A 54,684-nucleotide genomic window follows, 5' to 3' on the forward strand; every position below is an offset into this window, starting at 1 on the left:
CCGCGTGTGAAGGAGACCAAGACATTGCCGCGACCGTCGACCGCGAGGGACGGGTCCTCGGAGTGGGGCACCTCGACATCGTTCCCGGGCGCAGGTCTTCCGACGCCGGGAGAGGGGCGAAACCCGCGCTCAGTAGGCGGCACCGTCCCGGCGCAGGAGCCCGGCGAGGGAGGTGGCCGGACGCCCGGTGAGACGCGGGACGTGGTCGGTGACACCGTCGAGTTCTCCCGCGGCGATGGCCGTGTACGTCGAGACCCAGGCATCGAGCTGCCAGTCGGGGGCGCCGTGGCCGGCGCGTGAGCGGTACGCCTCTTCGATCGTCTCGGGTTCGTAGCCGACCGTACGGCCTGTCGCCTCGGTCAGTACGGCGGCGATCTCGGCGAGCGTCAGGGCCTGCGGGCCGGTGAGGTCGTACACGGCACCGGCGTGTTCGTCGGCGTGCGTGAGGACGGCGGTGGCGGCCTCGGCGATGTCGTCCTGGGCCACGACGGCGGCGCGCCCGGTGCCGCCGGGACCGCGGATGAAGCCGTCGTCGCCGACCAGCGCGGGCATGAAGTCGGCGTAGAGGTTGTCCCGCAGGAAGGTGTGCGCGAGGCCGCTCGAGCGGATGTGCTGCTCGGTGTGCCAGTGGTCGCGCGCCAGGGTGAAGGCGGCGTCCGGTGCCGCCCCGTAGAACGAGATGTACACCAGGTGCCCGACGCCGGCTTCGGCGGCGGCGTCGACGAAGGCGTGGTGCTGTGCCAGCCGGTCGGGCGCCTCGGAGGCGGAGACCATCAGGACCCGGTCTACACCGCGCAGGGCGCGCACGACGGCGTCCCGGTCGCCGTAGGCACCGGGGACGACGGTGGCACCGGGCAGGACGGGAGCCCGCTCGGGGGTGCGGGCCGGCAACGTCAGCGGAATCCCTGCATCCGCCAGCCGGCGGGCCACGCGTCCTCCCAGGCGCCCGGAGGCGCCGGTGACGGCGTAGGTGACATCGGTTGCGGCCATCCGGAGTGTCTCCTGTCCAGAGCGACGTGCGGTGGGGCGCGGGCCGGAAGCGAGGCGCCTGCCCGCAGGTTCCGGCCTGCTCAGCGGCCCATGCTGCCGGACACCGGCCGCGTGTGCGAAGCGGCACGGACGACGCGCCGGTACGGACCCGTGCCCCCCTCCTACCGCGGGGCGTCGAGCGGCCGGAGGAAACGTCGTTCGTACCGCTTGATGCAGCGGGTCGTGCGAGCCAGCTCGAACGCTTCCTGGCACTCCGGGTCGGACACGCTGTCCGTGCGGTACTGCTCGTACGCCGCGAGGCTCGGGAAGGAGAACAGGGCGTAGGCGACGTCGCTGTCGCCCTCGCTGGGCAGGAAGTAGCCGTGGTGGGTCCCGCCGAAGCGGTCGACGAGTCCGACCCAGCGGCGGCCGTACTCCTCGAAGTCCTCGATTCTGTCGGCGTCGATCTCGTACTTCAGGTGAATGGTGATCATGCCCGGGATTATGGGCCAGGGCGACGCGGGCGCGATGCCCGGCCCGCGCCGAGGGTTCGTTGCCGCAACGGCCGGCGCCTGCCCGTCACCGGCGGAGCGCGGTCGCCTCGTTCCGGGCGGCCGCCCCGCCCGGTCCGTCATCCACCGGACGTGCGGTCGAGGGCGTGCAGGATCTCCCGCTCCCGCGCGGTCAGCGGCGGCCCGGCCGGTGCGGACAGGGGGGGGCCGGCTAGGGCAGCCAGGACGACACCGGGACGCAGGAGACGGGCGGGTCCCGCCTCCAGGCCGGTCACGTCCCACAACGCGGACGCCACGCTGTACGAGCCGGTCGCCGCCCGCGTGAGGCGCCGCGAGTAGCGGGCGGCGAGGCGGTCCACGAGCGTGGCCGTGCCGCCGCGCACCTGCGGAAAGAGGACGTCCTGGCCCACTGCCAGGCTCCACGCGGTCTCCACGTGCCGGCCCGCGGCGCGCTGGACGGCGCGGGCGAAGCCGGGAGCGGCCGGGCCTGCGCGCCGTAGTTCGCGGCTCAGGGCCCCGGCCCCGAGCGCGGCCACGGACATGCCCTGCCCGTACGCCGGGTTGAAGGTGGCCAGCGCGTCCCCGAGGACGACGAGCCCCTCCGGCCAACGCCGCGCCTTCTCCAGGTAGCGGCGGGAGTTGCTGGTACTGCGGCTGATGGACACCTCGGTGAGCGGTTCGGCGCCGGAGATGAGCCGGCCCACGATGGGGTGCGGGAGGTCCAGCGTGTACTTCAGGAACCCTTCGGGGTCTGCCGGAGGTTCGCCGCCCCGGGTTCCGGCGAGGCTGACCATCCAGCGGTTGCCCTCGATCGGCACGATCACGGCGCTGCGGCCCGGTCGTGACACGTACGGATTCGCCTGCACCATGGTCAGGGGGAACCGCTCGGCCCCCGCAGGCGTGCGGTAGATCCGGGTCGCGTTGACGAGGCCGGAGTCGACGCTCCTCTCCTCGATCCCGGTGATCCCGAGGCCGGCCAGCCACCCCATGATGCGTGAGCCGCATCCGCTCGCGTCGACCACGAGGTCGGCGCGCAGTTCCGCCTCGCCGGACGCGGTGGCCGTGCGGACGCCGTCCACTCGCGCGGCACTGCCGGTGAGCCCGACGACCTGCGCCCGGCGCATCTCGACATGGGGCGCGCTGTCGACGACCGCCCTGCGCACGACCCAGTCCAGCAGGGCCCGGCTGCACGTGACCATGTGATGGCGGTCGTGGCGCCAGCGGCGGAAGAAGCCCTCCGGGGTCAGCACCACCATGCCCGAGCTGAGGGAGATCTCGTGGGCGCCCGCGGCCAGCAGATGCTTGCGCAGGTCGGCCCCCGGCACCAGGTCCTCCATGGCCGCCAGGCCACCGGGCATCAGAAGGTGCGCGTGACGCCCCTGGGGGACCCCCTTTCGCTGCTCGGGGCCGTCGGGCAGCTCGTCACGGTCCAGTACGACCACCTCGTCGACGGCCGGGGACAGCGCCGCCGCCGCCAGCACACCGCCCAGTCCTGCTCCGATGACGACAGCTCTGCGCATGGGGCTCCTCGTTCCGGTCATGAGATGCCGTCACCGCTTCGACGACGTGCCGCGGTGACGACGGGGGACTGCTTCAGCGCCCGGCTCATCTCCAAGAGTCTGCTGCTCCGGGGGTGTTGGGGGCGTGTGTTCGCCCCGGCGAGAGGGTATCCGTTCTCCGGTTCGGGGGCAGTGGTGCCGGGCGGGCAGCTCACCATGCCAAAGGGCCCGGGGTACCGAGCAGTTGCTCGGTACCCCGGGCCCTCAGCCGCCGTCGAAGCGGGTGTTGTCGTGGGGTCGGCCCTGTCAGTCCTCCCGGTTACGGGGTGCGCACAGCGCCCAGATGACGAAACCGTTGACGGTGATCAGGGCCAGCGCCCAGAGCGGGGCGTACGGGAGCCAGAGGAAGTTCGCGAGCATGCTCAGCCCCGCCAGTACGACGCCCACGGCCCTGGCCCACGTGGCGCCCTGGAAGAGCGCGCACCCCGCCAGGAAGACGACGGCCCCCAGCAGCAGGTGGACCCAGCCCCAGCCGGTCAGATCGAACTCGTAGACGTAGTTCCGGGTATTGACGAAGACGTCGTCATTGGCGATGGCGGCGATGCCCGCGAAGACCGCCATCAGCCCGCCGAAAATCATCAGGACGGCGGCGAAGACGGTCCACCCGCCGACGAAGGCACGTGCCTCCGACCGTCGCCCCGTATGCGGGCGGGCTTGGCTCACATGACTCGTCATAGTGCGCTCCTTCACTGGGTACGGCCGACCCGACGGGCGAGTTCTGCTCCGCCGATCGGGCTACTACCAATCTGTGCCTGGGGGTCGGGTCCCGCATCTCGGAGGCGGACGGCGCCACCGGGGTCCCCGAAGAAGCGCCCCTCGACCCGTAACACGCCGCGACCGGCGTTCCGCATGCCCCGGCCGCACGACGTGCGCATCCGGCCGGCCACCCCCGGGTCGCGGGAAGGTAACGGCGAAGGCCGGGCCGTCGTCCACGGCGGTCGGCGCGGATCGGACCACCGAGGCATGAGCCGGTGGCTTTCCCCGCTTGATCGGCCAGGCGCGGGGCCCCCGGATGCCGAACAGAGAGCGTCCGGCCCCGCACTGGTCATCGGCAGGCGATCCGTGGCGTAGGGTGGAGTCAACGACGCGGGGTGGAGCAGCTCGGTAGCTCGCTGGGCTCATAACCCAGAGGTCGCAGGTTCAAATCCTGTCCCCGCTACGCGAAGACGAGGGCCCGGCAGCCGACGCTGCCGGGCCCTCGCGCATGCCGGGACGCCTTCGGGTACGCGGCGGACCGGTCCCGGCGGGCCCGAGCCGGCTGTGCTCAGGCGCCGGCGTCGTCCTCGAAGCTGGCGAAGTACGCGGCGGCCATGTCCTCGTCGCCGTGCCCCTGCGCGGCGGCGCGGGCGAGGCGTTCGGCCCCGGCGGTGGCGACGTCCAGGCGGATGCCGTTGCGCCGGCCCGCCTCGACGATGAGCCGGGCGTCCTTGGCAGCGGTGGACACGGCGAAGGCGGGCGGTGTCAGCCGGCCGGTCAGGATGAGGTCCGCCTTGGCGTGCAGGTAGCCCATGTCGAGCGGACCGCCGGCGATCGCGTCGAAGAAGCCCTGCGGGTCCACGCCGAGCGCCTTCGCCAGCGCGAGTACCTCACCGGTCGCGTTCGTGGCTGCGATGACCCAGCTGTTGGCCACGAGCTTGAGGCGGGTGGCGCTGCCTGCCGCGCCGTCCTCGCCCGTCCACACCGTACGGCTGCCGACGGCGTCGAAGACCGGGGTGACGGCCTGCCGGTCCTTGCTCGGGCCCGCGGCCAGGACCAGCAGCTGCCCGGCCTCCGCGGGCTGTCGGGTGCCGAGCACCGGGGCGTCGTAGAAGACCAGCCGGTGCTCGCGGGCCAGCGCGGCCAGATCGCCGATCGCGTCGATTCCCGCGGTCGTCGACTGCACCCAGGCCGTGCCCGGCCCGAGGCCGGGGGCCGCCTGCCGCATCACGTCGAGAACGGCCGCACCGTCGTACAGCATCGTCAGGACGACGTGGGCGTCCCGTACGGCGTCGGCGGGGGTGCCCGCGACGAGCGCACCGTCGCCGGCCAGGGGCTCGGCCTTGTCGCGGGTGCGGTTCCAGACCCGGACGCTGTGCCCGGCCCGGGCGAGGTTGCGGGCCATGGCCGCGCCCATGATGCCGGTTCCCAGGACGCCTACGGTGAGCTTGTCGGTCATGAGATCAACTTCCCTGCGGTGAGTCGTACGGTGGTCGCTTCCGTGCTCCGTCACGGCGCGCGGCGCGCCGCGCGGGCCGACGGGTCAGCCGGATGCCTGGCTACTGCGGGTACTGCCGGGACGAGCGGTCGATGTCGGCCAGTTCCTCGTCGTTCCGGCGGCGGCTTCGACGGGGGTCCTCCTCTGCTTCGGGCGGGTGCCGGTCCGCCTGGCGCCGGACCGCGCCGGGTATTCCGACAGACGCCGTTCCACGCTGCCACACGCGGATGGCCGCATCCCTCACCGGCCCCGTGTCGTCGACGGGGGAAACGACGCGGATGCGGTGGGTGGACGAGCCCACCTGACGACACGGCAGCTCACGGCACGCGGTGGGTCCGTGAGCTGGCGGTATCCCGTACTCGCCTTGAAATGGTTGACGGGAGGACCAACGACTGAAAGAACATCCATGATTTTGCGCAAGACTTGCAGTGACTGCCAGAGTGACCGACCGCAACCTCCCTGCTCCGCACGGTGTTCCGAGCCATTGCAAACCTCGCCCTCTGGAGAGTTCAGACATGTTCCTCACACGTCGCCTCCCGCTCGCCGTCGGCTGCGTGACCGCCGTGGCGGCGCTCCTCACGACGCTGACGCCGACTCAGTCCGCCCGTGCGGCCGGGGCCCGGGACGGAGACCCCTCCGTGCCCGACTGCGTCCAGTACTACGCGAGCTGGCGGTACACCACGGTCGACAACCGCTGTGGCGCCGAGGTGAGGCTCACCGTGGAGTACACCGACGGCCAGTCCGTCCCGTGCCGGACACTCCAGCCCGGCGACCTGGCGACCTACCCCGGCTACGGCCCCCAGCTCAACTACGTCACCGGTCTGCGCCCCTGCCCGCCGGAGACGGCGTCGCCGTGACTCCGAGCCGGCACATGGCCCTGCCGGGCCGGTAGGCAGCCGTGGAATCCCACGGTGCTCAGCGTGTGATCAGTACGACGAGGAGAACCAACAACGTGCCTGCTGTGAGCATCGCCCCCACCACGGTGAATACCAGGTGGAAGGACTTGGAATCCCAGCCTCGGATCTCAAAACGGCGGGGATTGTCCTCGTCGTAAAGGACCGTGACGGAGTTGCCGATGCCGAAGCCGTGGAGGACTGTGCCGCGGCCGAACATGGAGGGGTACGTGCACTCGCGCCCGTCCCGGGCCGTCCAGGCGACGACGGGGTGGTGGTACTTGGCTCCGTCGTCGTCACGCCTGGTGTCGTGACGCACGACTCGCCCTACCGCAGTGATTCCGGTGCGGCGAAGCGCGCTGGCGCGGCGGAGTCCATACACGCCAGCACAGAGGAAACTCACGCCGATCAGCAACGGTATGAGCGAGAAGAGCCATTCGTGTTCCATGCGGTGTCCGACGCGTGAGCGACGTCATCGGTTGCTGGGGCAGGTGTGCCCGCCTCTGCTGCCGCACGGGAGTGCCGCAGCTCAGGGGGCGTTGCGGCAAGCGACTGCTGGACGTCACGCGGTCCGTCGGCGGAATTTTGTGGAAGCCGTGGAGATCTCTGGCGCGCCAGACCGTGCCCCCGCCTCCGCTGGCTTTCCTCAGCCGGTTCCGGGCGACCACCGTCATGCCGCGCATCGTTCCTCCAACCCTGCGTACTCGAGCGCCCGGGGCCGGCCGACCTCAGCGCACCGCGGGAGGGTACACGCCCGCAGTGCGGCGGAGCACACGTAAGCGCCTTGCCGGAACGGCGCATGTAAGGGTGCTGGCTTGGTACGCGTCCAGCGCGACCTCTGGAAGTTGCGCGAAGTTGACAGCTCCCGGCCGGCCCCGGTGCTACCCCGCCCGCGCCCTCCGCCACTCCACTTCCTCGGCAGCCATCGGGGCCTGGATGCTGTACACATCGCCGACCCGCAGATTGTCCGGCGTGCTGTACTCGCCGTAGGTGCCTATGACGGAGACGGCCACATGGGAATCGGGCTGCCAGAAAGTACGGAAGTACGGGGCGTTCGCCGGGAATTCCGGGATCTCCAGAAGGGGGACACCGCGCCGTTCCAGTAGGCGTTGCAGCTTTTCGAACCGAAGCCGGGGAGTGAACCGGCCGTACCGGGCGCGGAGCATGTCGTTGACGAGGGTGCGGTCCCGGGCCGCGAGCCTGTGCACCTGCAGGGTGAAGTGGTGGCCCGACCAGGGGTGGTCGGCGAAAGCGCGGTCCCAGAAGAACTCGGCGAGGCCGTAGTCACGGCACATGCTGCGATCGCCGAAGGTGTTCTCACCGAAGTTCGACCCCAGGGCCCTGGTGACGCGGTCTGGAGAGTCCGCGGGGCCCACGCCGAGCAAGGTGCCGGTAGTGACGACGTCCACGTAGAACGCCAGGGAGTACGGGGTCAAAGGCTGATCCTCTATCAGGGCGGCATGGTCGGCTGGGCGGGAACCCCACGTTCCGTGAAGCGCGCACGCCGTGCGACGGCCGGTGCTCGCATCGGGCTCCGGGAGGGCCTTGGCCGGGCCGGCGTCCTTCTTCTCAACCCCCAGCATAGGAACCTGACTTCCGTCGTCGCCAGTATCGGCACGTCTTCGGACCGGGCCCACCGCTTTTCTCCGGTCCGGTTCTTCAGGATCATCTTGTGGCGGCTAGAACAGGGTCAGTGGCTGAGGTGGGGCGCGCTGGTCTGGGGTTCCCGGATCGCGTCCCGAAGCTGGGCGGCGGTCACGCGGGCGGCGTCGAACGTCTCGGTCCAGCCAGGTCGGGCCGGGCGGGTTCGAGCTGGGCGACCTGCGCGTCCACATGATCCGCGGCGAGGAGCACTCGGAGGTGTGCGGGCGGGCCGCCGGCTTCCGGAGGACTACGAGGTCATCGACACCACGTTCACCTTTGCCAACACGTTCCCGCCGAGGGCGATCCGGCGTCGGCCGTGGGAGGTCCTGACTCACGGGGTCCGGGTCAAGGACACCCTGGGGAGCCGGCCTACGCCGAGGACCTGGCGCAGCTCGCCGACTTCCTGCCGTTCCAGGTCGAGGTCGGCTGCCCCGGACCCGTCGCTGTACTGGCGCCCGTAGGCGGAAGCCGGGAAGTCGCCCCGCTCCAGGCTCAGCAGGCGCTCAGCCAGCCGTGGAGGCGGCGGTAGTCCGCATCGGTGAGACCGCGCCCGGGATCGACCCGGTGGAGCAGCGCGCGTCCGCCGTGACAGGCGGCTACCCAGAGACGGTCCCTGTCCGTGATCTCGTCGTCGACCCATGCGAAGCGGCGCCCGGCCGCCCGGTCGAGGATCGGACGGGTCTTCCAGTGCAGTCCCATCCGCGCGTCGCGTTCATCGTCCTCGGACGGCCCGGGCCGGTCGAGGACGGGCAGCTCGGGCAGCCCGAGCCGCGGCGCGACACACTCGTTCGCCTCCTCCATCCACGTCGTGGCCCAGACCAGCTCGCAGGGCAGACTCCGCAGTTTGGGTCCATGCGCCGGGTCGAGCCGCTCGAGAAGCGGATTCGCGTCGGACGTCGAGGCACAAGAACCCGTCGGGAAGCCCTGCCGCCCGTCGGCGGGCGGACGGGACGACGACGCACCGAACGGGATGAGGGGCCCGTCGACGTCGAGAAACAGCACGGGCCACTCCGCGGAACCAGGCACCTACGCAAATTACCCGCTCACCTCCCCACCTCGACGGCCCGATCCGGGTCCAGGCCTGTTCCGGGCCGCGGAATGCCGGGCCGTGACTGCTTCTCGCAGCCGAGCCATGCCGTCGCGCGACCCAGCGGGGGCACAGGTGCCCAGGCTGCTCGCCGTCTGCGCTCACCCGGACGACGAGTCCCCTCGCTCCGGCGGGGGGCCTGCTCGTCACACGGCCGCGGGCGCTCGTACCGCGTACATCGGCCACGAGCTTCCCCGGAGACGGCCGCCCGGACACGGCTCACGGCCCGACGCACGGGCGGCCCCGGCGTTGTGGGCCCGGAGACGTTCAACCTGTGAAGCCGGCGTACTCGCCTCACCCGGGCGGTCCTCGCAGGTCACGTACCGCGAGTCGTCCCTCGTCACGGCCCTGTCGCCGGAGTCGATGCAAATAAGTCATGTCGGAGGGGTTGCCGTCCGGTTGCCTCATTACTTAAATCAAACCCTGAACTAAGTAGCTGCGTAAGACCGTTCATGCTGCCCGGGCCTTCCGGTCCCGGTCGGGGAACGCCCTGCGGCGCGCACCCGTTCGGGGAGTTTGTCATGCCTCGATCACGGTGAACGCCGACCCGCTCTCCTTCACCCGCACGGAGTGGACCAATGAGATTCAGATCCTGGGGGATCGCGCTCGCCACAGCGGCGGCGCTGGTGACCATCCCCGCCCAGACGACACCCGCGAGCGCGGCCGAGGTGCCGCTCTCGCAGGGCAAGACCGCCACCTCCTCCTCCGACGAGAACGCCGGGACCGCCGCCTCGTACGCCGTCGACGGCAACACCGGCACCCGCTGGTCGTCGGCCGGCACCGACACCCAGTGGCTCCAGGTGGACCTCGGCGCGACGGCCGGCCTCACCAAGGTCGTCCTCAACTGGGAGACCGCCTACGGCAAGGACTACAAGATCCAGGTCTCCGGGAACGGAAGCTCCTGGACCGACCTCAAGACCGTCACCGGCGGCGACGGCGGCACCGACACGCTCGAGGTCTCCGGACAGGGCCGCTACGTACGGCTGTACGGCGTCTCCCGCGCCACCCGGTACGGCTACTCCCTCTGGGAGTTCCAGGTCTTCGGCGACGCGGGCGGCACACCGCCCGCCGGCTGCGGCACGGCCAACGCCGCCAAGGGCAGAACGGCCACCGCGTCCTCCACGGAGAACGGCGGCACGCCCGCCGCGAACGCCTTCGACGGCGACACCGCAACCCGCTGGTCGAGCCAGGCCTCCGACCCGCAGTGGGTCCAGGTGGACCTCGGCTCGTCCCAGGACATCTGCCAGGTCGACCTGAACTGGGAGGCGGCCTACGGCAAGTCATTCAAGATCCAGGCGTCGGCCGACGGTCAGAACTGGACGACCCTGAAGGACGTCACCAACGGCACCGGCGGAACCGCCTCCTACGCCGTGAGCGGCTCGGGCCGCTACGTCCGCGTCCTCGGGACGGCACGCGGCACCGCGTACGGCTACTCCCTGTGGGAGGTCGCCGTGCACACCGGATCAGGCGGCGGCACCCCGCCCGTCGAAGGCGGCGGTGACCTCGGGCCGAACGTCATCGTCGTGGACCCGAGCACGCCCAACCTGCAGGACAAGTTCGACCAGGTCTTCAGCAAGCAGGAGGCGAACCAGTTCGGCTCGGAGCGCTACCAGTTCCTCCTCAAGCCCGGCACGTACAACGGCATCAACGCCCAACTGGGCTTCTACACCTCGATCTCCGGACTCGGCCTCAACCCGGACGACACGAAGATCAACGGTGACGTGACCGTCGACGCGGGCTGGTTCAACGGCAACGCCACCCAGAACTTCTGGCGTTCGGCCGAGAACCTGTCGCTCAAGCCGGTCAACGGCACCGACCGCTGGGCCGTCGCGCAGGCCGCGCCGTTCCGCCGCATCCACGTCGAGGGCGGCCTCAACCTCGCCCCGAACGGCTACGGCTGGGCGTCCGGCGGCTACATCGCCGACTCGAAGATCGACGGCACGGTCGGCCCGTACTCGCAGCAGCAGTGGTACACCCGGGACAGCTCCGTGGGCGGCTGGACCAACGGCGTGTGGAACATGACGTTCTCCGGTGTGCAGGGTGCGCCGGCGACCGACTTCGACAGCGGCCCGTACACCACGCTGGACTCCACCCCCGTCTCCCGCGAGAAGCCGTTCCTGTATCTCGACGGGAACGACTACAAGGTGTTCGTGCCCGGCAAGCGCACCAACGCCCGCGGGGTGTCGTGGCCGGCCAACGCAGGCGGTACGTCCCTGCCGCTGAGCCAGTTCTACGTCGTCAAGCCCGGCGCGACCGCCGCCACCATCAACGCGGCGCTCGCCCAGGGGCTCAACCTGCTGTTCACCCCCGGGGTCTACCACCTCGACCGGACCATCGACGTCACCCGCGCCAACACCGTGGTCCTCGGCCTCGGACTGGCGACCATCGTCCCCGACAACGGCGTCGACGCCATGCACGTCGCCGACGTCGACGGTGTGCGGCTGGCCGGCTTCCTCATCGACGCCGGACGCACCAAGTCCGACACCCTCCTCCAGATCGGCGGGGCCGGCGCCTCGGCCGACCACGCCGCCAACCCGACCACCATGCAGGACGTGTTCATCCGCATCGGCGGAGCCGGCCCCGGCCTCGCCACCAACTCGGTGGTCGTCAACAGCGACGACGTCATCGTCGACCACACCTGGATCTGGCGTGCCGACCACGGCGAAGGCGTCGGCTGGGAGACCAACCGCGCCGACTACGGTCTCGTCGTCAACGGCGACGACGTCCTCACCACCGGCCTGTTCGTCGAGCACTTCAACAAGTACGACGTGCTCTGGAACGGCGAACGCGGCCGGACCATCTTCTTCCAGAACGAGAAGGCCTACGACGTGCCCAACGCCGCCGCCGTCACGCATGACGGCATCGTCGGGTACGCCGCCTACAAGGTCGCGGACAGCGTCAACACCCATGAGGCGTGGGGAATGGGCAGCTACTGCAACTTCACGTCCGATCCGACCATCGTCCAGCAGCACGGCTTCCAGGTCCCGGTGAAGACGGGCATCAAGTTGCACGACATCCTCGTCATCTCCCTCGGCGGCAAGGGGCAGTACGCCCACGTCGTCAACAACACGGGAGCACCGACCTCGGGATCGGACACCGTCCCTTCGAAGATCACACTGTTCCCGTGACACCTTCGCCGACCGGCTGAACCGCCGTCCCTGCGGTCAGCGACCTGTGGCCCGCCGCTCTCGCGGCGGGCCACATCCGTGCCCGGGCGGGGGCCGGCGGTTCCGCGCCGGAGGTTCACCGCAGGGGCGCGGACGGCCGTCACGGGCGCCAGTACAGCGACGGGTCCGGGTGGTCGGTGAAGCCGAGTGCGCGGTATAGCGGTTCCCCGTCGGGAGAGGCGTACAGGTCCGCCCGGGAGACCTCCCGTTCCCGGAACCAGTCCAGCAGCCCCCGCATGATCGCCCGGCTGTGACCGCGCCGCCGGTACGCGGGATCGGTGACCACACCGATCACATGCCCGATCCGCCCGTTGCGCAGATGCGGCCCGGGCAGCCGTTGCTCGATCGTCCCGATGCCGCAGGCGGCGAGACCGCTGCCGCCGGACACGACGAGGATGCGCACGGCGTCCGACGACACCTGGTCCCGGAGGACGGTGGCCAGGGCGTCCCGCCAGTCCCCTTCCCCCGAGGGCGGGTTGAAGAACTCGCCGCCGAGAGTGTCGAACAGCATCGCCCGCAGACGAACCAGTTCGGCGACGTCATCGTGAACCGCCTGGCGCACAAGTGTCATGTAATGAGCGTATGGCCCCTTGGGGTGTTACGTCCAGAGTGTTTGGTGTGCGTCGGCGATCACGCAGGCGGTGTCGCCGGCCGGTATTCCGCGCCGGCTCCCCAAGAGATTCCGGTGAATCCGAGGGGCGGTTGAACGGACGCGGGTTCGCCTCCGTACAGAAGGTGGCCATGCCGGCCCGGCAACGAAGCGGTAGGAGTACTTCCTTGGGACGCAATACGCGAAGACGCCCAACGGGTGCACGACGCGCCACCTTTGCGGCGGTCGCCCTGATGATGGGCGGAGGCGGACTGGTAGCGGTGAACGTGTACGCCACGGCCAGCGAGGGAGACTCGGCGCAGCCGGGTCGAAGCCGGACCGATCAGGTGCTGGCAGCGGGAGCCGCCACGATCGACTGCCCGGACGTCGGCAGTCAGTTGACGGCGACGCCCGAACAGGCGAGGGCCGAGGTCGACAGGGAACTCGCCCTGCTGGACAAGCAGATCACCGAGGCCTACCGGCAGTTGCAGGACGCGACGCGGGACGGGCAGCAGGACGGTGCCTTCGCGGACAGCGCCATCATGAATCCGTTGAAGGAGAAGCGGGCCGCGACGATCGAGCGGATCGCGGTCGCGATCGACCGAGTGGGCGACCGCCCGGCGGGCCTCGAAGCCTTCGCGCCCTGCACGCTCCGCGCCTCCGGGAACCAGGACGGCCAGGACGACGGACAGGCCGGCGAACAGAGTTCCGGCGGACAGGACGACAACGGCGGCCAGGACGGTCAGAACCAGGGTGACGGCGAGGGCGGACAGCAGGGCGGCAACGGCGGGCAGGCGGGCAACGGCCCCGTGGCCGCCGACTTCCAGGACATCGGGACCGTCCAGCCGAACGTGCGGAACCCGAGCCCGCAGGGCGACGCCTCGCGCGGCACCTTCGGCACCAGCTGCGGCGTCAACGCGGGCGGCCTGTTCAACTCCGACAACGTGATCGTGGCCCCCGGCGTCTCCAACGGCGCCCACCACTTCCACGACTACGTGGGAAACCAGGCCAACACCGCCTTCGCGAGCGACGACGACCTCGCCAACGGTGACACCACCTGTGCGGACGAGGGCGACAAGTCCTCGTACTTCTGGCCGGTGCTGCGCGTGCAGAACGGCGCCAAGGAGCAGGACGCGAACGCGCCCGGCGGCGGTGTCGAAGGCAACGCCGGCGAGATCGTCACGCCCAAGCAGGTCACCATGACGTTCGTGGGCAGTCCGCGCGGCGAGGTCACGGCCATGCCGAAGCTCCTGCGCATCATCACCGGGGATGCCAAGGCGTTCGTCAACGGAACCGCCAACGCGAACGCGTCGTGGAGCTGCACCGGCTTCGAGGACCGGCAGTTGAAGGACAAGTACCCGCTGTGCCCCGCGGGCAGCGACGTGGTCCGCACCTTCAAGTTCCAGAGCTGCTGGGACGGCCGGAACATCGACAGCGCCAACCACCGCACGCACGTGGCGTTCGCCGACGCCGAGGGCAACTGCGGCAACGGCTTCCGGGCGATCCCGCAGCTGGTGCAGCGGATCGTCTACGACGTCGACGCGCCCAGCCTCGAGGACGGCGGGCGTACGACCCCCCTGTTCGGGGTGGACTCCTTCCCCGAGCAGCTGCACAAGCCCGTGACCGACCACGGCGACTTCATCAACGTCTTCGACGAGAAGCTGATGCAGGAGATGGTGGACTGCATCAACGACGGACGGAAGTGCGGCGCGGGAGCGGACTCCGGTGCCGGCGAGGACCCGGGGAACACGCCGGAGCCGACACAGGCGCCGAAGCCGCCGACGTCGAAACCGACGGACGGGCCGGCACCGGTGCCCTCCTCCGGGGCCCCCTCCGGCGGTGACGAGCAGGACGACGACCCGGCGGACACCGGGAGCGAACCCGCGCCCGAGCCGTCCGGCGCGGAGACCACGAAGCCGGCCGGCGGACCGGGCGGCGACCGCGAGGACGCGACGCCCAAGGCCGACACCTCGCCCAAGGCCGACGCGACGCCCAAGGCCGACACCTCGCCCTCGGCCGTCCACCGCGACCCGGTCACGACGGCGGACGACCCGGGCGCCGAGGAGAGTGCCGTTCCCGGCCCCGAGCCGACCCTGCCCGCGGACGGTGATCAGGCGACCGGTTCACTGACCGAGCCGCAGGCGACCACGGGCGGGCTCGCCGACACCGGAGCCCAGCTGTGGCCGGCGGCGGCCGGAGCGGTTCTGCTGATCCTCGGCTTCGTACTGCTGCGCCGTATCAGCCACCGGTAGGCGAAGCGACGCCCGTCGGGTGGAGTGACGCCCACCGGGTGACACAGGCCCGAAGGCGACCGGGACCGCGTCGGGCGGCCCGGTCGCCTTCGGCTGCGCGGACACGGACGGGCGGGAACGGCCGGCCGCCCGGAAGGCGCCCAATCCATGATCCTCCGATTGTCGACCGAAAAGATGTTTGAATCAGCGGTTCACATGCAGAACGCTCCTAGTGGCACCATGGGCCGCATGGATGTTGCGAGTAGGAACAATGTCGTGGTCACCGGGCGCGAGGACGGGCCGGTGATGATGCTGGCGCACGGCTTCGGCTGTGACCAGAACATGTGGCGACTGGTCCTGCCCGCGCTGGCCGAGCACTTCCGCGTGGTGCTGTTCGACTACGTCGGCTCCGGCTCCTCCGACGTGTCCGCGTGGAGCGAGGAACGCTACGGCACCCTGGACGGCTACGCCCAGGACGTGGTGGACATCTGCGAGGAGCTCGACCTGCGGGACGTGACGTTCGTGGGGCACTCCGTCAGCTCCATGGCCGGCGTGCTGGCCGCGGCGCGGGCCGAGGAGCGGTTCGCGAAGCTGGTCCTGCTCGTGCCCTCCCCTCGGTACATCGACGACGGTGACTACAAGGGCGGCTTCAGCGCCGAGGACATCGACGAGCTGCTCGAGTCACTGGATTCGAACTATCTGGGCTGGTCGGCGACTATGGCGCCGGTGATCATGGGCAACCCGGAGCGGCCGGAACTGGGGGAGGAGCTGACGAACAGCTTCTGCCGCACCGATCCCGACATCGCGCGTGTCTTCGCCCGCACCACCTTCCTCACCGACAGCCGGCCGGAGCTGGCCTCGGTGAGGGTGCCGACGCTGGTCCTGGAGTGCTCCCAGGACGTCATCGCCCCGCAGGGCGTCGGCGCCTACGTGCAGGCGTCCATCCCCGGCAGCCGCCTGGTCACGCTGGACGCGACCGGTCACTGCCCGCAGCTGAGCGCACCCGAAGCCACCGCCGAGGCCATCGTCACCTTCGCGGCGCCGCGAAGGTGATGTGCCGCACGGACCAGGATCCGGAATCGCGCAAGCACACGGAACAGGGCCCGGAGAGCAACGGGACGACGAAAGACGTGCGTCCGTCCGACGCGGCGTTCAACGCGCTGCTGGAGGACGACGTAGAAGACCTGTACGAGAACTCCCCGTGCGGTTATCTGTCCACCCTCCTCGACGGGCAGATAGCCAAGACCAACACGACCCTGCTGCGCTGGCTGGGCCGTACCCGCGAGGAGACGGTCGGCCGGCTGTACTTCTCCGACCTGCTCACGGTCGGGGGAAGGCTCTACCACGAGACCCACTTCGCACCTCTCCTGCGCATGCAGGGCGAGGTCAACGGCATCGCCTTCGAGCTCAAGGCCGCCGACGGGTCCCGCCTGCCCGTCCTCATCTCCTCCAAGGTGAAGAAGGGCAGCGACGGACAGGCCCTGCTGATCCGCACGACGATCGTCGACGCCCGGGACCGCCGCGCCTACGAGAACGAGCTGCTCCGCCGCCGCCGGGAGTCCGAGGAAGCCCGCGCGGAGACCGAACGGGCCCGCCGGGAGGCCGAGCGCGACAAGGAGCGCCTGCAGAGCGTGCTGGCCGTCCTGCAGCGCAGCCTCGTCCCGCCCTCGCTGCCGCAGGCGCCCGGGATGCAGACGGCCGCCTACTACCACACGGCCTCCACGGACCAGCTCGGCGGCGACTTCTACGACGTGTTCGCGCTGGGCGACGGCCGCTGGGGCTTCTTCCTCGGCGACGTGTGCGGCAAGGGTCCCGAGGCGGCGGCGGTGACCTCGCTCACCCGCTACACGCTGCGGGCCGCCGCCATGCACGACCCCGACCCCGTCGCCGTACTCAAGACCCTGAACACCGTCCTCCACCAGCACTACATCCGGGGAGACCCCCGCTACTGCACGGCCATCTTCGGCACGCTGACCCCGCACGACGCCGGCGTGACCGTCCGCCTCGCCAGCGGCGGCCATCCCCCCGCGATCCTGATGCGCGCCGGCACCGACGCCGAGTACCTGCCCACTCCGGGCGGTCTGCTCGTGGGAATCCTGCCCGAAGCGCCCTTCAGGGACGTCACCCGCGAGCTGACGCCGGGGGACACCCTGCTGCTCTACACCGACGGCCTGACCGAGGCACGGATCGGTCCCGAGGGCGCGCGGTACGGCGACGAGGCACTGCTCGAATTCACCTCGGGCCTGGCACCCGCCAGTCCCGACAAGGCCGTATCGGCCGTCACCACTCTGCTGGAGAGTTTCGGTGACGGTCTGGACGACGACACCGCCGTCCTCGCGATCGGTATCCCCGCACCCACCACGACCGACGAAGAACAGACGTGACAGATCTGACTGCCATCACCCGGAACACCCCGGCCGGACCCGTGATCACCGTCAACGGCGATCTCGACCACCACAGCGCCGGAACGCTGCGCGAGACCATCCGCGACCTGACGCTGCAGCCGGGCCAGCTCCTCGTCCTGGACCTGCAGCGCCTGGCCTTCTGCGACTCCAGCGGCATCTCCGTCTTCGTCGCCGCGCACCGCCAGGTCCTGGCCGCCCGGGCCCGCATGGCACTCGTCGCAGTCCCCGCGATGATCATCCGGACCCTCGGAATCGTCGGCCTCGACCAGGTCCTCGACATCCACCCGGACCTCGACCACGCGGTCAGGTCAAGCTCCGCCTGACGCGCTGAGGCGACCCGGGGTCACCGGTCAGAGCCGGGTGAACGGCTCGGCGTACCCGAAGGTGCCGTGCAGCGCGGGCTCGTACGCCGACAGGGTGCGCACCTGGAAGTGCGTGCCCCAGGCGGGGTCCGGCGGGGCGATCCGGTGGTCCGTGCCGGTACGGAAGCCGTATCGGGAGTAGTACTCGGGGCTGCCGAGCAGGGCGACGAGTGACTCGCCGAGCGCGTCCGCCGCACCGAGCACGGCGTGCATGAGCGCGAGCCCGACCCCCCGCCGCTGATGATCGGGACGGACGCTGAGCGGACCGAGACCGAGAGCCGGCGCAGCGCCGACGTGACCACGCGTGCAGACCACATGGCCGATGACCTCCTCGCCGTCGTCCGTCGCCACGAGCGACAGCGCGGGCAGCCAGCCGTCGCAGTCACGCAGGGCGTCGAGGAGCGTCACCTCCACGGGGACCGGTGTGTCCGGCTTGGCGAAGGCGGCGGCCGTGACGGCACGGACGGCGGGAATGTCGGCGGGAACCTCACGTCGGATCAGCACCGGCACAGTCTGTGGCAGCGGGTAACCGGGGCGCAAAGCGATTAGGCACTCACCCGCCCGGCGGAGCGGCGCGCGGGTGAAACGGTGACCCGGGCCGGCGCACCGGCACCCTGTGGCCCACCCGGTGACACCCCGGCGCCTGACCCTCCCTCATGTCGTCGCGCGCACTGCCGCCTTGGATGGGGTATGCTCGATCTTGAGCGCGCAGCCGATTCTCTCGGTGCCGCGTCTCGCGTCGATGGTCCAAGGAAAGGCGCCCCGCTTCCTGCGGGGAGATGCAGGTGCAAGGCCTGCTCGGCGCTCGACTGAACCCCATCCCGGTCCTCCGGGGTGGGGTTCTTCGCGTGCCGGGAAGCGAAATTCTCCGTGCGAGCGGCCCGCGCCCCGCTCCGCGGCCCGCCTTCCGCCCGCACCGCCGCCCGGCGCGGGGCGGTCCAGCGCACGCGGCAGCCGCTGGGACGCAGGGCGGCACACCGCCGCTTCGGGGGTCAGGGGGACTGTCTGCCGGTGGCGCCGTCGGTGAGGGCGAGCAGGACCGTGGTGCGCTTGCCCGCCGGGGCCGGCTGCACGTCGTACTGCAGACAGACCGCCAGGACTATCTCCAGCCCGTGCTGGCCGATGCGGGCGGGATCGGGCTCGCGGGGGGTCGGCAGGGCCGGGGCGCCGTCCCATACGGTGATCTCCAGGCTGTCGTCGACGACCCGCAGATCCAGCCGGGACGGGCCGGGGGCGTACCGGCAGGCGTTGGTGATCAGTTCGCTCACGACCAGTTGCGTCATGCCGAGCGCCCGGGGTGAGAGGGGTACGCCGTGGTCCACGTGCACGCGGTTCAGATAGGCGGTGGCGAAACGCCGGGCGGCACCGATGCAGCGGGTGTCTCCGTCGTACGCGGCGCACGCCGCCGGGGCGGAACGTGCACGCGAAGCCCTCTGTTCGCTGTAGTGCGCGGTCTGGTCCATATGGTCGCCTCGCGTTGCCTTGGTCACATGGCCCCGTTGGACGCGTACCCCTGAAGCGTGCCTCCACGTGACTGTCTGGCCGGTCTTTCGCCTCGGCGGCGAGGCCCCGGATCGGTCCAGGCTGATGGTGAGATTAACAGGCGGCCGGTTGACACCAGTGCGACAGTTCCGTTTGCGTGGACGCAGCATCAGCGGATCCGCCGCTGGAGACGATGAGGGAGATGGCATGAGTGCCGCCCGTCTGGTCATCTCCCGCCACGTCACCCCACAGGGCGTGAGCGTTCTGAAGATGGCTGGAGAGATCGATTTCCACACGGTGGGGGAGTTCCGCGAGGCGCTGGCCGACCGTGCGAACGCCCCGCGGCACTGCACGGTCGTGGACTTCAGCGGGGTCACCTTCATGGACTCCAGCGGGATCAACGTCCTGGTGGCCGCGCACCGCGACGCGACCGCGGGCGGCGGCTGGCTCCGGCTGGCCTGCCTGCCGGTCGGCGTCCACGACGTCCTGCACATCGTCGGCCTGGACGAAGTGCTTCCGCTCTACCCGACGCTCGACCTCGCGCTGACGCTCTGAGCCCCGACTGGCGCGCGGGTCCAAGACGGACACTGCTGCCGCCGCCGCGGAAGTGCCGGGACGGCGGAGGCCGCCTCCCGCACCGGGGCGCCCGCCGTCCCGGCCGACGGACCAGGACGGCGGACGGAAGCGGGGCGCGGTGCCGGTGGGCGCGCCCGGCCCCGTGCACCGCCAGGGTGGGCGCCGCGATCAGTCGGACCGGAGGTTGTCCAGCGTCGACTTCGTGTCGGTCTTGAGCCAGCCCGCGACATCGGTGACCTCGGCCGGTGTCGCGCCGTAGGAGGACGCGTAGGCGCTCCAGCTCATCTGGTACGTCATCCAGCCGTCCCGCACGGCGAGGATGACCGACCTGCTGCCGCTGGTCGAGGAGCCGGACGTGGTGTCCTGGGTGACGAGATAGGCCTCGTCGCCGAAGCCGCTGACCTTGTCCACCTCGTAGTCGTCGTAGCGCTGGTCGTACTCGGACCACAGCGCGGTGAACTCGGCGGCGGGGTCCGTCTCCCTGTGCAGGTCCATCTGGACCGAGAGGTACGCGTCCGAGTAGGACGAGGTGGAGGACTTCTTCAGGGAGATGCTGCAGTAGCTCTGGTCCAGAGCGTCGGTCTCCAGGGAGTTGTGGGTGGGGGAGGAGTCCTCCTCGGTGTACTCGGTCCTGACCGACGAGTAGTCGACCGCGGAGCAGAGATTGGCCTTGGACCGGTACCCCGCCAGATCCGGCGTGTCGCCGTCGCCCAGGTCCAGCAGGAACACCCCGCCGGCCCACAGGGCGGACGCGATCAGCGCCCCCACCGCCGCCCACGCGAAGGCGTGCCCCGCCGTGCCCCTTCCTCCGCCCGGCGGTGGCGCGGCGGGCTGGACGAAGCCCGGCCCGCCGTAGGGGTGGTGCTGTGCCGGCACGGAAGCGGGAGGCGGCCCGAAGCCGCCCGGCTGCTGGAGGGTCGGGTCGGGCTGGGCGGCAGGTCTGGGCGGTGCCGCCTGCCGCAGGGTTTCCGGCTGCCCTCCGGGTGCGGGCTGCGGCGCGGGCACGGTGGGGCTGCCCCCGCTGCCGGTGTCGGCGGGCGGGGCCGGCTGGGCTTGGGGATGGGCCTGGGCCGGAACGTCGTCGGGCCGGTCCTTCATCATTTCGCTCCTTCTCCGTGGTCGGTGGAGATGCACTGAGCCCGGGGTGTGACTCCTCGGGCTGCGTCGCCCGCCGTCGCGCGGACGCGGTCGGCAAGGTCGGGACGGGCGGGGATCGGACCGGCTCGGACGGCGGAGAACATCTCCGGTGGGCTTCGGGACCCGGTGACGGAGCCGGGGTACAACAGGCGCAGATCGCTCAACCAGGCGATTCTAGAGGGAAGTTCGCCAGGAAGCCGCGTTCCGGAACTGTTCGCCCGCGGTACCGCCCACGCCCCTCGGGCACCCGTCCCGTACGGAACCAGGTCCTTGGCAGGGCAGTGAACGATCCGGCCGGGATGGCGCCGGAGCGGGCCGGGCGGGAGAGCCGGGGACGGAACCGGTGAGGCGGGAATGCGACGGCCGGAGGTGCTGTTACACCCCACAGCTGACATGCGCGAGTCAAGAACCGCGGATGTGGGCGGAAGGAGGACCCTCATGGCACGCACCAGCGAGCGCCCCGTCGTCACCCTGAGGTCGACGGCCGGGACCGGCGCCACCTATGTGACGCGCAAGAACCGCCGGAACGACCCCGACCGGCTCGTACTGCGCAAGTACGACCCGGTGGCCGGCCGGCACGTCGATTTCCGGGAGCAGCGCTGAACCACGGCCGGCGCGAGCACGCGAACAACCCCGAGGAAGGACACCACATGAAGCCCCGCATCCACCCCGAGTCCCGCCCGGTCGTCTTCCGTGACCGCGCCGCGAACGTGTCCTTCCTGACCCGTTCGACCGCGCAGTCCGCCAGGACCGTCGCATGGGAGGACGGCAACACCTACCCGGTGATCGATGTCGAGATCTCGTCGGCCAGCCACCCGTTCCACACCGGGAACTCGCGGGTGCTGGACACCGCCGGCCGTGTGGAGCGCTTCGAGCGCCGCTACGGCCGCGCGGCCGCGGCCCGCCGCTGACCGCCGACCCGGAGCCGGGCGAGCGGCCCAGCGCTGACCGCCCGCCCGGCTCCGGGCGAGCAGGAGGAGAGCAGAGCGATGAAGGTGCGCAGGTCCCAGCGCTCACTGAAGTCCCTTCCCGGGGCTCAGGTGGTCCGCCGACGCGGCGCCACCTTTGTGATCAACAAGAAGAATCCGCGCTTCAAGGCCCGCCAGGGCTGACGCCGGTCCGCACAGCCCGGATCGACGGTCCGGGGCGCCCGTGACGGAGTGCCTGAACCCAGCAGGGTTCAGGCACTCCGTCATTCCCGCGGATCCCGCACACCACGCACCACCCACCCGGCAACTCCCGCCGAGCGCCCCCGAGGTGCGGACGTGATCGCGTTGCGCGCGGGAGTCGTTCTGCGATCACATCCGCGCACTGGTCACCGAGGCGGTACTCCAGTACGGAGCCGCACGCGTCGCCCGCTGCCTGAGCGTCGACACCGGCGACGAGGAACCGGGCGCCGGCCCTCGCGGCCGCCATGAGCGCCTGCCGCCCCTCGCGGGGAGACACCGCGTCCGCGGCACCCGTGGCACAGGACGCGCGACGGCGGGACGCACGCCGGGACCCGCGGCGTGTGTGCGCGGCCGCGGGTCCCCCGGCGGTCCGCTCAGCCGGTGGCGCAGGTCTTGCCGCTGAGGCTGAACGCGGTCGGAGCGGTGTTCGTGGCTCCCTTGGCGCCGGTGAAGCCGACGGTGACGGATCCCTTGGCGGGCACGGTGGAGGTGTAGGCGGCGGGGGAGACGCTCACCGCGCCGCCGTTCTGGGTCGGGGTGCCTCCCCACATGTTGGTGACGGTCTGGCCGTTGGCGAAGGCGAAGGCGAGCGTCCAGCCGTTGACGGCGGTGGTTCCGGTGTTGCGGACGACGATCTCCCCCTGGAAGCCGCCGGGCCACTCGTTGACCACGCGGTAGCCCACGGAGCAGCTCACGCCGGGTGTGCCGCCGTCCTTGTCGGTGGTGACCTTCACCGTCGCCGAGCGGGCGGAGCGGTTCCCGGCCGCGTCGCGGGCGTACACGGCGAACGTGTAGGCGGTGTCCGGGGTGAGACCGGTGACGGCGGCGGTGTTGGTGGCGGAGGCCGCGACCGCGGACTCGGTGTCGCCGCTGACGCGGACGATGTCGTAGCCGGTGACGCCGACGTCATCGGTGGCGGCGGCCCACTTGAGAGTGACGGAGGTGGCCGTCACGGCCGAGGCGGTCGGGGTGCCGGGGGTGGTCGGGGCGTGGGTGTCGCCCTGGCTGCCGCTGTAGACGGTGGCTTCCCGGGAGGTCTGGAGGATGCCGTTGGCGCCGTGGAAGATGCGTTCGCCCCAGGAACTGAGCCGGTCGGGGTCGAAGTCGATCGCCAGGTCGAGGATCGGGTCGGTGTTCCCGCTCCAGGACCAGGCGAGGTAGCCGAGCCGGAGCTGTTCGGCGGCGGCCATCATGGTGTCCTCGTCCGGGTCGCCGTACTGGTCGGGCGGCCCGCCGAACTCGCCGATGAGCAGGGGCAGTCCGGCGTCGACGAAGGCGTTGAGGTAGTCGGTGACCTTCTGCGCGGTGTTGTAGACGCTGTACATGTGGATGGAGAAGATCAGATCGCCGGTCGGGTCCGCGTCGTAGACGGACTGGGCGTTGGCGCGCATGACGCCCTGCCAGTCCTGGCCCCAGTTGGGCGCGTCGACCATGATCGTGTGCTTCAACCCGGCGTCGCGGAGCTTGTGGACGGCGGCGATGGTGGGCGCGGTCCAGCCGGCGGGGTCGGTGTTGCCCCAGGGCTCGTTGCCGATGTTGATGATGACGTGGTTCTCTTCGCCCTCGAGCACCTCTTTCAGGCTTGTCCAGTAGTCGGCTGCCTGGTCCAGTGAGGCGGCCGCGCTCTCCTCGCCGTAGCCGGTGGTGTCGTGGACCTCGAGTACGCAGATGAGCCGGTTGGCCTTGCACCGGGCGATGACGGCGGCCACGTCCGCGGCACTGTTCCTGGTCCAGCGGTGGCCGTTGGACAGGACGACGCGGACGGTGTTGGCGCCCAGCGCCTTGACGTCGGCCAGTGACTGCGTCTCACCCGGATACCAGGTGTGGGCGTGGTTGACGCCGCGCATGACGAAGTCGTTGCCGTTGCCCTCCAGGAGGCGGCCGTCACTGATGTGGAGGCCGGTGGCGAGGGTGCCGGCCGGCTGGGTCTGCGCCCGGGCGGGGACCGGGTTGAGCGCACCGAGCAGGACGAGGCCGAGCACAGCGGCCAGTCCGGTCAGCAGTGCCTTGACGACGTTCCTTCGTGCCGTTCTTCTTGTCGGTCTCACTGCGACTCCAGGGAGTAAGGATCAAGAACCAGAGCACCGGCCCATGTGTGGGAGCGCTCCCATGAAGCCACTCGGTCAGGGTCACGTCAAGATGTCGCGCACGGGTGACGGGACCGCGGGCGTGCGCCGAGGGTGTCGGCACAGGGAACTGCCGGGCCCGCTTCCGCTGGTACCGGGGCCCGTGCCCGGCCAGGCCCGCGCGCCCGGGGCTTCCTAGAATTCGCCCGTGACGAACAGAACGGGACCGCGACGAGGCCGCAGGCCGGGAAGCCCCGACACCCGGGCGGTGATCCTCACCGTCGCGCGGCGCCGTTTCCTCGAGGACGGCTATCACGCGGTCACCCTGCGGTCCGTCGCGGCCGAGGCCGGGGTCGACCTGGCACTGATCAGCTACTACTTCCGTTCCAAGAAGGGGCTGTTCGGAGCCGCGCTCGCGCTGGGTGCCAACCCGGCCGAGGTCCTCGCCCGACTCCTCGACGAAGGAGACCTGAGCACGCTGCCGGAACGGGTCGTGCGCCAGGTCGTCGCCGTCTGGGACGATCCGGTGTCCGGTCCGCCGTTGCTGGCGATGCTGAGGAGCGCGGCCGCCGACCAGGCCGTCGGAGAGCTGCTGAAGGAGGCCGTGGAGCGAGAGATCGTCGACCGGATCGCGGCGCTCCTGCCCGGGAGGGACGCGCGGCAGTACGCGGGCGCCTTCACCGCCGTGGTCGCCGGACTGATCACCACCCGCTACCTGCTGCGCCTGGAGCCAATCGCCTCCATGAGCGCGGAGGACGTGGTCCGTCGGGTGGCACCGCAGGTGCGGCTGGCCCTGCGCGGTTCGCCGCGCCCGCCTGCCGCGGCGCGTCGTGTGCGATGACCGTTTCGGCACGCCTGCGATGCCGTCTCCGGCATGCGTCGTGGGCGATGACCGTTCCGCACGCCTTCCGCACGCCTTCGGCGCGCCGTCTCCGGCCGCTGTACTCGAAGTCGCGCGGCGCGTCCGCCGGACGCGGGCCGCCCGACGCCGGTGCCGCGCCTGTACGGAAGCCGGCCGGTGCCTCCCCTGTACGGAAGCCGGCCGGTGCCGCGCTTGTACGGAAGCCTCCCCTGCACGGAAGCCGGCCGGTGCCTCCCCTGTACGGAGCCGGCGCCGGGCCGAGCGGGAGAGACGCCGGCCACGACTTCACCGGTACGAGTGCTGCTCCGGCGAGGTGGCCGTGCCGGAACTCCCCTCGGCAGCAACGGACTTCGCGTCCTGATCGGACGACGAGTGGCGACCGGGTGAACGGAGCAGCACGGCGACGGCGAGGGCTGCGAGCGCGGCTGCCGCGGCGGCACCCAGGAGCGCGACGCGCATGCCGTCGGTGAACGCGTTCGTGGCCGGGCCGGCGACCGCGTCGCCCATGGTGTGCGCGGCGGCGAGGGAGGACCGGGCGGCCTCCACCGCGTGCTGTGGCAGACCGGGCAGTTCGAGCCGGTTCCGGTAGGCCGCGCTGAGCAGGCTGCCGAGGACGGCGATTCCCAGTGCCCCGCCGAGTTCACGCGCCAGGTCGTTCATTGCGGACCCGATGTTCTGCAGGGAGCGGGGCAGCGCGTCCATGATGCACGTCGTGGCAGGCGTCATGGCCAGCCCCATGCCGGCGCCGAGCGGTACGAGACCGGAGGCGATGAGCCAGTACGGGCTGGACGCGTCCAGCCGGGACAGGACCCCCATGCCGGTCGCCACGGCCACCAACCCGGCCGTCCACGGTCCGCGGAGACCGAACCTGGCCACCAGACGAGGTGTGGCCCGGGCGAGCGGGATCAGGCACACGGCCATCGGCAGCATCGCCACCGCCGCCATGAGAGCGCTGTCGCCGCGCACCAGTTGCAGGTACTGCATCATCACGAAGATGAAGCCGAAGAAGACGAAGAACTGGAGCGTGATGGACAGCGTGCCCGCGGTGAAGTGCCGGTTCAGGAACAGCCGGGGGTCCAGCAGAGGATGCCTCTGGCGCAGTTCGAAGAACACGAATCCGGCCAGGACCAGCAGGCCGAGCGCCATTCCGCAGAGCGTCGTCACGCTGCCCCAACCGCGGGTCGGAGCCTCGATCACCGAGTGGACGAGGACGAACAGTCCCAGGACCGCTAGGAGTGCGCCGCCGATGTCGAGGGGCGGCTGGTGCGCCTCGGCCGACTCGGGCACGTACAGCAGCGTCCCGACCAGGGCGGCCAGCGCCAGCGCGACGTTCAGCAGGAACACCGAGGGCCACGACCAGGTCTCCAGCAGCGCACCCGTCGCGAACAGGCCCACGAGTGCGGCGGCTCCCGCCACAGCGGCCCAGACGCTGACCGCGCGGGCCCGCTGAGCACGGGGGAAGGTGCTGGTGATCGTGGACAGGGTGGCCGGCATGACCAGCGCGGCACCCGCGCCCAGCACCGCCCGCAGGCCGATCAGCATGGCCGGGTCGGTCGTCAGCGCGGCGGCGGCGGACCCGCCGCCGAAGAGGGCGAGCCCCGCGAGCAGCGCCCTGCGGCGGCCGAATCGGTCGCCCAGAGCGCCGGCGGGCAGCAGGAGAGAGGCGAAGACGAGGCTGTACGAGTCGATGATCCAGGACAGCTGGGTCTGCGTGGCGTGCGTCTCGCGGGCGAGGTCGGGCAGGGCGACGTTGAGCGAGGCCATGGCGGCGACCACGGTGCCCAGGGCGAGGCACGTGACGATGAGTACCAGTTGGTGACGTACGGCTGGAGCGGGTCCGGCGGCGTGGGCGCGCGTGGACGACATGTCGCTCTTCTTTCGTCGAGGCGTTCCGGGAGATCCCGATGTCCGGGGCTCCACAGTCGGCCGTACGCCCGCCGATTGCCACGCTGATGAATTCCAGCGACAACGGAGGGACAGCCGCTGCGGAACGGCGTCCGTCGGTATCCGGGACCGGACAGTCCTGGTGAGAAGCCCGCACCACTGCATGCGGAGGCCGGCTCCGTACGGCGGTCCCTGGGCCGTCGCTACCCAGGACCCTGACGCGCCGGGCCCACGTTGAATTCACGCGGCCGACGGTGCGGAGGCCGGCGGCGGCACGGACCCGGGCCCCCGCGCGGGTTCAGGGCTTCCCCGAAGATGTCCTGGCGAGCGAGGACCGTCCGTTCCACCGGACCTGAGCGTCCTGAGCTCCGCAGGGCGCGGACTGCCCGTCGGCCGGCCGGGGTGCGGTGGTGTTGTCAGAACCCTGGCCCGGGAAGCTACCTGCCGGTATACAAGCGGCGTAAGCCTGTGGGGCGGGAGTTCTCCATGTCACGGCGGCACGCACACATGCGTGCCGCCGTGGAGCACTGCCGGTCCTCAGCGCACTGTCACCGCTTCAGGGGAGGGGCACGATGGATCACGACCAGCACGAGGACGGCGCCGCGCCGAGACGGCGGCGGGCCGTCGCACTGGGGGCCGCTCTCGGCAGCTGCGCCCTGGTGGCAGGTCTCGCTCCCGCCGCCTCGGCCACGTCCGGAGGAGGGCACTCCCCGCACCGGACGGACTATGTCGCGCTCGGTGACTCGTACACCTCCGGTCCGCTGATCCCGCGTCAGGTCGACGCCAACTGCGCCCGCTCCGACAGCAATTACCCCTCGCTCGTCGCTGCCGCCCGCGAGGTATCCACATTCACCGACGTCAGCTGCGGTGGTGCGACGACCGAGGAGATGTGGAAGGCGCAGGGGACCAACGCGCCCCAACTGAACGCCGTGCGACGCGACACCGACCTGGTGACCGTGCAGATCGGCGGCAACGACATGGGCTTCGGCTCCATCATCGGCACCTGCGCCGCCCTCAGTTCGAAGGACCTGGCGGGAAATCCCTGCCAGCAGTACTACGGTTCGTCCGGCACCGATCAGCTCACACTCAACATCCTCCAGACGGCGCCCAAGGTCGCCCGAGTGCTGCGAGCGGTGCACGCCAGGGCGCCGCACGCGCGCGTGGTCCTCGTCGGCTACCCCGATCTGCTGCCCGAGGACGGGAGCGGGTGCTACCCGTCCGTTCCGTTCGCGGCGAAGGACTTCCCCTACCTGAGGGACACCGGCAAGAGGCTCAACCTGATGCTGCGCACGGTGGCGCTGCTGAACCGGGCCGAGTACGTCGACACGTACAAGGCGACCATCGGCCACGACATGTGCAAGGCGCCCGCCGACCGCTGGATCGAGCCGCTGCGCCCCGCAGCGCCCGCAGCGCCCGCGCACCCCAACGCGAAGGGGATGGAGGCCATGGCGGGAGCGGTGCTGACGCGTCTGGGCAGGCACGGGGGACACGGCTGACCGCCTGCGGGCGAGCGGGGCGCCTCCCACGGCGCCCGCTCCCCGGCAGGCGCGTTGTGCGCGGGGGATTCCCTCGGTGGCACCAACTAGGTACCATCGAGGTATGCCATCGCTCAACGTGTCCTTCACCGAAGAGGAGCTCAGGGGCGTCCGGGCCGCCGCCGCGGCTGCCGGCAAGAGCCTCAAGCAGTACCTGCACGACCTCGGGGTGCGGGAGATGCAGCGCAAGCAGTTCGTCGACGGCGCGGGCGTGTGGGCGGAGCGGTTGCGCGGCGAGTTCGACGCCGCGTTCCCCGACGAGGTGCCGCCCTCCGAGCGACGTGACGGCGCTGCGGCTGCCTGATGCACTTCTACGTTGACGTTGCCTGGCTGCTCGACGTCCAGGAGACCGCGCTCCTGAGCGAGGACATGTCCGTCGCGGACTACTCCGCCCTGGTGGCGGCGGTCGCCCGGCACCGGACGAAGCTGCCGACGCTCGCCGCGGCCGACCCGGACACCGCGTGGCGGGCGGCGGCGCTGATGCACACCATCGTGCGCCTGGAGCCGCTCCCGCACCGCAACAGCCTGTTCGCGGCTTTCGTCGCCGCCCAGTACATGGATCAGTCCGGAGAGGGCATCGACCCGCCCTACGGCGCTCTGTCCGACCTCGTGCGCAAGATCCGTGACACCCGCCTCGGGATTCTCGCCGTCGCCGAACAGCTGCGCTCCTGGAAGGTCTGAGTCCTCGGCCTTGGGGTGTCGTTGCCGTCGCGGGACGCCGGGGAGTGTGCCCGGCCCCTCGCTCGGCAAGGGGCCAGGCGTCGTCAGCGTTCGGCAGGGCGGTCCAGCAACCCGGTGACGTGCTCACGGACCACCTGCCAGGCCGGGGCGTGCAGGGCGCCGACATCCGTACGGGCCAGCGCCTCGACGACCTCTTCGGCCGTGGTGCCGATGTCGTAGGCGGTGCTGTCGCCGAGCACCTCGTAGCCGTCACGGACGGCGACGCGGACACGGGCGCGTCCGCCACCCTCGGCGTGCACCGCGGCGGCGACGACCAGGGGCGGCGCTCCGCCCGCTTCGCCCTCCAGCTTGCGGTAACCGCTCACCACAGGCTCGCGCCAGCGCAGGCCGAGCAGCAGGGGACGCTTGCTCACCAGCTCGGTGAGGTCGGTCTCGTACGCCCCGTCCGGTGTCAGTACGCGTGCGCGGGCGTCCAGGACGAGCGCCGCCGGCAGCAGGCAGCGCAGCGTGCTGCCGACGATGTTGCCGCCGACCGTGGCGGTGCGGCGTACGGCACCGGTCCCCACCGATGCGGCAGCCCGGCGCAGCACCTCCGGGACCCGGTCGCCGATCCGGTGCAGCACGACGGCCGCGCCCAGCGCGTCGCGTTCGACCACGGTGGCTTCGGGCAGACTGCTGAGCGACATCGCCAGGTCGGGGAAGCCGTCCCGCTGCCAGGTCGCCCAGACCAGCGTCGCCCCGCCCACCGGCACAGCTCCCTCGGCCAGACACTTCTGCGCTTCGGACACGGACGTGGGCAGACGCAAGTGCACGGCAACCGACCTGCTTTCCTGTGACGGGGAGTAGGGGAGAGGCGGGATCTCGGCCACGTGGCGTCGACGTGGCGCATTCTGCCCAGGTCTGCGGGGGCGCGTACAGGGCTCATCACGTCACCGTGCGCGCCCCTCCCGCAGGGACGTACACGGTGACGCGCTGCCGGGCCGGAGTGCGTGTCGGGGAGACGTATCCGCCTGCGCCGACCGCGGGTGGCTGACGCCGTCGGCGAGACCGCAGGAAGCCGATCCTGATCTGCTCACCGGCGTGCGCGCCGTTCACGTCGCTCACCCGGCGCGCGCGTGCTGCGCCGACGCGCGCGTCCGGCGCCGGTATCGCGTTCGACCGCACCGGTGTCCCTCCCGATCTCGCCGACGCGGACCTGGGCGAACGGCGCCCGGCCGTCCAACCGCCCAGCCCCGGCATCCTGCATCCGCTGACCGCACGGACGCCGTCGCCGCGACGCCGGTCCGGCTCACGAAGGTCGCCCGCCGAACTGCCAGTTGTGGACCTCGACGGCGGCGTACCGGTCCGCGGCCAGGACGCTTCGTGCCGTGTCCGGATCCGGTGCCCGGACCAGCGCCGCGGTGCCGAGGCCGGTGGTGCCGTCGTCGGACAGCAGGGGTCCGTACGCGATCAGCTCCTCGCGGTCGGACGGCACGGCGAGGTCGACGGCGTCCTGCTCGGGGCCGAGGCCGAGTACCAGGTACCGGTTTCCGCCGGTCCGGCCGCCCGGGAAGTCCCACATCGTGCGCCCCAGCACGTTGCGCCAGCGGCGCAGCAGTACGTCCCGGTACACGCCGGCCTGGTAGTTGGGCTCCTCGAAGGCGAACGCGCGAGCCGCGGCCGGATCCGGCAGGTCGACCATGTGCACGCTGCCGGTGGGCAGCTCACCGTCGTCGGTGAGCGTCGGGCCACGGGCGATCATCTCGGCGGCGTACTGGTCCATGTAGGACCAGTGCGCTTCCAGCAGCCTGTCGCGGGCGGCGACGGAACCAGGACGATCGCGGTGGAAGCAGAAGAACTCCATGACCCGACTCTGTCCGACACGGGACGGCAACTCAACGGACTTTGCCACACGGCGTCCATCGAGGAGCAGCGTCTCGGTCCGCACGGCCGAGTGCGAGGCGTCGGTCGGTCGAAGAGGCCGCCCGGCTGGCGGCGGAGACGACGTGGGCAGTAAATCGAACACATGCTCTAATGAGTCCATGACGCGCAGATCCTTCCCGCCCGACCTGGTCGAACTGCATCTGGCCTACGTCCGCACCTATCGCGCCTTGGCCGGCCCGCGGTCCGATCGCACCGCACAGCTGCGTCGGGACCTCGTCCGGCTGCACGCGCAGGTGCTGCACCACCCGTACTGGTCGAACTGGTCGGGCCGGCCGTCGGCGGGATGGGCGTCCATGCGGCAGCAGCTCCGGGCCGAGGCCGGTACCCGCCGGGAGGCGCCGTGAGGCGTGGCGGCGGAGGCGGTGGGCCGCGCTCTCGGCCGCTTCGTCAGGGGCGTCGTCCGCGCCCGGCGTGGCGCGGCGGCGGCCCTGCTCTTGGCCGCCAGTCCGTCCGGTAGGTGCCGGGTGCGGACGCGGCGCCACGGTTCCAGTGGTTCCGGCCGCTGCACGGCGAGGTCGGAGCGCTGCGGGAAACCGCTGGAGCCCGCCACCGGATTCGGTGGCGGGCTCCTCGGCACCATGAGTGCCGCGGTACGTGCGATTGGGTGAGTCACCCGGCTCAACGCGTGGAGAGCATGCCCTCACGCAGGTGGGCCAGCGTGCGGGAGAGCAGCCGCGACACGTGCATCTGGGAGACGCCGAGACGCTCGCCGATCTGCGACTGGGTCAGCTCCTCGACGAACCGCATGTGAATGATCTGCCGGTCCCGCTCGTCGAGCTCGGCGATCATCGGGGCGAGCGCGTGGAAGTCCTCCACCAGCTCCAGGGAGGCGTCCTGGGTGCCGATGAAGTCGGCCAGCGCCGTCTCGCCGTCCTCGTTGCCGCCGATGGCGGCGTCCAGGGAAGCGGAGTTGTAGCCATTGGCCGCCAGCCGCGCCTCGATGACCTCCTCCTCCGGCAGGCACATCAGCTCGGAGAGTTCCTTCACCGTGGGAGTGCGGCCCAGTCGGCTGCGCAGCTCCTCGGTGGCCTTGGCCAGCTGTACGCGCGCCTCCTGCAGGCGGCGCGGGACATGCACGGCCCAGCTGGTGTCGCGGAAGAACCGCTTCATCTCACCGACGATGTAAGGCACGGCGAAGGAGGTGAACTCGACTTCGCGCGTCAGCTCGAACCGGTCGATGGCCTTGATCAGGCCGATCATGCCGACCTGGACGATGTCCTCCATCTCCTGTTCCCCGCGGCTGCGGAAGCGGCCGGCCGCGTAGCGGACAAGAGACATGTTCATCTCTATCAGCGTGTTACGGACATACTGGTAATCCGCGGTGCCCTCTTCGAGCACTGCGAGCTGGTCGAAGAACTGCCGCGAAAGCTCACGCGCGTCTCTGGGTGCGACCTTCTGCGGGTCCGCGATTTCCGGCAGCCCAGCCATGCCCGCGTCGGTCCTGCTAGCCGTCATTACCGTCATTGTGATGCCCTCCCTAACGAATCGGCCCCCCATGTGCCCCCTGTGGGCCGACGACCCGCGCTTACCCCGGGCCTCGCCAGACATGCGTGTCTCGCGCGGAAGATTTTGAACGGGCACCGCTCCGCCGCGGGGCCGGCCGTCCGGCGGGCCGCCGCCGGGGACCAGGCGGGCCGGGTCGACCGGCCGACTCTCGGGCGGAGTTGGGGATGCCGAGTCCGTCTGTTCCGTCCGCTCGGGCGGACGGGCCACGGCTGACTCGGCGGGTCACCGACGGCCGGGGGCGGCAAGCGGCCGGGCCCGCCGGAGCGGAGAGCTCCGGCGGGCCCGGGAACAGAACCACCTACATGGTGTCCTGCTGGTCAGAGACGACCGCCGGTGAGGCGGGAGAGCGGTCCCCGCTGCCGCAGGCCGGCACGCCGACCCACGGTGTAGGAGCAGAGGACCACGGTTGCGGTCCCCGCGCCCGCGGCGGCCGCCGCGACCTTCCTGGCCTTCAGAAGGGCCCAGGCCGGTCCGGCCTTGCCGACCGTCTGCTGGGCGGCGGACGTGACGGTGCTCTGCACCGTCTTGGCGGCCTCCCTGGCCTTCTCCGACGCCGCACCACCGATGCTCACCAGCTTTTCCTTGCTGCCGCGGCCCGCGGCGCCGGCTGCTTCCCCGGCGCCCTTGGCCGTCTCGGTGGCAAACTGCTGTGCCTCCTTCGTCGGTGCCGAGGCTCCGTCGGTCACGGTGTTGTTCGCCACTCGCGCGTTCGCCGTCGGCGACTGTCCGTTCGTCGTCATGTTGCTCGTTCCAGCCATACCGCTCGGTTATCCGGCTCATCCATCGGCAAACCGGTAACTCCCGAGCGGCTGCAACTCGCGTACGCGGCAAGCCGATCGTCGACCTCGGAAGGGCTGCTTCATCGAGTACCGCGCGCCGGAGGGGAGGCTGCGGATCTGTCGGCCCGTCAGCGCCTCCTTAAATGTAATGCTATTTGCCTAAACGTCTTAGGTAGCTGCATGATGGGCTGCGAAAGGAAGGGGGTGGCATGGTGCGCGTCGGACTGACCGCGGAACGGCTGACCCGGGCGGGAGCCGAACTGGCCGACGAGGTCGGGTTCAACCAGGTGACCGTCTCAGAACTCGCCAGGCGGTTCGACGTCAAGGTCGCGAGCCTGTACTCCCACGTGAAGAACTCGCAGGATCTGAAGACGAGGATCGCCCTGCTGGCCCTGGAGGAACTCGCCGAACGGGGCGCCGCGGCCCTGGCCGGCCGAGCCGGGAAGGACGCCCTTCGCGCGTTCGCGAACGTCTACCGTGACTACGCCCGTGAGCACCCCGGTCGCTACGCCGCCGCCCAACTGAGGCTCGACGCGGAGACGGCCGCCGCCAGTGCCGGCGTCAGGCACGCGCAGATGATGCGGGCGATCCTGCGCGGCTACGACCTGACGGACGTGGACCGGACGCACGCGGTCCGGTTGCTGGGCAGTGTCTTCCACGGCTACGTCAGCCTGGAGGCGGGGGGAGGGTTCAGCCACAGCAGCCCCGACTCGGAGGAGTCCTGGTCACGGATCCTCGACTCCCTCGACACCCTGCTGCGGAACTGGACCTGACGCCGCCGGTGCCGACCCCCGCCGCCAGAAGTGGCGGTGAGCAGCAGGAAACGGCAGGACAGGCGCAGCCCACAAGACTCACCCGGCAACAGGTTGATCCCATGAACTTCCCGCACCACTGGACCACCACCCCGGTCACCGCGGAACTTCTGCGTGGCGCCCTGGAACTGGAGCCCACCGAACACGGTCTGCTGCCGCACCGGCTGCCCGCGCGCGCCCGCGCCCAGTGCCCCGACGGTCAGTTGGCCCAAGCAGAGGCTCAACCCTCCGGCGTTCGCCTGGTGTTCCGTACGCGCGCCACGAGCGTGGAGCTGGACGCGCTCCGCACGAGGACGGCGTACCGGGGCGCCCCGCCGCGCCCCGACGGCGTCTACGACCTGCTCGTCGACGGCCGACTGGCCGGACAGGCGAGTGTCACCGGCGGGAACGTCCTGTTGGTGGACATGGCCACCGGAGTCACGGAAACCCTGCCCGGCCCGGTCGGCACCGTCCGGTTCACCGGCCTGCCGGACCGGGCCAAGGACGTCGAGATCTGGCTGCCGTACAACGAGATCACCCGGCTCGTCGCCCTGCGTACGAACGCCGCTGTCGAAGCCGTGTCGAGGGCGGGCCGCCCCGTGTGGCTGCATCACGGCAGCTCGATCAGCCACGGATCCGACGCGGCGAGTCCGAGCACCACCTGGCCGGCGCTCGCCGCCTCCCTCGGCGGTGTGGAACTGATCAACCTCGGTCTGGGAGGCGGCGCCCTGCTCGACGCGTTCACCGCCCGCACCCTGCGCGACACCCCCGCGGACGTCATCAGCGTCAAGATAGGGATCAATCTGGTCAACACCGACGTGATGCGCCTACGGGCCTTCACCCCGGCCCTGCACGGCTTCCTCGACACCGTCCGCGAGGGGCACCCCGCCACACCACTGCTCGTCGTCTCGCCCATCCTGTGCCCCATTCACGAGGACACCCCCGGGCCGAGCGCCCCGGACTTCAGCGACCTGGGCGCGGGCAGGCTCCGGTTCCGGGCCGCCGGGGACCCGGCGGAACGGGCCGCCGGGAAACTGACCCTGAACGTCATCCGGGACGAGCTGGCCCGCGTCGTGAAGCAACGGGCGACGGACGACCCGCACCTGTACCACCTGGACGGACGCGACCTCTACGGCGAGGCGGACTTCGCCGAACTGCCGTTGCCGGACCGGCTCCACCCCGACGCAGCCACCCACCGCCGCATCGGTGAGCGCTTCGCCGCCCGGGCCTTCGGCGCGGGGGGACCGTTCGGCACCGACCGCGCCTGAAGGTTCGACACGCGCCCGAGGCGCGACTCCACGCGCCCGAGGCGCGACTCCACGCGCCCGAGGCGCGACTTCACGCGCCCGAGGCGCCGCCACCAGACATCCGCGGGCAGAGGCCCGTACATCGCCCGACTTCGCCAGGCGGGCCCCCGTGAGCGGGCGCCGGGGCGCCGAACCCGTGATGCGCGGGTGCCTCCTGGTGCGTAATACTCGCCTCATGAACCCGAGCATTACGTCCAGGAACGGCGCGACCGTGATACGGCGAGCCGTGGCCCGGGACGCCAAGCGGCTCACGCGGCTCGTGCGCGGCTCGCGCGCCTACGAAGGGCAGTACGCGGCGATGGTCGCGGACTACCGTGTCGGGCCCGACTACATCGAGGCGCACCGCGTCTTCGTGGCCGTGGGCACCGACGACGCCGCGGGCCCCGTACTCGGGTTCTACTCGCTCGTCGTGGCCCCGCCGGAACTCGACCTGCTGTTCGTCGCCGACGGTGCACAGGGGCGCGGCATCGGGCGACTGCTCGTGGCACACATGCGGTCCGAGGCCCGCGCGGCCGGACTCGACCGTGTGCGCGTGGTGTCCCATCCTCCCGCCGAGGGCTTCTACCAGGCCGTGGGCGCGCTCCGCACCGGGACCGTGCCCGCGAACCCGCCCGCCGTGGCCTGGGACCGGCCCGAGCTGGAGTTCCTCATCCGGTAGGGTCCACCCACCCACAGCCTCGACCGGACGGGACCGCACACCACGTCCGCGCTGTGTCTCTCCGCACAAATCCCCCGTCCGGCAACTGACTTGTCGCGGACCGGCCCATTGGTCCCGCTGAGCGGCGATCCCGGGGGTACCCGCTCGGCATGACTGTTTATGGACTGCACGCCTCGCACGAACAGATCCCGCCCGCGGATCTGCTCGACGCCGTGGTGCACGCCGAACGGGCGGGATTCACCGCCGCCATGTGCTCGGACCACTTCTCACCGTGGAGCATCCGCCAGGGTGAGTCCGGATTCGCCTGGTCGTGGCTCGGCGCCGCCCTCCAGGCCACCGAACAGATGCCGTTCGGCGTGGTGAACGCCCCCGGCCAGCGCTACCACCCGGCGATCATCGCCCAGGCCGTCGCCAGCCTCGCGTCGATGTACCCGGGCAGGTTCTGGGTGGCGCTCGGCAGCGGTGAGGCCTCCAACGAGCACATCACGGGCACCGGCTGGCCCCGCAAGGACATCCGCAACGCACGGCTGCGGGAGTGCGTCGACGTCATCCGCGCCCTGCTGCACGGGGAGGAGGTCAGCCACGACGGCCTGGTGACCGTGGACCGGGCCCGGCTGTGGACCCGGCCGCCCGTCGTGCCGCCGCTGATCGGCGCCGCGTGCAGCACCGCCACCGCGGCCTGGTGCGCCGAATGGGCGGACGGCCTGATCACCGTCAACGCGCCACGGGAGAAACTGCGGGAGATCACCGGCGCGTACCGCGACGCCGGCGGCCGCGGCCCGCTGCACCTCCAGGTGCACCTGAGCTGGGCGCCCGACGAGGACGAGGCCCTCGCGCTGGCGCACGACCAGTGGCGCAGCAACGTCCATGCGCCCCCGGTCAGTTGGGACCTGGACTCCCCGGAACTCTTCGACATCGTCAGTGAGCACGTCACCCCCGAACAGGTCGCCCGCACGGTCAACGTCTCGTCCGACCTGGGCCGGCACACCGCCTGGCTCCAGGAGTACGCCGAACTCGGTTTCGACACCGTGATGCTGCACCACGTGGGCCGCGAACAGGGCCCCTTCATCGACGCGTTCGCGGCCGAGGTGCTGCCGCGGCTCGACGTCACCCGCCCCCTTCCCGCCACCGCGAAGGAGTACCGATGCGTCTGACCCGCACGTCCGACCTGTGGTGGAAGAACGCGGTGGTCTACTGCCTGGACGTCGAGACGTACCAGGACGGCAACGGGGACGGGATCGGCGACTTCGCGGGTCTCACCCAGCGCGTCGACCACCTGGTGCGCCTCGGCGTGACCTGCGTCTGGCTGATGCCCTTCTACCCGACGCGGGAGCGCGACGACGGCTACGACATCACGGACTTCTACGGTGTCGACCCCCGCCTCGGCACCCTCGGCGACTTCACCGAGTTCGTCCGCACCGCGCGCGACCGGGGCATCCGCGTCATCGCCGACCTCGTCGTGAACCACACCTCAGAGGACCACCCCTGGTTCAAGGACGCCCGCTCCAGCCGGGACTCCGCGCACCGCGACTGGTACGTCTGGCAGGACGAGCCCCCCGAGGACGGTCCTGAGGGCGTGGTTTTCCCCGATGCGGAGGACAGCCTGTGGGAGTACGACGAAGGCAGCGGCCAGTACTACCTGCACCGCTTCTACAAGCAGCAGCCCGACCTCAACGTCGCCAACCCCGCGGTGCGCGACGAGATAGCCCGCGTCATGGCGTTCTGGACGCAGCTCGGCCTGTCCGGCTTCCGCGTCGACGCCGTGCCCTTCCTGCTGGAGACGGACGGGCAGGACGACGCCGGGAAGCTGCCCGACCCGCACGAGTACCTCGCCGACCTGCGCGCCTTCCTCGGCCGCCGCAACGGTGAGGCCGTGCTGCTGGGTGAGGTCAATCTGCCGTACGACGGGCTCACCCGCTTCTTCGGCGACCCGGCCTCCGACCGCGGCGACGAACTCACCATGTGCTTCGACTTCGTCGGGATGCAGCAGATGTACCTGTCGATGGCCCGCGAGGACGCGGGCCCGCTGGCCGCCGCGCTGGGGGACCGACCCGCCGCCCCGCGCGACGCCCAGTGGGCCACGTTCGTGCGCAACCACGACGAACTCACCCTCGACAAGCTGAGCGACGACGAACGCGCCGAGGTCTTCGCGGCCTTCGGCCCCGACAAGGACATGCAGCTGTACGACCGCGGACTGCGCCGCAGGCTGCCGCCCATGGTCGACGGCGACCGCCGACGCATCGAACTCGCCTACAGCCTGCTGTTCACCCTGCCGGGCACTCCCGTGCTGTTCTACGGCGAGGAGATCGGCATGGGCGAGAATCTGGCCGCCGAAGGACGCCAGGCCGTACGGACGCCCATGCAATGGACACCGGAGACCGGTGCCGGTTTCTCCACCGCCGAACAGGACGCCTTCCCCAATCCGCTCGTCGAGGGCGCGTTCGGACCGCAGCAGGTGAACGTGTACGAGCAGAGCCGCGACCCCGGCTCGCTGCTGAGCCGCATCCGGCTGTTCGCCGAGCGCTACCGGGAGGCTCCCGAGCTGGCCTGGGGCGACCACAGCCTCGTGGAGACGGGGGAGCGCGCCGTCCTTGCGCACCTCGGCTGCACCACCGATGGGAAGGTCCTGGCCGTGCACAACTTCGCGGGCGAGCCGGCCACCGTAGGGCTGAGGCTGCCCGAAACCGGCCCCGGGGACAGGCTGACCGACCTCCTCGACGAGGGGCACAAGGGGCTCACGGTGGCCGAGGACGGGCTGCTCAGGGTCGAACTGCCCGCCTACGGGTACCGGTGGCTGCGCCTCGGTACCTCCGCGGACGACCCCGAAAGGGTCGCGACCGACTGACACCGAGCCCGCCGGGAAGTCTCCTGGGGTGACCCCAGGGCTCCCGGCGGCCGCCCGCGCCGACCGGGGGTTCGAGGGCACGGCACGACCAGGCCATACGTACAGCCCAGCACAGGGAGAAGCCGGTGGACTCAGCCCGTACCCGCACCTCCTGGTGGCGCGACGCCGTCATCTACCAGGTGTACCTGCGCAGTTTCGCCGACGGGAACGGCGACGGGACCGGTGACATCACCGGACTGCGACAGCGTCTGCCCCACCTCGCCGGGCTGGGCGTCGACGCTTTGTGGATCACTCCCTGGTATCCGTCCCCGATGGCCGACGGAGGGTACGACGTCGCCGACTACCGGGACATCGACCCGCTCTTCGGCACGCTCGACGACGCGCAGGCCCTGCTCGACGAGGTACACGGGCACGGTCTGCGCCTGATCATCGACATCGTGCCCAACCACACCTCCACCGCCCACGCCTGGTTCCGCCAGGCGCTGGCCGAGGGGTCCGGCTCCGCGGCCCGGGAGCGGTACATCTTCCGCCCCGGCCGCGGTCCGGAGGGCGAGGAGCCGCCCAACGACTGGCGCAGCGTGTTCGGCGGGTCCGCCTGGACGCGGATCACCGAGCCCGACGGCTCGCCCGGCCCGTGGTACCTGCACCTGTTCGCCCCCGAGCAGCCCGACCTGAACTGGGACAACCCGGAGGTCCGCGCCGAGTTCGAGTCGGTGCTGCGCTTCTGGTTCGACCGGGGCGTGGACGGGGTGCGTATCGATGTCGCCCACGGCCTGGTCAAGGCTCCCGGCCTGCCCGACCTCGGCTCACTGGACGGCAAGCTGCTCGAAGGCGCCCGCCGCGAGGACCACCCGCACTGGGACCGCGAGGAGGTGCACGCGATCTTCCAGGGCTGGCGGGCCATCGCCGACAGCTACGCCGACCCCCGCGTCTTCGTCGCCGAGGCGTGGACGGGCGCGCCCGAACGGCTGGCGCGCTACGTGCGCCCCGACGAACTCCACACCGCCTTCAACTTCGACTACCTGATGACGCCGTGGCGCCCGGAGCGACTGCGACACGTGATCGACCGGTCCCTGGAGGCACTGGGCGAGGTCGCCGCCCCCGCCACCTGGGTGCTCTCCAACCACGACGTGGCCCGGCACGTCTCCCGCTACGCGCGCCCCCAGCCCGACGGGCCGCTGCGTTCGCTGTCCGACCTCACGGACCCCGCGGACCTGGACCTGGGCACGAAGCGCGCCCGCGCCGCCGCACTGCTCACCCTCGCCCTGCCCGGCAGCGCCTACCTCTACCAGGGCGAGGAACTGGGCCTGTGGGAGGTCGAGGACCTCCCCGAGGAACTGCTCCAGGACCCCACCTGGCTCCGCTCCGGGCACACCGACCGGGGCCGCGACGGCTGCCGTGTCCCCCTGCCGTGGAGCGGGGACACCCCGCCGTTCGGCTTCGGACCCGAAGCCGGTGGTTCGGGGACGTGGCTCCCGCAGCCGGAGGCGTGGAAGGCACTGACCGTCGCGGCCGAGGAGGGAGATCCCTCCTCCATGCTGGAGCTGTACCGCGAGGCACTGCGCATCCGCCGCGCGGAGCCCGCTCTGGGAGACGGGACGCTCTCCTGGCGGAGTGCCCCCGACGACGGGCTGCTCGACTTCCGCCGCGAGCCCGGTTTCCGCTGCGTCGTCAACTTCTCCGCGGCGCCGGCGGACCTCCCCGCCCACGGCACCGTGCTCCTGGCCAGCGGCCCCCTGGAGGACGGCCGCCTCCCGTCCGACACGGCGGTGTGGCTGACGGACTGACACGGGGGCGCCGACTCGGACGCCGCTGCCGGAACCCGGGTCAGGCGGCCGCTGCGAACGCCGCCGTGATGGCCGTGTCGACGCGCGCGTGGATGACCATCCGGGTGCCTCCGGTGTCGCCGTTCGCCTCCAGCAGCCGCCGTGCCGGTGCGCTGTCGGTGGCGACGGACATGACGACGCCGAGGTGGTTGCACATGTGATGTGCCCTGATGACGGCGCTGACGGCGGCGCTGGTGGCCGCCTGGCCGTCGAGCGTGATCACCACCGGGTACTGCCGGTAGGTGTGCACGAGGTCGCTGATGGCCAGCGCGAGTGCCGCGCGTTCGTCGGTGTCCAGATCCGAGCGCAGCCTGATCACCAGAACTCCGCCCTCGATCGTGTGGGACAGCAACACGTCCTCCCCCTTCAGTCTGCTCACCGCTAAGCCTTCGGCCTCCGGGTGCCCAGCACCGCCATGGTCATGCCCGCGATGTCGACGGGTCGTGGGCAGACACGATCACGAACGGACGGTGGCGTAAGAGATCCGTCAAGGACGGACCGGCCGCCGTAAGAGAGGCGTCAACGGCGTCCGTTTCCGGTCACCGAGGCGGTTTGCTGCAACTGTCCGTTCGATCCGAACCTCATTCAGGAGCTCGCGATGGCCGATCTGGTCTTCGTCGTCACCACGCTCGCGGTGTTCGCGCTGGTGGCTCTCGTCGCCAAGGGGGTGACCAGGCTGTGACCGCCGAGAACGTCGTCGGCCTCGTCGTGGCCGTCGCCCTGCTGGGCTATCTCCTTCTCGCGCTGATATTCCCCGAGAGGTTCTGAGAAGCACCATGAGTCCCGTCCTCGCCGGCGTGCTCCAACTGCTCGCCCTGACAGCGGCACTTGCGCTCGTCCACATCCCCCTCGGCACCTACATGGCCCGGGTGTACTCCTCCGACCGGCACCTGCGCGCCGAGAAGTGGATCTACAAGGCCATCGGTGCCGACCCGGACACCGAGATGCGCTGGCCCGCGTACCTGCGCGGCGTACTGGCCTTCTCCGTGGCCGGCGTGCTCCTGCTGTATCTGCTGCAGCGGGTCCAGGGACATCTGCCCGGCTCCCTCGGCTTCCGGTCCATCGACCCGGACCAGGCCTTCAACACCGCCGCGTCCTTCGTCACGAACACCAACTGGCAGTCCTACTACGGCGAACAGGCCATGGGACACGTCGTGCAGACGGCGGGCCTCGCCGTGCAGAACTTCGTCTCCGCGGCCGTCGGCATCGCGGTCGCCGTTGCCCTCGTGCGCGGTTTCACCCGACGGTCCCGTACGGGTGAGCTCGGCAACTTCTGGTCCGACCTGGTGCGGGGCGTCGTACGCATCCTGTTGCCCGGCGCGGTGATCGCCGCGCTCGTGCTGGTGGCGTGCGGGGTCATCCAGAACTTCTCCGGCATCCACGAGGTCGGGCAGTTCACGGGCGGCTCGCAGCAGTGGAACGGCGGCGCGGTCGCCTCGCAGGAGGCCATCAAGGAACTCGGGACGAACGGCGGCGGCTACTTCAACGCCAACTCAGCCCACCCCTTCGAGAACCCGACCCCGTTCACCAACCTCTTCGAGATCTTCCTGCTGCTGGTGATCCCGGTCGCGCTGACCCGCACCTTCGGCGTCATGGTCGGATCGGTCCGGCAGGGCTACGCCATCCTCGCGACGATGACCACCATCTGGGCGGGCTTCACCGCCCTGATGATGTGGACCGAATTCCAGCACCACGGAACGGCGTTCGACCTCGCCGGCGGCGCGATGGAGGGCAAGGAGACCCGCATCGGGGTCGGCGCCTCGTCGATCTTCGCGGTGTCCACGACGCTGACCTCGACGGGCGCGGTGGACTCCTTCCACTCCTCGTTCACCGGGCTCGGCGGCGGCATCACCATGCTGGGCATGCAGCTCGGCGAGATCGCGCCCGGCGGCACCGGCTCGGGCCTGTACGGCATGCTGGTCATGGCTGTCATCACGGTGTTCATCGCGGGCCTCATGGTCGGCCGTACACCCGAGTACCTCGGCAGGAAGATCGGCACCCGCCAGATCAAGTTCGCGGCCTGCTACATCCTCGTCACCCCGGCGCTGGTGCTGGGATTCACCGCCGCCGCCATGGCCCTGCCGACCCCCGGCGACTCGATGACCAACTCGGGCGCGCACGGCTTCTCCGAGATCCTGTACGCCTACACCTCGGGCGCCAACAACAACGGCTCGGCCTTCGCCGGTCTGAACGCGGACACGCAGTGGTTCAACACCACGATCGGCCTGGCCATGCTCCTCGGGCGCTTCCTGCCGATGGTGTTCGTCCTCGCCCTGGCCGGTTCACTCGCCGAGCAACAGCCGGTCCCGGCGACGGCGGGCACCCTGCGCACCGAGAAACCGCTGTTCACGGGCCTTCTGGTCGGCGCGATCCTCATCATCACCGGCCTGACCTACTTCCCGGCCCTCGCGCTGGGCCCGCTGGCCGAGGGGCTGGCGTCATGAACACCCGCACGGACAGGACCCGTACCGGGAACCCGGCCGACAACACCCGTACCGAGCACCAAGAGGACGCGATGTCCACAGCCACCCCGGCCCGGGCCCCGCACAGCGACGTGCCGGCCGGCCAGGACGAACGACGCGTCGGCACCGGCCCGTTCGACCCCCGACAGCTGCTCAGGTCACTGCCGGACGCCTTCCGCAAGCTAGACCCGCGAGTGATGGTGACGTCGCCCGTGATGTTCGTGGTCCTGGTCGGCTCGGTGCTCACCACGGTGTTCTCCTTCCAGAACCCGGGGGACTGGTTCGGCTGGACGATCAGCGCCTGGCTCTGGCTGACCGTGGTCTTCGCCAACCTGGCGGAGGCGGTCGCCGAGGGCCGCGGCAAGGCGCAGGCCGACACGCTGCGCAGGGCGAAGACCGACACGGTGGCCAGGCGGCTGAACGGTCCGACGGAGCAGTCCGTCCCCGGTACGGCGCTGCGCGTCGGAGACCTGGTCGTGTGCGAGGCGGGCGACGTCGTCCCCGGCGACGGTGACGTCGTCGAGGGCGTGGCGTCCGTGGACGAGTCCGCGATCACGGGGGAGTCCGCGCCGGTCATCCGCGAGTCCGGCGGCGACCGCAGTGCCGTCACCGGCGGGACCCGGGTGCTGTCCGACCGGATCGTGGTCAGGATCACGACGAAGCCCGGGGAGACCTTCATCGACCGGATGATCAGCCTGGTCGAGGGGGCGGCGCGGCAGAAGACACCCAACGAGGTCGCGCTGAACATCCTACTCGCCTCGCTCACCGTCGTCTTCCTGCTCGCGGTGGCGACCCTGCCGCCGCTCGCCGACCACGCCGGCACGCACCTCACGATGGTCGTGCTGGTGGCTCTGCTGGTCTGTCTGATCCCGACCACCATCGGCGCGCTGCTGTCCGCGATCGGCATCGCGGGCATGGACCGGCTGGTCCAGCGGAACGTCCTCGCCATGTCGGGCCGTGCCGTCGAGGCGGCCGGTGACGTGTCGACGCTGCTGCTGGACAAGACCGGCACCATCACACTGGGCAACCGCCGGGCGTCGGAGTTCGTGCCGGTGAACGGCGTCACCGAGGCGCAGCTCGCCGACGCCGCCCAGCTCTCCTCACTGGCCGACGAGACGCCCGAGGGGCGCTCCGTCGTCGTACTGGCGAAGGAGCGGTACGGGCTGCGGGCGCGCCACCAGGGGGAACTGGGCCACGCCGAATGGATCGAGTTCACCGCGCAGACCCGCATGTCGGGCGTGGACGTCGACGGGCGCAAGGTCCGCAAGGGCGCGGCCGGTTCGGTCCTCGCCTGGGTCCGCGAACGCGGGGGAGAGGCGACGGGGGACGCCGAAACGCTGGCCGACGGGATCGCCGAAGCGGGTGGCACACCGCTGCTCGTCGCCGTCGAGGACGCGGACGGTGCCCGGGTGCTGGGCGTCGTCCATCTCAAGGACGTCGTCAAGGAAGGCATGCGCGAGCGGTTCGACGAACTGCGCCGCATGGGCATCAGGACCGTCATGATCACGGGGGACAACCCGCTGACGGCCAGGGCGATCGCGGACGAGGCGGGCGTCGACGACTTCCTCGCCGAGGCGACTCCCGAGGACAAGATGGCACTCATCAAACGGGAGCAGGCGGGCGGCAAACTCGTCGCGATGACCGGCGACGGCACGAACGACGCGCCCGCGCTCGCCCAGGCCGACGTCGGCGTGGCCATGAACACCGGCACCTCCGCCGCCAAGGAGGCCGGGAACATGGTGGACCTGGACTCCGACCCGACCAAGCTCATCGAGATCGTCGGAATCGGCAAGCAACTCCTCATCACCCGGGGCGCGTTGACGACGTTCTCCATCGCCAACGACGTGGCGAAGTACTTCGCGATCATCCCGGCGCTGTTCGCGGTGGTTCACCCAGGCCTGGACCGGCTGAACATCATGCGGCTGTCCTCGCCCGACTCCGCGATCCTGTCCGCGGTCGTGTTCAACGCGCTGATCATCATCGCGCTCGTCCCGCTCGCCCTGCGGGGTGTGCGGTACCGGCCGCTGAGCGCCGACAGACTGCTGCGGCGCAACCTCGGCATCTACGGTCTGGGCGGGCTGGTCGCGCCCTTCGCCGGCATCAAGCTCATCGACCTGCTCGTCTCCCTCATTCCAGGAATCGGCTGATCGTCATGAACAACTCCGTCACCCACTCCGCCCGCCTGCTGTGGGCCTCCCTGCGGGCCCTCCTGGTGCTCAGCGTCATGACGGGAGTCCTCTACCCGCTCGCACTGACGGGCGTCGCCCAAGGGCTGTTCCCCGGCCGCGCGAACGGCTCGGAGATCAGGGCGGACGGCAGGGTCGTCGGCTCGTACCTCATCGGCCAGGCCTACGACCTGCCGCCGAAGAAGGGCCAGGAGGTGCCTCAGCCCGACCTGAAGTGGTTCCAGGGCCGCCCGCGGAACGGGCTCGGCACCAACAGCGTCAACACGCGTTACCGGCTGATCCTGTCCGGCGCCACCAACCGCTCCGGCGACAACAAGGAGCTGATCGACTGGGTGACGGCCGCCAAGAAGGCCGTCGTCGAGGACAACTCGGTGCCCGGCCACCCGGTCGAGAAGTCCGACGTGCCCGCCGACGCGGTGACGTCCTCCGGTTCGGGCCTGGACCCGGACATCTCGCCGGACTACGCCCGACTCCAGGTGCGCCGCGTCGCCGAGCGGAACGACCTCTCCGTCGCCCGGGTACGGGAGTTGGTCGACGAGCACACCGAGGGCCGCACCCTGGGCTTCATGGGAGAGCCGCGGGTCAACGTCCTCGCACTCAACATCGCGCTGAGGACGCTGACGGCGAAGCGCTGACGTCAGCTCGCGGCTGCGGTCTCGGCGAGCTTCTGGAACTCCCCGAGGTCGTAGTTCGCGAGCGCCGAGTCCAGATTGGTGAGCGCTCCGATGTGCTCCACGAAGCCCTTCGGGTCGTACTCGATCTGCAGGGTCACCCTGCTCGACGTGTCGCCGAGCCGGTGGAAGGTGACGACGCCCGCGTGGTGGACGCCGTTCGTGGTCCGCCAGGCGATCCGCTCCTCGGGGATCACCTCGGTGAGCTCGGCGACGAAGTTCTTGTCCGCTCCCGGCAACGACAGCTGCCAGGCGAAGCGCCGTTCGTCGAGCGGCTCCACGATGCGTACGTGGCTGAGGAAGGCCGGCCACCTGGTCACGTCGCTCCAGAGTGCCCAGGTGATGGCCACGGGGGCTTCGATGTCGACGGTTTCCACCAGGGATGCGGACATGCGGCACCTCTTTCTCGGCCGCCCGGACTGCGGCCTCACGGGATCTGTAGCGCCCTGCTACCCGCGCGGGGAGGCCTCACACGGTGACGCCGCGACCCGGGGCAGCAGCCGCCGGCGCCTACAGCGGTGGCTCGCTGAGGAGTTCCAGCAGCCAGTGGGCACTCTCGGCAGCGCCGGGGAGGCCGGGGGCACCGGCCGGGGCGGGGAACAGACGGGTGTACGAGCAGGCGCGCCCGAGAGCGCTCAGCCGCCACGCCGTACGCAGGGCGCGCCGCAGGTCGGCCGCCGTCCGGCCCGCGCCCGTCCAGGGCTCCAGGTAGGCGTCGCGAAGCCGCGGCAGCACTTCAGGTCCGTACCGTGCGCAGGCGCTTCGAACGGCGACCGGCAGACTGCAGAAGGGGTGGGAGACGGCGGCGTCGCCCCAGTCGAAGACGATGAACCGTCCCCGTTCCGGGGTGAACAGCTGGCCGTCGTGCAGGTCCGCGTGGTCGAGGGAGTCGGCGACCCCGGCCGCCGCGAGTTCGGCGCACCACTCGGCGAGGCGCGGGTGAAGTCCGTCGAGCCGACGGCGCTCGTCCGGCCGCAGCGCGGGGTTCGTCGCGACGAGCCGGCCGAAGACCTCGGGCAGATCCGTGGTGCGCGCGCTGGGCACGCCCAGCCGTTCGAGCTGTCCGGTGCGCTGGACGAGCGCGCGCTGCATGACGGCGTACTGGCGCAGGAAGTCCTCCCACGCCGGGAGGCCGGCCCCCTCCCGGTCGAGCACCTCCCTGAACAGCTCTCCTCCGTCGGGCAGCAGTGACCAGCCGCGCTCACCGTCGACGGCCAGAGGCCGCAGCACGTGGTCCGGGACCCAGTCGGCCAGTGCCGCCGTCAGCCGGCCCTCGAAGGCGCCGGCCGGCGGACTCGCCTTGAACCAGACGGCGTCGTGCCCCGCCACGGGCACCCGCACGAGGACGGACCACGGCCGCAGCCGCACCCTCGGGTGCCCCTGGGTCCGCAGGCCGCGTGCGGCGAGTTCGTCCCCCACCCAGTCGAGGGCCGCCGTCCGCCAGGCCCCCTGCTCCCACGGAGTCACCGTGTCCGGGTACTGCCCCCGGTCCACGACCGCTGACACCTCGTAGCGCATCGTGCCATCCCAGCAGCGTCCCGGGCCGGGTGCCACCGGTTTTCTGTCCGGCGCACCGCACCGCACCGGGCCGTGGCGGGTGTGTCCCCGCCGCGCGGTCCTGGAACGGTCGTGGGCGAAACGGCTCCGCACGGCATCGTTGTGAGCCGCCTGCCGCGGTGCGAGGATGCACTGCACCAGCACACCGCGAACCGGAGGGCGCACAGTGACCGACGAACAGCGGGAGCCGCGGGCGGCCGCGGTCTTCGACGCGTTGGGAGCGGACTACGAGAAGGCGTTCGCCGGATCGGAGCCGCACCGGGTGTCGCTGGAGCGGCTGCTCGCCCGACTGCGTCCCGGCAGCCGCGTGCTGGACGTGGGGAGCGGCACCGGCCGGCCCACCGCCTGGACGCTGGCCGCGGCGGGCCACGACGTGCTGGGCGTCGACGTCTCCCCGGTCATGGTGGACATCGCCACCCGCCAGGTGCCGCGCGCCGCGTTCCGGTGCGAGGACATCCGCGAAGTGCCGCTCGGCGAAGCGTCGTTCGATGCGGTCTGCGTGTACTTCGCGCTGTTGCAGATGTCCCGCCGCGAGCAGTCCGCGCTGGTGCGGCGGCTGACGCGGGTCTTGAGGCCCGGCGGCGACCTGGTACTCGCCACCGTGCCGGTGGACGTGGAGGACGTCGAGGTCGTGTTCATGGGGCAGCCCGTACGGGCGACGAGCTTCGCCGCTTCCGACTTCACCGCCATGGTCGGGGAGGCGGGCCTGGAGGTGCTGACGGAGGAGAGCCTGATGTTCACCCCCGCGCACCCCGAGGCCACCCCCGAACCGCACCTCTTCGTGCACTGCCGGCGTCCTGGCGAGACTCCGTCCGCCCGGCCGTGAGCGGGTACGTCGACGCGACCGTGAGCCCGGTACGGCAGCGCGACCGTGTCAGACGGCGACGGCCGAAGTCCCGGGCTGCGCCGGCGGCATGAGAGCCTCCAGCCGCTTGATCTTCCGGTGCACGGCGTACAGCGGGATCACCCCGAAGACCCCGAACGAGATGTCGATGAGCGTCCACCAGAAGGGGATCCCCCGGACCGGCCCGCAGATCAGCGCGAGGGGGACGATTCCCGCGCAGGCGATCATCCCGAACTCGACGACCCAGATGTTGCGCACGGGGTCGCGGTAGGGACCGTAGAACGCGACCGCGATGACGAGGTGCGCGAAGGCCAGCCAGTCGGTGCCGTACAGGACGAAGGGGTACTCGGCGTCGGTGGCGTCGAGCCCCTGGCGTACCCGCCCGATCCAGTCCGTCAGCGCCGGAAGGTGCTCGGGAACGGACAGCGCCCGCAACAGGTCCTCCGTCCAGCGCAGTTCGTGCACCAGGGGGAAGGCCGTGGCGCCGCTCAGCATGAGGCAGACGACGAAGACGGCCAGCCACGTGCGGATGCCCTTCAACAGGGACGCTCTGTCGCTCATGGCAGGACAGTACGCCCTCACTTGAACGTGTTCAAAACCGCCCCCGCGCTTGTCGCGTGTGGCGTCCCGGCAGCCGCCCGCGTCCGACTCCTACGACGCGACGACCGCGTCGGCCTGCGCGTCGTCGGCCCCCGGTTCCCGCGGTGCGTCGGAGAGTTGCTCACGCACGTAGTTCCAGACCACGGCGAGCAGCGCGGCGACCGGAACGGCGAGGAGGCTGCCGACGACGCCGGCCAGGCTGCCGCCCAGGGTGACCGCGAGCAGGACCACCGCGGCATGCAGACCGAGCCCGCGGCTCTGGATGATGGGCTGGAACACATTGCCCTCGAGCTGCTGCACCACGACGATGATCGCCAGCACGATCAGCGCGTCCGTCAGGCCGTTGGACACCAGCGCGATGAGCACCGCCACGAAACCGGCGAACAGCGCGCCCACGATCGGCACGAACGCGGAGACGAAGGTCAGCACCGCCAGCGGAAGCACCAGCGGCACGCCCAGTATCCAGAGCCCGATGCCGATGAGGACGGCGTCCAGCAGGCCCACGAGCGCCTGCGACCGCACGAACGCGCCCAGGGTGTCCCAGGCGCGAGCGGCCACGGTCGGGACGTCGGTGGCGAGCCGGCCGGGCAGCTGACGGGTCAGCCAGGGCAGGAACCGCGGGCCGTCCTTCAGGAAGAAGAACATGAGGAAGACGGCCAGGACGGCGGTCACCACACCGTTGACCACGGTGCTCAGCCCGGTGAAGACGGCCGTGACCATGCTTCCCGCACTGTTGCGGATGCGCTCCACCGCGGCGTCGGAGGCACCGGTGATCTGATCGTCGCCGATGTTCAGCGGCGGCCCCGCGGCCCACTCCCGCAACTTCTCCACGCCGTCGACCACCCCGTCCGTCAGATCGCCGGACTGGGACGCCACCGGCACCGCGATCAGCGCGACGGTGCCCGCGGCGACCGCGAGGAACAGGACGGTGACGATGGACGCGGCGAGAGCGGGGCGCAAGCCGCGGTTGCGCAGGAAACGCGTCAGGGGCCAGGTCAGGGTGGTGATGAAGAGGCCGACTATGAGGGGCCAGACGACCGACCACATGCGGCCCAGCAACCAGAGCACCACCGCCGCCATGACGAGGACCAGCAGGAACTCGGCGGAGGCATGTGCCGATGTACGGAGGGCGGCGCGCGTTTTCGTGGAACTCAACGTGGCAGACATGGGGGTCACCCTATGGGTACGGCTCTCGCACCTCGCCGACACCGTTGGTCATCAGCGACCAGGGGAGACCCTCGGCTGACCGTCCGTCAGTTTTTCTGAGAGCGCACCCCGCCGAACACGACGCGCCCCGCGAACACGACGCGCCCCGCCGAACGCGCGCGCCCCCCGCCGGTGGGAAACCGACAGGGGGCGTCTTCGCGGGTCCGGAACGAGGAGTCCGAGTCCGGTCGGTCCGCCTGCCGAAGCGGCGGACCGGCGGGGAAGGCTCAGACGGTCCCGGACTTGGCGATCTTGACCGTCGTGTTGGGGGTGCCGCTGGAGGAGCCGTGACCCTCGATCTTCTTCACGAGGTCGAAGCCCTCGACCACCTCACCGAACACGACGTGCTTGCCGTCGAGCCAGTCGGTGACGATGGTGGTGATGAAGAACTGCGAGCCGTTGGTGTTGCGGCCCGCGTTGGCCATGCTCAGCAGGCCGGGCTTGGTGTGCTTGAGCTGGAAGTTCTCGTCGTTGAACGTCTTGCCGTAGATGCTCTTGCCGCCCGTACCGTCACCCCGGGTGAAGTCACCTCCCTGAAGCATGAACTGCGGAATGATGCGGTGGAACTGCGATCCCTCGTAGCCGAAGCCGTGCTCGCCGGTGGCGAGCTCACGGAAGTTGCGCGCCGTCTCGGGCACGACGTCGTCGTACAGCTTGAAGACGATGCGCCCGGCCGGCTGGCCGCCGATCTCGATGTCGAAGAACACGTTGTCTGTGGTCATACCCACCATGATCACACCATCGCGGCGCGGAACCGACCGATTCCCGGCAGCTGTCGCGCTCCTCTCACCCTTTCCCGCATGATCACGGTCGTCGAAAGGCGCCTTTGTGCCTGGCGCGAGGCGTGGTCATGGTGGGCGAAATGCGCGGTACCAGGCCGAATGGGACAGTCGGAAGGGCTGTCCTTGAACCGCGAGCACAGGCAGGTCCCATGCCGCGACCCAAGGCGCCCTTGTTCGTCCTGGATCCCGCGGCCCCGCAGTCGTGCGGCCGGTGCGGTGAGATCCGGGTGACGGGGGAAGAAGGCTGCGGTCGGCATACCGGGGCGGTGGGCCGCCCCGGTGCGGACCAATCGTGCCGGAGGCCGCATACTCGGTGATCGTCCGCCCGTGCCGGTGACTGCGACGGGTGCGCCGACGTCAGCAGGAGAAAGGACCGATGGGGGACATGAACGTGCCGAACGAACCGGCCGTGCCGGAAGAGGTCGAGAGCCCCGCGCTGCGGGCCCAGCCGACCGGAGGCCTGGCGCGGTGGATGCTGCGCCACCGGGTGCAGCCCGTGGGCCCCGCGGCCGGCGAGGGGCACACCCATCCGCAGTCCTGGTGGAAGGTGATGTGCCTGACCGGGGTCGACTACTTCTCCAGCCTGGCCTACGTCCCGGCCATCGCCGCTCTCGCCGCGGGCGCCGTCTCGCCGCTGGCGACGCTGCTGATCGTGGCCTTGACCCTGGTGGGCATGCTGCCGATGTACCGCCGCGTCGCACGGGAGAGCCCGCACGGCGCCGGCTCGGTGGCGATGCTGGAGGACCTGCTGCCGTTCTGGTGGGGCAAGCTCTTCGTGCTGGTCCTGCTCGGCTTCGTGGCCACGTCGTGGATCATCACGATCACCCTGTCCACCGCGGACGCCTCCGTCCACGTGGTGGAGAACCCCTTCTTCCCGCAGGCTCTGCACGGCCACGAGGTCGGCCTCACCGTGACCCTTCTGCTGCTTCTCGGCGGGGTGTTCCTCCTCGGGTTCAGTGAAGCGGTGAAGGTGGCCATCCCGCTCGTAGGTGTCTTCCTGGTGCTCAACGCCGTGATCATCGGGGTCGGTGTGGTGGACGTCTTCACGACACCGGGCGCGTTCTCGGCGTGGACCGACGCCCTCGGCGACGGCGGAGGCGGCTTCGGCGATCTGGTCGGGCCCGCCGTGCTGGCGTTTCCGCTGCTGGTCCTCGGCCTCTCCGGTTTCGAGACCGGCGTGAGCATGATGCCCCTCGTGGCCGCGAAGGGCGACGACCCCGAGCAGCAGCTGCAGTCACGGATCCGCAACACGCGCCGGCTGCTGACCACCGCCGCCCTGATCATGAGTGTCTACCTGCTGGCCGCGAGCTTCGTGACCACCGTCCTCATTCCGCACAAGGAGTTCGAGTCCGGCGGCGAGGCCAACGGACGCGCACTGGCCTGGCTCGCGCACGAGAAGGTCGGCGAGGTGTTCGGCACCGCCTACGACATCAGCACCATCCTGATCCTGTGGTTCGCCGGCGCGTCCGCGATGGCCGGACTGGTCAACATCGTGCCCAGGTATCTGCCGGACTACGGGATGGCTCCGGAGTGGGGCCGTGCCGTGCGCCCCGTCGTGATCGTCTACACCGCCCTCTGCGTCGCCATCACCATCGCCTTCGACGCCGACGTCGACGCGCAGGCCGGCGCGTACGCCACCGGCATCCTGGCGATGATGGTCTCCGGCGCGTTCGCCGTCACGATCTCGGTCGTGCGCAGCGGCCGGCGTGCGGCGGGGACGGGCTTCGCACTGCTGACCGCGGTGCTGTTCTACGCCCTGGTGGCGAACATCGTCGACAAGCCGGACGGGATCGCCATCTCCGGATTCTTCATTGCCGGGATCATCCTCGTGTCGCTCATCTCCCGGGTCTCGCGCACCACCGAACTGCGCGCCGACCGGATCGTCTTCGACGAGGGAGCCCGCCGGTTCATCACCGACACCCTCGCCCACGACAACTCCATCAACATCATCGCCAACCGGCGCCAGGCCGGCGACAGCGCCGAGTACGCGTACAAGGAACGCGAGCAGCGAGGCACCAACCCGGTGCCGGGCCCCGCCGACGTGTTGTTCCTCGAGATCGACGTGGTGGATCCGTCCGACTTCAGCGAGACCCTCTCCGTACACGGAGTGGAGGTCGACGGCTACCGGGTCCTGCGCGCCGAGGCCCCCGCCGCCCCGAACGCCATCGCCGCGATCCTGCTCGCCCTCCGCAACGCCACCGGTGTCCAGCCGCACTGCTACTTCGCCTGGGCCGAGGGAAGCCCCCTGCGGCACATGTTCCGCTACTTCCTGCTCGGCCGCGGCGACACGGCTCCCGTCACCCGCGAGATCATCCGCAGCCACGAACCCGACCCCGACCGCCGTCCCGGCATCCACGTGGGCGGCTGACGCGGCGCGGCCGGACGCACGGACGAAGCGGGGAACGCAGCCGCCGCCCGGCCCCCTGAGTGAGGGGGCGCGGGCGGCGGCGGGGGAACAGGGGGAGCGTCAGACGTTGACGCCGAAGTCCGAGGCGATGCCGGACAGGCCGGAGGCGTAACCCTGGCCCACCGCACGGAACTTCCATTCGGCGCCGTGCCGGTACAGCTCCCCGAAGACCATCGCGGTCTCGGTGGAGGCGTCCTCGGACAGGTCGTAGCGCGCGAGCTCCTGACCGCCCGCCTGATTGACGACACGTATGAACGCGTTGCGGATCTGGCCGAAGCTCTGGCCTCGGCTGTCGGCGTCGTGGATCGAGACCGGGAAGACGATCTTGTCGACACCGGCGGGTACGGCGGCGAGGTCCACCTTGATGGACTCGTCGTCGCCCTCGCCCTCACCGGTGAGGTTGTCACCGGTGTGCTCCACCGAACCGTCCGGGCTCTTCAGGTTGTTGTAGAAGACGAAGTGCTGGTCGGAGAGGACCTTGCCCGCAGAGTCCACCAGGAGCGCGGACGCGTCGAGGTCGAAGTCTGCGCCGGTGGTGGTCCGCACGTCCCAGCCCAGACCGACGAGGACCGCCGTCAGGCCCGGCGCCTCCTTGCTGAGCGATACGTTGCCACCTTTGGACAGGGAAACTCCCACGCTGTTCTCCTCCGCGTCAGGGCCAGTTGGGCACCCGCACCGGAATGAGCGGACCCGCACGAAATCTACACGGGCCGGCCTCCGGCCGGTCGGCGGAGCCGTCCGGTTGCGGTACCGGCAATCCCCATGGAAGCGTTGATCATTGGCGGGTGAGGGCGGCGAGGAGCGGGGGTAACCGGGGAGGGTGGTGTGAACAGGCCCTCGGACCACGGCTCGGGGACCGCCCAGCGCGCGAAGTGGGGCGGGGCCGGACGGCATCCGGCCCGGGCAACGGCCGGCGGGAACAGAGGAGTGTCGGTGAGGGAACAGCGTCAGGACCGCGACTGGACGGCTATGACGCCGGGAGACTTCGACCGGGACGCCCCGCTGCGGCTGAGCATCGGCACGGGCCCCACCGTAGTGCCGGCCGAACCGGACGAGTACGGCACCGAGCCCCTCTTCGGCAACGAGACACCGGTCCGGAACTCCGGACGTCGTGCCCGGCGCCGGTCCGCGCCCGTCGACCAGGAACAGCTGTTCTGACCGGCCCGCCGCCCGCGTACGCCTGCGCGGGCTCGACGCCCGCGCACGGCAGCGTGACGGCAGTCCGTTCAGGCGTCGAGGGCCCGGCGGAGAGCGGCGTAGCAGGGGACGACCGCGTCGAGGCCGACGATCCGCATGACCCGCAGCGCACCCTCCGGGGGAGCGGCCGGGC

At 70.8% G+C, this 54,684-nt stretch carries 54 protein-coding genes and 1 tRNA gene (1 of these 55 cut by a window edge); 29 read left to right on the forward strand and 26 right to left on the reverse strand.

The features are described from left to right. From AC0ZLC_RS03975 to AC0ZLC_RS03995, 5 genes are all read right to left on the reverse strand, one after another. Window positions 1-71, reverse strand: the 5' portion of a protein-coding gene (locus AC0ZLC_RS03975) for an NUDIX hydrolase (RefSeq protein WP_476750455.1). 445 nt of this gene lie to the left of the window's left edge; the window shows 71 of its 516 coding nt (coding positions 1-71); it begins with the start codon at window positions 69-71; its stop codon lies beyond the left edge, outside the window. A gap of 58 nt (window positions 72-129) precedes the next feature. Then, window positions 130-990 carry an SDR family oxidoreductase gene (locus tag AC0ZLC_RS03980; protein ID WP_476750456.1) on the reverse strand — a complete coding sequence of 287 codons (861 nt, stop codon included), beginning with the start codon at window positions 988-990 and terminating at the stop codon, window positions 130-132. A 161-nt stretch (window positions 991-1,151) separates the two neighbouring features. Further along, window positions 1,152-1,463: an NIPSNAP family protein gene (locus AC0ZLC_RS03985; protein WP_476750457.1), complete on the reverse strand. Its 312-nt coding sequence runs from the start codon at window positions 1,461-1,463 to the stop codon at window positions 1,152-1,154. 137 nt (window positions 1,464-1,600) lie between these two features. Beyond that, entirely contained in the window at window positions 1,601-3,001 is a 1,401-nt protein-coding gene (locus AC0ZLC_RS03990) for an FAD-dependent oxidoreductase (RefSeq protein ID WP_476750458.1), read from the reverse strand. A 285-nt stretch (window positions 3,002-3,286) separates the two neighbouring features. Then, window positions 3,287-3,715 (reverse strand): DUF7144 family membrane protein, encoded by a 429-nt coding sequence (locus tag AC0ZLC_RS03995; RefSeq protein ID WP_476750459.1) that lies wholly within the window; start codon window positions 3,713-3,715, stop codon window positions 3,287-3,289. Between the two features lie 410 nt (window positions 3,716-4,125). Between AC0ZLC_RS03995 and AC0ZLC_RS04000 the strand changes: the two genes are divergently transcribed. After that, window positions 4,126-4,199: transfer RNA gene (locus AC0ZLC_RS04000), tRNA-Met, on the forward strand. A 105-nt stretch (window positions 4,200-4,304) separates the two neighbouring features. Here the strand turns inward: AC0ZLC_RS04000 and AC0ZLC_RS04005 are convergent. Then, a complete protein-coding gene (locus AC0ZLC_RS04005) occupies window positions 4,305-5,195 on the reverse strand; it encodes an NAD(P)-dependent oxidoreductase (protein WP_476750460.1) in 891 nt (296 codons plus the stop codon). 554 nt (window positions 5,196-5,749) lie between these two features. Between AC0ZLC_RS04005 and AC0ZLC_RS04010 the strand changes: the two genes are divergently transcribed. Next, window positions 5,750-6,091, forward strand: a complete 342-nt coding sequence (locus AC0ZLC_RS04010; protein WP_476750461.1) for an alpha-amylase — start codon at window positions 5,750-5,752, stop codon at window positions 6,089-6,091. Window positions 6,092-6,149: 58 nt separating this feature from the next. Here the strand turns inward: AC0ZLC_RS04010 and AC0ZLC_RS04015 are convergent, their stop codons facing one another. From AC0ZLC_RS04015 to AC0ZLC_RS04025, 3 genes are all read right to left on the reverse strand, one after another. After that, window positions 6,150-6,575 (reverse strand): DUF3592 domain-containing protein, encoded by a 426-nt coding sequence (locus AC0ZLC_RS04015; RefSeq protein WP_476750462.1) that lies wholly within the window; start codon window positions 6,573-6,575, stop codon window positions 6,150-6,152. Window positions 6,576-7,008: 433 nt separating this feature from the next. Continuing rightward, entirely contained in the window at window positions 7,009-7,563 is a 555-nt protein-coding gene (locus tag AC0ZLC_RS04020) for a hypothetical protein (RefSeq protein WP_476750463.1), read from the reverse strand. Between the two features lie 700 nt (window positions 7,564-8,263). Next, entirely contained in the window at window positions 8,264-8,797 is a 534-nt protein-coding gene (locus tag AC0ZLC_RS04025) for an HAD domain-containing protein (RefSeq protein ID WP_476750464.1), read from the reverse strand. Between the two features lie 639 nt (window positions 8,798-9,436). On the opposite strand from AC0ZLC_RS04025, the gene AC0ZLC_RS04030 reads away from it, so the two are divergent. Further along, on the forward strand, window positions 9,437-11,986 hold the full coding sequence (locus AC0ZLC_RS04030; protein WP_476750465.1) for a discoidin domain-containing protein: 2,550 nt from the start codon (window positions 9,437-9,439) through the stop codon (window positions 11,984-11,986). A 139-nt stretch (window positions 11,987-12,125) separates the two neighbouring features. Here AC0ZLC_RS04030 and AC0ZLC_RS04035 read toward each other — a convergent pair whose 3' ends face one another. Then, entirely contained in the window at window positions 12,126-12,596 is a 471-nt protein-coding gene (locus tag AC0ZLC_RS04035) for a GNAT family N-acetyltransferase (protein WP_476750466.1), read from the reverse strand. Between the two features lie 272 nt (window positions 12,597-12,868). Between AC0ZLC_RS04035 and AC0ZLC_RS04040 the strand changes: the two genes are divergently transcribed. The 4 genes from AC0ZLC_RS04040 (at window position 12,869) to AC0ZLC_RS04055 (ending at window position 17,573) form a co-directional block, all read left to right on the forward strand. Beyond that, window positions 12,869-14,866: a DUF1996 domain-containing protein gene (locus AC0ZLC_RS04040; protein ID WP_476750467.1), complete on the forward strand. Its 1,998-nt coding sequence runs from the start codon at window positions 12,869-12,871 to the stop codon at window positions 14,864-14,866. 228 nt (window positions 14,867-15,094) lie between these two features. Next, the gene (locus tag AC0ZLC_RS04045; protein WP_476750468.1) at window positions 15,095-15,898 is read left to right on the forward strand and encodes an alpha/beta fold hydrolase; all 804 of its coding nucleotides are present in this window, start codon (window positions 15,095-15,097) and stop codon (window positions 15,896-15,898) included. Continuing rightward, window positions 15,898-17,229 (forward strand): PP2C family protein-serine/threonine phosphatase, encoded by a 1,332-nt coding sequence (locus AC0ZLC_RS04050; RefSeq protein WP_476750469.1) that lies wholly within the window; start codon window positions 15,898-15,900, stop codon window positions 17,227-17,229. Before AC0ZLC_RS04045 ends, AC0ZLC_RS04050 begins: the two co-directional genes overlap by 1 nt. Beyond that, a complete protein-coding gene (locus AC0ZLC_RS04055; protein ID WP_476750470.1) occupies window positions 17,226-17,573 on the forward strand; it encodes an STAS domain-containing protein in 348 nt (115 codons plus the stop codon). The genes AC0ZLC_RS04050 and AC0ZLC_RS04055 overlap by 4 nt, the downstream gene beginning before the upstream one ends. Window positions 17,574-17,600: 27 nt before the next feature. Here AC0ZLC_RS04055 and AC0ZLC_RS04060 read toward each other — a convergent pair whose 3' ends face one another. Further along, entirely contained in the window at window positions 17,601-18,116 is a 516-nt protein-coding gene (locus AC0ZLC_RS04060) for a GNAT family N-acetyltransferase (protein WP_476750471.1), read from the reverse strand. Between the two features lie 488 nt (window positions 18,117-18,604). Next, the gene (locus AC0ZLC_RS04065; RefSeq protein ID WP_476750472.1) at window positions 18,605-19,075 is read right to left on the reverse strand and encodes an ATP-binding protein; all 471 of its coding nucleotides are present in this window, start codon (window positions 19,073-19,075) and stop codon (window positions 18,605-18,607) included. A 226-nt stretch (window positions 19,076-19,301) separates the two neighbouring features. Between AC0ZLC_RS04065 and AC0ZLC_RS04070 the strand changes: the two genes are divergently transcribed. Beyond that, window positions 19,302-19,649, forward strand: a complete 348-nt coding sequence (locus tag AC0ZLC_RS04070) for an STAS domain-containing protein (protein ID WP_476750473.1) — start codon at window positions 19,302-19,304, stop codon at window positions 19,647-19,649. 189 nt (window positions 19,650-19,838) lie between these two features. On the opposite strand, the gene AC0ZLC_RS04075 is transcribed toward AC0ZLC_RS04070, so the two are convergent. Beyond that, window positions 19,839-20,771: a hypothetical protein gene (locus tag AC0ZLC_RS04075; RefSeq protein ID WP_476750474.1), complete on the reverse strand. Its 933-nt coding sequence runs from the start codon at window positions 20,769-20,771 to the stop codon at window positions 19,839-19,841. A gap of 474 nt (window positions 20,772-21,245) precedes the next feature. Here AC0ZLC_RS04075 and rpmG point away from each other — a divergent pair, with 474 nt between their 5' ends. The 3 genes from rpmG to AC0ZLC_RS04090 all read left to right on the forward strand — a co-directional run bounded on the left by rpmG (window position 21,246) and on the right by AC0ZLC_RS04090 (window position 21,919). Beyond that, window positions 21,246-21,410, forward strand: coding sequence for a 50S ribosomal protein L33 (gene rpmG, locus AC0ZLC_RS04080; RefSeq protein ID WP_358853208.1), 165 nt, complete (start codon window positions 21,246-21,248; stop codon window positions 21,408-21,410). 47 nt (window positions 21,411-21,457) lie between these two features. Then, window positions 21,458-21,718 (forward strand): type B 50S ribosomal protein L31, encoded by a 261-nt coding sequence (locus tag AC0ZLC_RS04085; RefSeq protein ID WP_476750475.1) that lies wholly within the window; start codon window positions 21,458-21,460, stop codon window positions 21,716-21,718. A gap of 78 nt (window positions 21,719-21,796) precedes the next feature. Further along, a complete protein-coding gene (locus tag AC0ZLC_RS04090; protein WP_476750476.1) occupies window positions 21,797-21,919 on the forward strand; it encodes a ribosomal protein bL36 in 123 nt (40 codons plus the stop codon). A gap of 431 nt (window positions 21,920-22,350) precedes the next feature. Here the strand turns inward: AC0ZLC_RS04090 and AC0ZLC_RS04095 are convergent, their stop codons facing one another. Continuing rightward, window positions 22,351-24,024: a cellulase family glycosylhydrolase gene (locus AC0ZLC_RS04095; RefSeq protein ID WP_476750477.1), complete on the reverse strand. Its 1,674-nt coding sequence runs from the start codon at window positions 24,022-24,024 to the stop codon at window positions 22,351-22,353. A 226-nt stretch (window positions 24,025-24,250) separates the two neighbouring features. Here AC0ZLC_RS04095 and AC0ZLC_RS04100 point away from each other — a divergent pair, with 226 nt between their 5' ends. Further along, window positions 24,251-24,883: a TetR/AcrR family transcriptional regulator gene (locus tag AC0ZLC_RS04100; RefSeq protein ID WP_476750478.1), complete on the forward strand. Its 633-nt coding sequence runs from the start codon at window positions 24,251-24,253 to the stop codon at window positions 24,881-24,883. A 306-nt stretch (window positions 24,884-25,189) separates the two neighbouring features. Here the strand turns inward: AC0ZLC_RS04100 and AC0ZLC_RS04105 are convergent, their stop codons facing one another. Continuing rightward, a complete protein-coding gene (locus AC0ZLC_RS04105) occupies window positions 25,190-26,770 on the reverse strand; it encodes an MFS transporter (RefSeq protein WP_476750479.1) in 1,581 nt (526 codons plus the stop codon). Between the two features lie 590 nt (window positions 26,771-27,360). Between AC0ZLC_RS04105 and AC0ZLC_RS04110 the strand changes: the two genes are divergently transcribed. The 3 genes from AC0ZLC_RS04110 (at window position 27,361) to AC0ZLC_RS04120 (ending at window position 29,004) form a co-directional block, all read left to right on the forward strand. Continuing rightward, window positions 27,361-28,284 (forward strand): SGNH/GDSL hydrolase family protein, encoded by a 924-nt coding sequence (locus AC0ZLC_RS04110; RefSeq protein ID WP_476750480.1) that lies wholly within the window; start codon window positions 27,361-27,363, stop codon window positions 28,282-28,284. Between the two features lie 103 nt (window positions 28,285-28,387). Next, complete coding sequence (locus tag AC0ZLC_RS04115) at window positions 28,388-28,627, forward strand: hypothetical protein (RefSeq protein ID WP_358853215.1); 240 nt, start codon at window positions 28,388-28,390, stop codon at window positions 28,625-28,627. After that, entirely contained in the window at window positions 28,627-29,004 is a 378-nt protein-coding gene (locus AC0ZLC_RS04120; RefSeq protein WP_476750481.1) for a toxin Doc, read from the forward strand. The genes AC0ZLC_RS04115 and AC0ZLC_RS04120 overlap by 1 nt, the downstream gene beginning before the upstream one ends. A gap of 83 nt (window positions 29,005-29,087) precedes the next feature. Here AC0ZLC_RS04120 and AC0ZLC_RS04125 read toward each other — a convergent pair whose 3' ends face one another. Beyond that, complete coding sequence (locus AC0ZLC_RS04125) at window positions 29,088-29,816, reverse strand: FAD binding domain-containing protein (RefSeq protein WP_476750482.1); 729 nt, start codon at window positions 29,814-29,816, stop codon at window positions 29,088-29,090. A gap of 476 nt (window positions 29,817-30,292) precedes the next feature. Next, window positions 30,293-30,847, reverse strand: coding sequence for a YciI family protein (locus AC0ZLC_RS04130; protein ID WP_476750483.1), 555 nt, complete (start codon window positions 30,845-30,847; stop codon window positions 30,293-30,295). A gap of 178 nt (window positions 30,848-31,025) precedes the next feature. Here AC0ZLC_RS04130 and AC0ZLC_RS04135 point away from each other — a divergent pair, with 178 nt between their 5' ends. Continuing rightward, window positions 31,026-31,271, forward strand: coding sequence for a hypothetical protein (locus AC0ZLC_RS04135; RefSeq protein ID WP_476750484.1), 246 nt, complete (start codon window positions 31,026-31,028; stop codon window positions 31,269-31,271). Between the two features lie 274 nt (window positions 31,272-31,545). Here AC0ZLC_RS04135 and AC0ZLC_RS04140 read toward each other — a convergent pair whose 3' ends face one another. Next, the gene (locus tag AC0ZLC_RS04140) at window positions 31,546-32,391 is read right to left on the reverse strand and encodes an RNA polymerase sigma factor SigF (protein ID WP_476750485.1); all 846 of its coding nucleotides are present in this window, start codon (window positions 32,389-32,391) and stop codon (window positions 31,546-31,548) included. Window positions 32,392-32,750: 359 nt separating this feature from the next. Further along, window positions 32,751-33,173: a hypothetical protein gene (locus AC0ZLC_RS04145; RefSeq protein ID WP_476750486.1), complete on the reverse strand. Its 423-nt coding sequence runs from the start codon at window positions 33,171-33,173 to the stop codon at window positions 32,751-32,753. Between the two features lie 248 nt (window positions 33,174-33,421). Here AC0ZLC_RS04145 and AC0ZLC_RS04150 point away from each other — a divergent pair, with 248 nt between their 5' ends. From AC0ZLC_RS04150 to AC0ZLC_RS04175, 6 genes are all read left to right on the forward strand, one after another. After that, complete coding sequence (locus AC0ZLC_RS04150) at window positions 33,422-33,985, forward strand: TetR/AcrR family transcriptional regulator (protein WP_476750487.1); 564 nt, start codon at window positions 33,422-33,424, stop codon at window positions 33,983-33,985. A gap of 101 nt (window positions 33,986-34,086) precedes the next feature. Beyond that, a complete protein-coding gene (locus tag AC0ZLC_RS04155) occupies window positions 34,087-35,271 on the forward strand; it encodes a GDSL-type esterase/lipase family protein (protein ID WP_476750488.1) in 1,185 nt (394 codons plus the stop codon). 214 nt (window positions 35,272-35,485) lie between these two features. Next, on the forward strand, window positions 35,486-35,968 hold the full coding sequence (locus tag AC0ZLC_RS04160; RefSeq protein ID WP_476750489.1) for a GNAT family N-acetyltransferase: 483 nt from the start codon (window positions 35,486-35,488) through the stop codon (window positions 35,966-35,968). A gap of 149 nt (window positions 35,969-36,117) precedes the next feature. Then, window positions 36,118-37,122, forward strand: coding sequence for a TIGR03885 family FMN-dependent LLM class oxidoreductase (locus AC0ZLC_RS04165; protein ID WP_476750490.1), 1,005 nt, complete (start codon window positions 36,118-36,120; stop codon window positions 37,120-37,122). Continuing rightward, window positions 37,113-38,813, forward strand: coding sequence for an alpha-amylase family protein (locus tag AC0ZLC_RS04170; protein WP_476750491.1), 1,701 nt, complete (start codon window positions 37,113-37,115; stop codon window positions 38,811-38,813). Before AC0ZLC_RS04165 ends, AC0ZLC_RS04170 begins: the two co-directional genes overlap by 10 nt. Window positions 38,814-38,938: 125 nt before the next feature. Further along, the gene (locus AC0ZLC_RS04175) at window positions 38,939-40,600 is read left to right on the forward strand and encodes a glycoside hydrolase family 13 protein (protein ID WP_476750492.1); all 1,662 of its coding nucleotides are present in this window, start codon (window positions 38,939-38,941) and stop codon (window positions 40,598-40,600) included. A 40-nt stretch (window positions 40,601-40,640) separates the two neighbouring features. Here the strand turns inward: AC0ZLC_RS04175 and AC0ZLC_RS04180 are convergent, their stop codons facing one another. Further along, window positions 40,641-41,018: a hypothetical protein gene (locus AC0ZLC_RS04180; RefSeq protein WP_476750493.1), complete on the reverse strand. Its 378-nt coding sequence runs from the start codon at window positions 41,016-41,018 to the stop codon at window positions 40,641-40,643. Between the two features lie 299 nt (window positions 41,019-41,317). On the opposite strand from AC0ZLC_RS04180, the gene kdpF reads away from it, so the two are divergent. The 4 genes from kdpF (at window position 41,318) to AC0ZLC_RS04200 (ending at window position 45,922) form a co-directional block, all read left to right on the forward strand. Continuing rightward, window positions 41,318-41,407: a K(+)-transporting ATPase subunit F gene (gene kdpF / locus AC0ZLC_RS04185; RefSeq protein WP_416982221.1), complete on the forward strand. Its 90-nt coding sequence runs from the start codon at window positions 41,318-41,320 to the stop codon at window positions 41,405-41,407. 8 nt (window positions 41,408-41,415) lie between these two features. After that, window positions 41,416-43,083 carry a potassium-transporting ATPase subunit KdpA gene (gene kdpA, locus AC0ZLC_RS04190; RefSeq protein WP_476750494.1) on the forward strand — a complete coding sequence of 556 codons (1,668 nt, stop codon included), beginning with the start codon at window positions 41,416-41,418 and terminating at the stop codon, window positions 43,081-43,083. A 71-nt stretch (window positions 43,084-43,154) separates the two neighbouring features. Continuing rightward, on the forward strand, window positions 43,155-45,248 hold the full coding sequence (gene kdpB / locus AC0ZLC_RS04195; protein WP_476750735.1) for a potassium-transporting ATPase subunit KdpB: 2,094 nt from the start codon (window positions 43,155-43,157) through the stop codon (window positions 45,246-45,248). 5 nt (window positions 45,249-45,253) lie between these two features. Then, a complete protein-coding gene (locus tag AC0ZLC_RS04200; RefSeq protein WP_476750495.1) occupies window positions 45,254-45,922 on the forward strand; it encodes a potassium-transporting ATPase subunit C in 669 nt (222 codons plus the stop codon). 2 nt (window positions 45,923-45,924) lie between these two features. Here AC0ZLC_RS04200 and AC0ZLC_RS04205 read toward each other — a convergent pair whose 3' ends face one another. Beyond that, window positions 45,925-46,350 carry an SRPBCC family protein gene (locus AC0ZLC_RS04205; protein ID WP_476750496.1) on the reverse strand — a complete coding sequence of 142 codons (426 nt, stop codon included), beginning with the start codon at window positions 46,348-46,350 and terminating at the stop codon, window positions 45,925-45,927. Window positions 46,351-46,468: 118 nt separating this feature from the next. Further along, complete coding sequence (locus AC0ZLC_RS04210; RefSeq protein WP_476750497.1) at window positions 46,469-47,476, reverse strand: phosphotransferase; 1,008 nt, start codon at window positions 47,474-47,476, stop codon at window positions 46,469-46,471. Window positions 47,477-47,642: 166 nt separating this feature from the next. Here AC0ZLC_RS04210 and AC0ZLC_RS04215 point away from each other — a divergent pair, with 166 nt between their 5' ends. Further along, window positions 47,643-48,341 (forward strand): class I SAM-dependent methyltransferase, encoded by a 699-nt coding sequence (locus tag AC0ZLC_RS04215; RefSeq protein ID WP_476750498.1) that lies wholly within the window; start codon window positions 47,643-47,645, stop codon window positions 48,339-48,341. Between the two features lie 48 nt (window positions 48,342-48,389). Here the strand turns inward: AC0ZLC_RS04215 and AC0ZLC_RS04220 are convergent, their stop codons facing one another. From AC0ZLC_RS04220 to AC0ZLC_RS04230, 3 genes are all read right to left on the reverse strand, one after another. After that, entirely contained in the window at window positions 48,390-48,920 is a 531-nt protein-coding gene (locus AC0ZLC_RS04220; protein ID WP_476750499.1) for a hypothetical protein, read from the reverse strand. Between the two features lie 90 nt (window positions 48,921-49,010). Further along, the gene (locus AC0ZLC_RS04225; RefSeq protein ID WP_476750500.1) at window positions 49,011-50,126 is read right to left on the reverse strand and encodes an AI-2E family transporter; all 1,116 of its coding nucleotides are present in this window, start codon (window positions 50,124-50,126) and stop codon (window positions 49,011-49,013) included. A gap of 266 nt (window positions 50,127-50,392) precedes the next feature. Next, the gene (locus AC0ZLC_RS04230) at window positions 50,393-50,887 is read right to left on the reverse strand and encodes a peptidylprolyl isomerase (protein ID WP_476750501.1); all 495 of its coding nucleotides are present in this window, start codon (window positions 50,885-50,887) and stop codon (window positions 50,393-50,395) included. Window positions 50,888-51,332: 445 nt separating this feature from the next. Here AC0ZLC_RS04230 and AC0ZLC_RS04235 point away from each other — a divergent pair, with 445 nt between their 5' ends. Next, window positions 51,333-53,315 (forward strand): amino acid transporter, encoded by a 1,983-nt coding sequence (locus AC0ZLC_RS04235; protein WP_476750502.1) that lies wholly within the window; start codon window positions 51,333-51,335, stop codon window positions 53,313-53,315. Between the two features lie 99 nt (window positions 53,316-53,414). On the opposite strand, the gene AC0ZLC_RS04240 is transcribed toward AC0ZLC_RS04235, so the two are convergent. Next, window positions 53,415-53,990 (reverse strand): TerD family protein, encoded by a 576-nt coding sequence (locus AC0ZLC_RS04240; protein ID WP_476750503.1) that lies wholly within the window; start codon window positions 53,988-53,990, stop codon window positions 53,415-53,417. A 333-nt stretch (window positions 53,991-54,323) separates the two neighbouring features. On the opposite strand from AC0ZLC_RS04240, the gene AC0ZLC_RS04245 reads away from it, so the two are divergent. Then, on the forward strand, window positions 54,324-54,512 hold the full coding sequence (locus tag AC0ZLC_RS04245; protein ID WP_476750736.1) for a hypothetical protein: 189 nt from the start codon (window positions 54,324-54,326) through the stop codon (window positions 54,510-54,512). Window positions 54,513-54,684 lie beyond the last annotated feature (172 nt).

Source organism: Streptomyces sp. GLSS-08 (genome assembly GCF_056387915.1).

Excerpts from the sequence above, each read along its gene's own strand:
- AC0ZLC_RS04160 (WP_476750489.1), top strand. The coding sequence starts at position 35,486 with ATGAACCCGAGCATTACGTCCAGGAACGGCGCGACCGTGATACGGCGA.
- AC0ZLC_RS04010 (WP_476750461.1), top strand. The coding sequence starts at position 5,750 with ATGTTCCTCACACGTCGCCTCCCGCTCGCCGTCGGCTGCGTGACCGCC.
- AC0ZLC_RS04135 (WP_476750484.1), top strand. The coding sequence starts at position 31,026 with ATGACGCGCAGATCCTTCCCGCCCGACCTGGTCGAACTGCATCTGGCC.
- AC0ZLC_RS04120 (WP_476750481.1), top strand. The coding sequence starts at position 28,627 with ATGCACTTCTACGTTGACGTTGCCTGGCTGCTCGACGTCCAGGAGACC.
- AC0ZLC_RS04045 (WP_476750468.1), top strand. The coding sequence starts at position 15,095 with ATGGATGTTGCGAGTAGGAACAATGTCGTGGTCACCGGGCGCGAGGAC.
- AC0ZLC_RS04145 (WP_476750486.1), bottom strand. The coding sequence starts at position 33,173 with ATGACGACGAACGGACAGTCGCCGACGGCGAACGCGCGAGTGGCGAAC.
- AC0ZLC_RS04215 (WP_476750498.1), top strand. The coding sequence starts at position 47,643 with ATGCACTGCACCAGCACACCGCGAACCGGAGGGCGCACAGTGACCGAC.
- AC0ZLC_RS04230 (WP_476750501.1), bottom strand. The coding sequence starts at position 50,887 with ATGACCACAGACAACGTGTTCTTCGACATCGAGATCGGCGGCCAGCCG.
- rpmG (WP_358853208.1), top strand. The coding sequence starts at position 21,246 with ATGGCACGCACCAGCGAGCGCCCCGTCGTCACCCTGAGGTCGACGGCC.
- AC0ZLC_RS03990 (WP_476750458.1), bottom strand. The coding sequence starts at position 3,001 with ATGCGCAGAGCTGTCGTCATCGGAGCAGGACTGGGCGGTGTGCTGGCG.
- AC0ZLC_RS04130 (WP_476750483.1), bottom strand. The coding sequence starts at position 30,847 with ATGGAGTTCTTCTGCTTCCACCGCGATCGTCCTGGTTCCGTCGCCGCC.
- AC0ZLC_RS03985 (WP_476750457.1), bottom strand. The coding sequence starts at position 1,463 with ATGATCACCATTCACCTGAAGTACGAGATCGACGCCGACAGAATCGAG.
- kdpA (WP_476750494.1), top strand. The coding sequence starts at position 41,416 with ATGAGTCCCGTCCTCGCCGGCGTGCTCCAACTGCTCGCCCTGACAGCG.
- AC0ZLC_RS04225 (WP_476750500.1), bottom strand. The coding sequence starts at position 50,126 with ATGTCTGCCACGTTGAGTTCCACGAAAACGCGCGCCGCCCTCCGTACA.
- AC0ZLC_RS04155 (WP_476750488.1), top strand. The coding sequence starts at position 34,087 with ATGAACTTCCCGCACCACTGGACCACCACCCCGGTCACCGCGGAACTT.
- AC0ZLC_RS04170 (WP_476750491.1), top strand. The coding sequence starts at position 37,113 with ATGCGTCTGACCCGCACGTCCGACCTGTGGTGGAAGAACGCGGTGGTC.
- AC0ZLC_RS03995 (WP_476750459.1), bottom strand. The coding sequence starts at position 3,715 with ATGACGAGTCATGTGAGCCAAGCCCGCCCGCATACGGGGCGACGGTCG.
- AC0ZLC_RS04090 (WP_476750476.1), top strand. The coding sequence starts at position 21,797 with ATGAAGGTGCGCAGGTCCCAGCGCTCACTGAAGTCCCTTCCCGGGGCT.
- AC0ZLC_RS04075 (WP_476750474.1), bottom strand. The coding sequence starts at position 20,771 with ATGATGAAGGACCGGCCCGACGACGTTCCGGCCCAGGCCCATCCCCAA.
- AC0ZLC_RS04035 (WP_476750466.1), bottom strand. The coding sequence starts at position 12,596 with ATGACACTTGTGCGCCAGGCGGTTCACGATGACGTCGCCGAACTGGTT.
- AC0ZLC_RS04050 (WP_476750469.1), top strand. The coding sequence starts at position 15,898 with ATGTGCCGCACGGACCAGGATCCGGAATCGCGCAAGCACACGGAACAG.
- AC0ZLC_RS04070 (WP_476750473.1), top strand. The coding sequence starts at position 19,302 with ATGAGTGCCGCCCGTCTGGTCATCTCCCGCCACGTCACCCCACAGGGC.
- AC0ZLC_RS04105 (WP_476750479.1), bottom strand. The coding sequence starts at position 26,770 with ATGTCGTCCACGCGCGCCCACGCCGCCGGACCCGCTCCAGCCGTACGT.
- AC0ZLC_RS03980 (WP_476750456.1), bottom strand. The coding sequence starts at position 990 with ATGGCCGCAACCGATGTCACCTACGCCGTCACCGGCGCCTCCGGGCGC.
- AC0ZLC_RS04110 (WP_476750480.1), top strand. The coding sequence starts at position 27,361 with ATGGATCACGACCAGCACGAGGACGGCGCCGCGCCGAGACGGCGGCGG.
- AC0ZLC_RS04030 (WP_476750465.1), top strand. The coding sequence starts at position 9,437 with ATGAGATTCAGATCCTGGGGGATCGCGCTCGCCACAGCGGCGGCGCTG.
- AC0ZLC_RS04040 (WP_476750467.1), top strand. The coding sequence starts at position 12,869 with ATGATGGGCGGAGGCGGACTGGTAGCGGTGAACGTGTACGCCACGGCC.
- AC0ZLC_RS04085 (WP_476750475.1), top strand. The coding sequence starts at position 21,458 with ATGAAGCCCCGCATCCACCCCGAGTCCCGCCCGGTCGTCTTCCGTGAC.
- AC0ZLC_RS04220 (WP_476750499.1), bottom strand. The coding sequence starts at position 48,920 with ATGAGCGACAGAGCGTCCCTGTTGAAGGGCATCCGCACGTGGCTGGCC.
- AC0ZLC_RS04245 (WP_476750736.1), top strand. The coding sequence starts at position 54,324 with ATGACGCCGGGAGACTTCGACCGGGACGCCCCGCTGCGGCTGAGCATC.
- AC0ZLC_RS04140 (WP_476750485.1), bottom strand. The coding sequence starts at position 32,391 with ATGACGGTAATGACGGCTAGCAGGACCGACGCGGGCATGGCTGGGCTG.
- AC0ZLC_RS04150 (WP_476750487.1), top strand. The coding sequence starts at position 33,422 with ATGGTGCGCGTCGGACTGACCGCGGAACGGCTGACCCGGGCGGGAGCC.
- AC0ZLC_RS04115 (WP_358853215.1), top strand. The coding sequence starts at position 28,388 with ATGCCATCGCTCAACGTGTCCTTCACCGAAGAGGAGCTCAGGGGCGTC.
- AC0ZLC_RS04205 (WP_476750496.1), bottom strand. The coding sequence starts at position 46,350 with ATGTCCGCATCCCTGGTGGAAACCGTCGACATCGAAGCCCCCGTGGCC.
- AC0ZLC_RS04005 (WP_476750460.1), bottom strand. The coding sequence starts at position 5,195 with ATGACCGACAAGCTCACCGTAGGCGTCCTGGGAACCGGCATCATGGGC.
- AC0ZLC_RS04065 (WP_476750472.1), bottom strand. The coding sequence starts at position 19,075 with ATGGACCAGACCGCGCACTACAGCGAACAGAGGGCTTCGCGTGCACGT.
- AC0ZLC_RS04235 (WP_476750502.1), top strand. The coding sequence starts at position 51,333 with ATGAACGTGCCGAACGAACCGGCCGTGCCGGAAGAGGTCGAGAGCCCC.
- AC0ZLC_RS04015 (WP_476750462.1), bottom strand. The coding sequence starts at position 6,575 with ATGGAACACGAATGGCTCTTCTCGCTCATACCGTTGCTGATCGGCGTG.
- AC0ZLC_RS04165 (WP_476750490.1), top strand. The coding sequence starts at position 36,118 with ATGACTGTTTATGGACTGCACGCCTCGCACGAACAGATCCCGCCCGCG.
- kdpB (WP_476750735.1), top strand. The coding sequence starts at position 43,155 with ATGTCCACAGCCACCCCGGCCCGGGCCCCGCACAGCGACGTGCCGGCC.
- AC0ZLC_RS04210 (WP_476750497.1), bottom strand. The coding sequence starts at position 47,476 with ATGCGCTACGAGGTGTCAGCGGTCGTGGACCGGGGGCAGTACCCGGAC.
- AC0ZLC_RS04200 (WP_476750495.1), top strand. The coding sequence starts at position 45,254 with ATGAACAACTCCGTCACCCACTCCGCCCGCCTGCTGTGGGCCTCCCTG.